Consider the following 57,671-nt stretch of genomic DNA (forward strand, 5'->3'; position numbering starts at 1 on the left):
GGTTTGGACATTAAAAAAACCATTATTGAAATAATAGTATTTTAATCGAAGCAATGATTTTTTAGCCTTAGAAGTGTCAATTATTACTGGAGGTTCACCAGTATTTTTTAGAAACTCATGAATTCCTTTGTAATAAAAAGATTGTCCAAGACGGTCGACTTGTTTTGCAGAGAATATCTTAGACATGCGCTCATACTTTCCAGGATTGTTTTTAAATTTGGCCTGATAAGTAGAATCTGGATTTAAATTTGCTAAATTGTATAAATTTAATCGAAGCTTATAACCTAATAATTTACCATTTGGTTTTTGGTACATCTGATTAGAAGCTGTCTCATCGTTTGTCGATTTTCCGTTAACTATAATATTATTTTTTACAAGAAGATTTTTTCCATCGGGAACTCTTTTTACGGCATTACAAGCGCAAATTAATATTGCAATTAGAAGAAATGCTATTATTTTTGTGGAATTATTTTTCAAGTGTTATTTAATATTTAATTCAAAAGTACATTATTTTATGGTTAGTAAAAACCAAATAAAACTAATATCAGGCTTGCATCAAAAAAAGCAGCGTTTTGCTAATCAATTATTCTTTGCTGAAGGAGTAAAAGTAATTCAAGAATTGCTGCAATCCAATTTTGAATTAGAACATTTATACACCACATTGAATGATTTTCAGGCGGTTCACGCCTCAAAACGCACTCTTATTAATGAACAAGAACTAAAAAAAATAAGTGCTTTGTCGACTCCAAATTCTTGTTTGGCAGTTTTTAAAATTCCAGCCGAAAAAGTAATAATCGATTCGGGCTTAATTTTAGCTTTAGACGACATTAGAGACCCAGGAAATCTAGGCACTATTTTACGTCTGTGCGATTGGTTTGGCATCAAGCAGATTGTCTGTTCTAAAGAAACAGTGGATATTTATAATCCAAAAGTGGTACAAGCTACAATGGGATCTATTACCAGAGTAAATGTAAGCTATGTTGATTTAAAACTTTTTCTTGCTCAAACTAAACTGCCAGTTTTTGGAACCTTTATGGATGGAGAAAATATTTACCAATCAAAACTGCCTCAAGATGGAATCATTATTATGGGTAATGAAGCCAACGGAATTTCAGAAGAGATTGAAAAAATCATAACCAGCCGTCTCACAATTCCTCGATTTGGAGAGCTTCAAAAAACGGAAAGTTTAAATGTAGCTACTGCAACAGCAATTATTCTTAGTGAATTTAAACGAAATAGTTGATACTTTGTTTTAATGAAAAGTGAAATTTATTAAAAGCGCCCTAGATTTCATCGAATCAATGTTTCCTGTCCACGGGCTGTCTGGAGTATTATCCCTAATAAGTTCATCTGTTATACCAAACATTCCTCTAACAGAAGGAGAGAAGATAAAGTATTCGGTAAAAATATCAATTCCTAAACCTAATTCGTAAGCAGCAGTCCATTGTTTTACTCTAAATTTCTGCTCAAAGTTATCGTCTTTTGATTTAGCATTGCTAGATAAATTTAAAGTTGTTGACATACCGCCAACCAAGTATGGGCGTATATTTCCTGTACGCAAGGCAGAAAATTTCAATAACAAAGGAAAGTGAATGTAAGTACTGTTTACTTCTCTCAAATAATCACTTTCTTTGTTGCTTATGCCAGGAAAATAAAGGTCACGTTTAGTATAATACAAGCCAGGTTCAAAACGCAGGTTGATGTATTCTTGAAGTCTTAAATCGGCTACAACACCCACATTAAAGCCAGTTGTTTTTTTAACCTGAATATCTTCCTTTACAGGAGTTTTGTAATCAAATTTAAAGTCAAAACTATTAAAACCTAAATAGTAACCAAAGTAAATACGTTGCTTTTGCCAGTTTTCAAGATTAATAATAGGGTCTTTGCTAAACATGTTTTTAGCAAATTGCGAATGTCCTTTTGTCGTTAAGACCAATAAAAATAAGATTACAACTTTTTTCATACTATTTTTTAGATGCAGAATAAATTGTTGCGACACCAAAAGTTTGAGGCATTGCCACAACATCTATAAACCCAGTTTTTCTTAAAATATTGTTTAAGGCCTCTCCATAAGGAAAAGCAGCAGCTGATTCAGACAGATAGCCATAAGCATCATTATCTTTAGAAAATAATTTTCCAATTAATGGAAGTATATTTTTGCTGTAGAAATTGTAGCCTTGTTTATAAGGGAATTTATCTGGAACAGAAGTTTCTAATATAACAAAAACGCCATTTGGTTTTAAAACTCTTAAGATTTCTGAAAAACCTTTTTCTAGGTTTTCAAAATTTCTTACGCCAAAACCAACTGTGATTGCGTCAAAATAATTGTCCTCAAATGGCATGTTTTCAGAATCTCCCAAAACTAGTTCAATAACATTTGAAAGTTTTTTTTCTTCTACTTTCTTTTTTCCTACTTCTAGCATTCCCGCAGAGATATCTAGGCCAACAATTTTTTCGGCATTAGTTTGTGCAAGTAAAATGGCTAAGTCGCCAGTTCCAGTTGCAATATCAAGAATAACTTTTGGTTTTTTGTCTGATACTATTTTTAATACTTTTTTACGCCATTTAACATCGATTCCAAAAGAAATTACACGATTCAAATTATCGTAATTTCCTGAAATGGTGTCAAACATTTGGGTTACTTGCTCTTTTTTACCTAAAGAAGAGTCTTTATACGGAGTTATTTTTTCAGACATTTTTTTTATTTAGGCAAATATAAACAATCTAGTTTAACTGTAATTGAGTTTTTTAATTTGTAAAATAAATGTTTTGGGAGATTTGTTTTAAAACAGATTTTGCCATCCCTAAATCTAGGTATTTTTCCAAAACCCCTAAATCTTGGTATTGTCTGATGACGCTATTATGAGCAACTTTGTCAAAGTAAAAATGATTAAAGTTTAATGATTGATAATGTCGCTATGACTTAAACAAATGATTACTTTTTTTTGTGCTGGTAATTCATTTGTTCATGAAAGAGTTTTGCAAAGTATTGTTCTTGGGGGGAAATACTAATATTAAGCGCAAAGTACGTTCTTAGGATTAAATTTGTTTTTGGAAATTTTAATTTTCTGCCTTTAATATCTTAGTGGTATTTGTTATTAGAGGCGTTTGAGGCTTAGGTCTCAAATAACATTAAATGTTATTCAGTTTTGCAGATGTTTCTCAACATTTGTGATTTTTTTAAAACAAAATTCTTCTTGAGCAAGTTAAGCTTCAAAAATCAATTATTTAAAAACATCCTCCCTGAAAAGAGGATGTTTTTTATTTATTTTCTAATGTACGTTTCATACGTGTAATCATAAAGGTGTTTTTCATCTTTATAATTTTCTTCAGCTTCTACCAAAGTCCATTCGCTTTTATTGATTTTTGGGAAAAAAGCATCCGCATCAAACGAATGATGAACTTTAGTTAGCTCAATAATATCAGTAAACGGAAGCGCAAGATTGTAAATTTCGCCACCACCAATAACGTAGCTATCATCATTATCAGGACACAGAGCAATTGCTTTTTCAATACTATCTACTACAATGCATCCTTCTGGTTTATAATTTTCTTGACGAGAAATTACAATATGAACGCGGTCTGGTAAAGGTTTTGGGAAACTTTCAAAAGTTTTTCTTCCCATAATGATATGATGACCAGTAGTAAGCGATTTAAATCTTTTAAAATCATTTGGCAAATGCCATACTAATTCGTTGTTTTTTCCAAGCGCATTATTTTCGGCTGCAGCCGCTATCATTATAATCATGGTATGCTTAACTAAATTTTATTTTCATTCTCTTCGTTGATAGAAGATTCAAGCTGACTAATTCTCTTTTGCTGTAAAGCAACTAATCGGTCAATTTGTTCTCTTTCCCATTTTTTATTCATAAAACGGTCGGTTATATACACTTTTATAAAATGCAGAATAAAAAGGAAAAGCCAGATGGTAATACCCCATATGCACCAGTTTTGACTTGTGCCTTCTCCGAAACCAAAAAATCTATTGGCAATAAATAAAAATAAACTTCCAAGTAGGAAAAGAACAAAATGAAAATATAAAACCTTTTTTTGTCTTAATCGGCGTCTAGCGTATTCGTATTGTTCGTGTACTTCTTTTTCCATAAGATAAAAATGAGATCATAAAGTTAAAATTTATTTTCGAAAGACAATATTTTGGGTATAGAATATTTGCTTTTTAATGATCCAAGAATTTGAAAAACAAAATTTTAACCACTTTAAATTACCAATAAAGCGAAAAAAATATATAGTTTTTGGTATTATCATAAATCGGTTCTGGAGGTAGTTAGTGTTTCGTTGAATTTAGTTAATTTTAGATGTATAAATCTAAAAACTAAATAGTTATGTCTTTGAAAAAACAATTTATCAAAACGAAGCCGGTTGTTAAAGTTACATTTTCAATAGATGCCAAAGATGCTGATTCGGCAGCGGTGGTTGGAGATTTTAATAACTGGGATGCCTCGGAAGGAGCCTTAAGCAAGTTGAAAAACGGAACATTTAAAGCAACTTACGATTTGGTGAAAGATGCGATCTATGAATTTAAGTATCTGATTGACGGAAATTATGTTAATGATCCTGAAGCCGATTTTTACAAATGGAATGATTATGCCGGAAGTGAAAATGGGGTTTTAGTTGTATAAAAAAATCCGCTTAAATTTTTAAGCGGATTTTTTTATTTTTATACAGCAACACTTCCTTTTATGGCAGGATGCGGATCGTAATCTACAAGTGTGAAATCATTAAAATCAAAATCAAAAATGTTTTTAATCTCTGGATTTAAAATCATTTTTGGTAATGGTTTTGGCTCACGCGTTAATTGCAGTTCCAATTGTTCAAAATGATTATTATAAATATGTGCGTCACCAAACGTATGAATAAATTCGCCTGGTTCTAAGTCGCATACTTGTGCAATCATCATGGTCAACAGTGCGTAAGAAGCAATGTTAAAAGGTACTCCTAAAAAGATATCGGCACTTCGCTGATATAATTGGCAAGAAAGTTTTCCTTTTGTTTCGCCTTTTTCAGGATCTGGACTTGCTACGTAAAACTGAAAAAAGGCATGGCAAGGAGGTAAAGCCGCTTTGTTATTAGCTACATTTTCCTCAAAAGATTTTTTTGTATCTGGAAGAACTGAAGGATTCCATGCTGAAACCAACATTCTTCTGCTATTTGGGTTTGTTTTTAATTCAGTGATTAATTCCGAAATCTGATCAATTTCTTCGCTGTTCCAATTTCTCCATTGGTGTCCATAAACAGGTCCCAAATCACCGTTAGAATCAGCCCATTCATCCCAGATTTTTACTCCGTTTTCCTGAAGATATTTGATATTCGTGTCTCCTTTTAAAAACCAAAGCAATTCGTAAATAATGGATTTTAAATGAAGCTTTTTAGTGGTAACCATTGGGAAACCTTCACTTAAATCAAAACGCATTTGGTAGCCAAAAACGCTTTTAGTTCCTGTTCCGGTACGGTCTCCTTTTTGATTGCCGTTTTCTAAAACGTGTTTTACTAAATCTAAGTATTGTTTCATTTTTTGTTTATTCGGTTAATTGTTTAGTCGTTTAATCGATTTAACGAATAAACGGTTTAACGATTAAACATATATTTATCTTCTAGAGATTTCGTCTCTAATTTTTGCTGCTTTTTCGTAATCTTCCTGAGAAACGGCTTGGTCTAAAAGCTCGTTTAATTCCTGTAAAGAATGTTTTGCGTAAACGTCTCCAGATTGGTTGCTTTCTTCTTCATGCCCGAAAGTTTCAGGGTTTGAAAGGACATCATCGATTTCCTGAGCTCCAGAATCTGTTTCGGCAGTATTCGATTTTAAATAAATACCAGCTTTATCCAGAATGTTTTTATAAGTAAAAATAGGGGCGTTGAAACGAAGAGCCAGAGCAATAGCGTCAGAAGTTCTTGCATCGATAATTTCTTCGATTTTATCTCTTTCGCAGATTAAGCTTGAATAGAAAACACCGTCAACTAATTTGTGAATGATAACTTGTTTTACCACGATATCAAATCTTTCGGCAAAATTTTTAAATAAATCGTGTGTTAAAGGACGTGGCGGTTTTATTTCTTTCTCTAGAGCAATAGCGATTGACTGGGCTTCAAAAGCGCCAATAACAATAGGTAATTTTCTTTCGCCGTCGACTTCATTCAAAATTAAGGCATAAGCGCCATTTTGAGTTTGACTGTATGAAATTCCTTTTATGGATAATTTTACTAGACTCATATATGTTTGTAAAAAAGGCACTTAGCACCTTATTTTAATACTATTTTGGTTTGGAAAATAAAGCTGCAATTTTAATCAAAAAATATGGAACAAAAAAGCTGCCTATAAACAAAGATACAACATCTTGTTTTTAGGCAGCAATATTTTTAAAGAGAATTCTTTGTATTAAGAATGCTGAGCTTTGAAAGCTTTTAATTTCTCTGTTAATTGTGGCACAATTTCAAAAGCATCTCCAACTACACCATAATCAGCAACTTTGAAGAAAGGAGCTTCTGGATCGTTATTGATAACTACTTTTACTTTAGAAGAGTTAATACCTGCAATGTGCTGAATCGCTCCAGAGATACCAATAGCAATATATAAGTTTGTTGCAACTGGTTTTCCTGTTTGTCCAACGTGCTCGCTATGAGGTCTCCATCCTAAATCTGAAACTGGTTTAGAACAAGCAGTTGCAGCACCAAGAACAGCAGCAAGATCTTCTACTAATCCCCAGTTTTCTGGTCCTTTTAATCCACGTCCGCCAGAAACTACGATATCAGCGTCAGCGATAGAAACTTTTCCAGATACTTTTTCTACAGATTCTACTTTTACGCCAAAGTCATTGTCACCAACAGTTGGGTTGAAATCTTCTGGGGCAGCAGCTCCTTCGCTTTCAAAAAGTCCGTAAGAGTTTTTAGCTAAACCAAGAACTTTTACATCTGTATCGATTTGTGTAATGTTGAAAGCTTTGTTTGAGAAAGCGTTTCTTTTTACTTGAAATGGAGAAGTGCTAACTGGCAACCCAACTACATTTGAAGCAAAACCAGCATTTAAAGCCACTGCTACTAGTGGTGAAAGATAAATGCTATCTGTTGTAGAAGAAAGCAATACTACTTTTGTTCCTTCTTTCTCGGCAGCTTGTTTGATAACATCAGCGTAAGCTTTTGCATTAAAACCAGCTAATTTGTCATTACTTACTTTTAAAACTTTATCAACTCCGTATTTGCCTAACTCGCTTACATCGCTGATGTTTACTGTTAAAGCAGTAACAGTTGTTCCTAATGATTCAGCTACTTTCTTAGCATAAGACGCTAATTCGAAAGCAACTTTTTTAAATTTTCCTTCTGCAGATTCTGCATATATTAATATTGACATGATTTTTTTGTTTAAGGTTTAAAGTTTCAGGTTTCAAGTTTGAAAACTGAACACTAAAAAGACTGATTACTGGATACTAAATTACCTTCGCTTCGTTGTGTAATAAATTGATTAACTCATCTAAATTATCTGCAGAAACTAATTTTACTGCTGATTTTGGAGCTGGTTTTTCAAATTTCACCGCTTTTGTATTTACAGCTGCATCAACTGGCTCAAGAATAGTAAGCGCTTTTGTTCTTGCAGTCATAATTCCTCTCATGTTTGGGATACGCAAATCTTTTTCCTCAACAAGACCTTTTTGACCTCCAATAATTAAAGGAAGAGTAGTGCTTACAGTTTCTTTTCCGCCGTCAATTTCACGAACTGCTTTTACATTGTTTCCGTCAACAGTTAAAGCTGTACAAGAGTTTAAGAAATTATAGCCTAAGATTCCAGCAATCATTCCTGGAACCATTCCTCCGTTATAATCTAAAGATTCTTTACCTGCGATTATTAAATCATAACCGCCGTTTTTAATTACTTCTGCTAATTGTTTTGCAACGAAGAAACCATCTGTAGGATTTGCATTTACACGAATTGCTTCGTTTGCTCCAATTGCTAATGCTTTACGTAAAGTTGGTTCAGTATCAGGACCTCCAACGTTTACAACCGTTACATTTGCACCTTGTTGCTCTTGAAACCAGATAGCGCGGGTAAGACCGAATTCGTCGTTAGGGTTAATTACATATTGTACTCCATTAGTGTCAAATTCTGAGTCACCGTTGGTAAAGTTAATTTTTGAAGTAGTATCAGGCACATGGCTGATGCAAACTAGTATTTTCATAAGTATATATTTTGAATTTATAATATGCTTTTACAAATTTAGAATTTAATTTGGAATAATTATACTATGCGTGCATAATATTTTTTAAAACTATTACGATTTCGCAGATTGTTCAGTTTTGGATGAATTTCATCGGGATCTAAAAATAAAACAATATTCATTTTGTCTGATTGTTAGGAATTTTGTAATAACTGATAGCTGGAAAGTAAATTATTTTTGTCTGAGAAATACTAATTTTTTGTTTTTTTCGTTTAGATGAATGAATTTTGGTGAAACAAGAATTAAACAAATAGATAAAAGTTTGTCTAAAAAATATTTTAAGAGGAATTAAGTGTTGATAATACGTTATTATATCGATTTCGTAATTATCACAATAAAGATTAAAAAGTTAAAACCTGAGAACAGATAGAAGTTCATGCGATTTTAAATTCAATTTTTGCTTTTAAGTTATTTAAAATATTTATTTTTGCTCTTCAGAAAATTCAACATACAATATAAAATATGAGAACAATACAATTTAGAGAGGCCATTTGTGAAGCGATGAGCGAAGAAATGCGTCGCGATGAATCCATATATTTAATGGGAGAAGAGGTTGCAGAATACAATGGAGCTTACAAAGCTTCTAAAGGAATGCTTGCTGAGTTTGGTGAAAAAAGAGTAATTGATACTCCAATTGCTGAGCTTGGTTTTTCAGGAATTGCAGTAGGTTCTGCAATGAACGGAAACCGTCCTATTGTAGAATATATGACATTCAACTTCTGTTTAGTTGGTATTGATCAAATTATTAATAACGCTGCTAAAATGCGTCAAATGACAGGAGGACAGTTTAATGTGCCTATCGTTTTCCGCGGACCAACAGCTTCTGCTGGTCAATTAGGAGCTACTCACTCACAAGCTTTAGAAAACTGGTTTGCTAACACTCCAGGTCTTAAAGTTGTTGTTCCTTCAACTCCTTACGATGCAAAAGGACTTTTAAAATCTGCTATCCGTGATAACGACCCAGTTATTTTCATGGAATCTGAGCAAATGTACGGTGACAAAGGTGAAGTGCCAGACGGAGAATATACAATCCCTCTAGGTGTTGCTGATGTTAAACGTGAAGGAACTGATGTAACTATCGTTTCATTCGGAAAAATCATCAAAGAAGCTTTTATTGCTGCTGATGAATTAGCAAAAGAAGGAATTTCTTGTGAGATTATCGATTTAAGAACTGTTCGTCCAATGGACAAAGATGCTATCTTAAAATCGGTTAAAAAAACAAACCGTTTAGTAATTCTTGAGGAAGCTTGGCCAGTTGCCAGTCTTTCTTCTGAGATTTCTTATATCGTTCAAGAGCAAGCTTTTGACTTCCTTGATGCGCCAATTCAACGTATTACAACTGCAGATACTCCAGCACCGTATTCTCCAGTACTGCTAAAAGACTGGTTGCCAAATGCAGGTGATGTAGTAAAAGCAGTAAAAAAAGTGTTATACAAATAATACAAATATAAAATACTCATAAAACTTCATCAGACAGAATGGATTGGTGAAGTTTTTTTTTACTTTATAATGAACAAATTAACTCTACTTCTCTTATATTTTTTATTTGCTTTTGCGAATGTCGCTACTGCACAAACTAAGGTGAGTGGAGTTGTTTTGGACAAAACCAATCAGCCGATACCTTTTGCAAATGTGGTATTTAAAGGTTCTAATATTGGAATAGTTTCTAATGAAGACGGACGCTTTTATTTAGAGTCGCCAAATACCTATACCGCACTTTTGGTTACTTCGGCAGGATTTTCAGATAAAGAAGTTCCTTTAGAAAAAGCAGTTAATTATAATTTCAAGATTGTTTTGTTTGAAGAACAAGTACTTAATGAAGTAGTAATTTACACAGGAAAAACTTCTAAGAAGAACAATCCAGCATTGGATATTTTGAGAAAAATTTGGGCTAGAAAACGCAAAAACGGATTGTACCAATTCAATCAATATCAAATGCAGAAGTACGAAAAAGTGGAGTTTGACATGAATACTATTGATAGTGCATTCATGAAAAACAAGCTTTTTAAAGGAATGGAGTTTATCTTTAATCACGTTGATACTTCAGATGTTACAGGAAAAACCTATTTGCCGATTTTTATAAACGAATCGGTTTATGATGTTTACGGAGACAATAAATTAAAGAAAGTAAAAGAAAATCTAACAGGAAATAAAATGTCTGGTTTTAACGGAAATCAGCAGATTTTGTCTTTTGTGAAAGATCTTTATTCTGAGTATAATATTTACGACAATCATCTTAAATTTTTTGATAAAAGTTTTACGAGTCCACTTTCGAGAACGGGAATCGATGTTTACAATTATGTTCTAAAAGACAGTGCATTTGTAGATAAAAAATGGTGTTATAATATTGTTTTCTATCCGAGACGTAAAAATGAATTGACTTTTAAAGGTGACTTCTGGGTTAATGATACCACTTTTGCGATCAAGAAGATTAATATGGGTGTTACAAAAAGTGCCAATATTAACTGGGTAAAAGATATTTATATCGAACAGGAATTTGAAGTAGAAAATGATTCTGTTTTCCTTTTGACACGTGATTATATGATGTCTGATTTTGCTTTAAACAAGAAAGAAAAATCAAAAGGAGTTTATGGTAAAAGAACAACTTTATATCGCAATCATAAATTCAATATTCAGAAACCAGAGAAGTTTTATAAAGAAGAAGTCAATTTTATAGACAATGCGGTTTACGATCGTCCGCCCGAATTCTGGGAAGAAAATCGTTTTGAAAAATTAAATAAAGACGAACAAGGAATTTATAAAATGCTTGACACTTTACAGACTGTCAAGCGATTTAAACAATTGTATAATCTCGTCTCGATTTTAGGAAGCGGTTACGTCGAATTTAAAAATTTTGATTACGGACCGATTTTCTCAACTTTTGGATATAATGAAGTTGAAGGTATAAGGTTAAGGGTAGGTGGAAGAACTTATTTCGGGCCAAACGATCCGTGGCGTATTCAGGCTTATACAGCGTATGGATTTGATGATAATAAATTTAAATATGGTGTTTCTGGAAAATGGATGGTTGACAAGAAAAACAGAGTTATTATCTCTGGAGGAAACAGACGTGATATTGAACAAATTGGAGCAAGTTTAACGACTACAAATGATGTTTTAGGGCGAAGTTTTGCATCTTCGGCATTGTTCACGACGGGAAGCAACGGAAAATTGACCAATATCAATTTGAGTAATGTTTCTGTTGAAATGGAGCCTAAAAAGAATTTTATTGTCTCGGCAGGACTTTCGTATAGAACATTAGAATCGGCCTCAAAAACATTCAGTTTAGATTATTATACAACTTTACCAACTGCAGCAAATCCAGCAGGTGTTGTCGAAAGTATGGTAAAACAGTCTGAGGCCAATATTCAGTTTGAGTTTATGCCAAACAGAAAAACGATTGGTTATGGTGTTGAAAGAGATTTGGTTGATAGTCCTTTTAGTCATTTCTTTGTCAATTTCAGTTATGGATTGAAAGGTGTTTTTGACAGTGATTTTGCTTACGAAAAAATTCAGGTTTTTTACAGACAGCCAATTATTATTGGACCTTTAGGAAGAACAAATATTACAGTTGAAACAGGAAAAACATTTGGTACAATTCCGTTAGGTTTGATGAGTGTAATTCCGGGTAACCAGACTTATTTTACGATTGAGAATACATTCAGTAACTTGAATTTCTACGAATTCGTTACGGATCAATACACTACTTTGCAGTGGAATCATGATTTTGGAGGAAGATTATTCGCAAGAATTCCTTTTATGAGAAAACTGAATTGGAGAGAGTTTGTTGGAGTAAGGGCGGTTCACGGAACAATTTCTGACGCCAACCGCGCTATTAATGCTTCTGGATTACCTTATAACGCTCCAGAAAAAGTGTATTATGAATATCATGCAGGAATTGGAAATATATTTAAAGTTTTCCGAATTGATTTTTCTTGGAGAGGAAATTATCTAGATATGCCAGATGCTCATAAATTTGCAGTAAAAGGATCTTTCGGGTTTTATTTTTAATTGTATTTTAGAGGCAAAGGTTCAAAGTTACAGAGTCGCAAAGGTTTTAAATCTTTGCGACTTTTTTTGTTTAAATATTTTATCTCACGCAGATTTTGCAGATAAAGCAGATTTGATATTCTTTAAAATTTTTAATTTATCTGCTAGATCTGAGAGAACTAAAAATTAGTGTATAGTGTTTTTTGTTTAATTTTGATAAAGACTTGAATAACTTATGCAAGAAGCCATCGATTTTTTAACCAATAAAAATCCAATATTTTTAGAAATTATTGAAAAATACGGATTACCACCAATTCCTAGACGCCCGCCTGGATTCGAAACTTTGGTTTTGCTAATATTGGAACAGCAGGTTTCTATTGATTCGGCGAAAGCCACATTCTTAAAAATTAAAGCTTTTACAATTTGTAATCCTGAAAATATGGCTATTCTTTCTGATGAAGAATTTAGAAGCCTTGGAGTAAGTCGTCAAAAAACAAAGTACATTAAGATTTTAGCGGAAGCGATCTTAAATAAAGAATTAGATATTGAAAGTCTAGGTTCAAAATCGGCAAAAGAAGTTCGTGAAGAACTTATTAAATTAAAAGGAATTGGAAACTGGACGATCGATATTTATTTAATGTTCTGTCTCGAAGAACCCGATTTGATTCCGCTTGGGGATATTGCAGTTATTAATACAATTAAAGAATTATTGAATATTCATGATAGACAAGAAATGGAAATTCATGCCGAACAATGGAGTCCATATCGTTCTTATGCAACTTATTTGCTATGGCATTATTACCTAAAGAAAAGAAATCGAACAATTAGCTATTAAATGCTTGTTTTTTAAACCCTAATGAAGATAATTTAACCTTGTTTTTTATTGTAAAACTAGATTCTTTAGTTATTTTTGCAACCGAAATTATAGAAACAATAAAAAACGAAAATGACCGCAGACAAATTAACGACTTTCGATGTATTAATCGAAATACCAAGAGGAAGCAGAAATAAATACGAGTACGATTTTGAAATTAAAAGAATGCGTTTTGACAGAATGTTATTCTCTTCAATGATGTACCCAGCTGATTACGGATTTATTCCAGAAACTTTAGCTTTAGATGGTGACCCTCTTGACGTATTAGTTTTGGTAAACGAACCAACTTTCCCTGGATGTGTTATGGAAGTTAAGCCAATTGGTGTATTCCACATGGCAGATGATAAAGGACCAGATGAGAAAATTATTTGTGTACCAGTTTCAGATCCAATCTGGAATTCATTAAATGATCTTTCTGATATTAACCCACACTTAGTAAAAGAAATCGAGCACTTTTTCCAAGTTTACAAAGATCTTGAAAACAAAAAAGTAGATGTAGAAGGATGGGGAGACGTTAAAGAAGCTTACGATATTATCGCAGAGTGTACAAAGCGTTTTGATGACATTGAAAATAAACCAGCTGGATTATTTAGCATTAAATAATTAAAGCATTCATATTTTATAAAAAAAGCAATACTCCGTCAGGAGTATTGCTTTTTTGTTTAAATTCGTTTTAGTTAGATTGTTGACTATTAACCAAAACCATTAAAATATTATGAATGCATTTATGATTTACCTGCCGATTATTATGGCAGTTTTAGGATTACTTTTCATGGGAATAAAAAGGACTTGGGTTTTAAAACAAGATGCTGGAGACGGTAAGATGAAAGAGATTTCAGATTACATCTACGAAGGAGCCTTAGCCTTTCTAAAAGCCGAATACAAACTATTAACCATCTTTGTAATTATTGCCAGTTTAGCTTTGGCAGGAATTACTTTTATTCCGGGAGTAAAAACACATTTATTAATCGTAATTGCCTTTATTTTTGGTGCATTCTTTTCTGCTTTAGCAGGAAATATGGGAATGAAAATAGCAACAAAAACAAACGTTAGAACTACTCAAGCCGCACGTACTAGTTTGCCGCAGGCTTTAAAAGTTTCTTTTGGCGGTGGAACTGTAATGGGACTTGGCGTTGCTGGTTTAGCCGTTTTAGGCTTAACTTCCTTTTTTATTATTTTCTTTCATTTGTTTTCTGGAGGAGTTTGGAAAGATACTGATACCATGACAGTTGTTCTGGAAACTCTTGCAGGATTTTCACTTGGAGCAGAATCTATCGCTTTATTTGCCAGAGTAGGTGGTGGAATTTATACAAAAGCAGCCGATGTCGGAGCTGATTTAGTAGGTAAAGTTGAAGCAGGAATTCCAGAAGATGATCCTCGTAATCCTGCTACAATTGCAGATAACGTAGGAGATAACGTAGGAGACGTTGCAGGTATGGGAGCTGATTTATTCGGGTCTTATGTAGCAACCGTTTTAGCAGCAATGGTGCTTGGAAACTATGTTATAAAAGATATGGGCGGAAGTATTAATGATGCTTTCGGGGGAATTGGGCCAATTTTGCTTCCAATGGCAATTGCTGGTTTCGGAATTTTATTCTCAATTATTGGAACAACTTTAGTAAAAATATCAGATGATAATGCAAGAGAAGCTCAGGTGCAAAAAGCATTAAATATAGGAAATTGGGTTTCTATTGTTTTAACAGCTGTAGCTTGTTTCTTCTTAGTACAGCACATGCTTCCAGAAACCATGCAAATGACTTTCTTTGGAGAAGGTTCTAAAGCTATTTCGTCAATGCGTGTTTTTTATGCCACTTTAGTCGGATTAGTAGTTGGTGGGGCTATTTCATCAGTAACAGAATATTATACAGGATTAGGAACAAAACCAGTATTGGCAATCGTTCAGAAATCTTCTACTGGAGCAGGAACAAACGTAATTGCAGGTTTGGCAACCGGAATGATTTCTACTTTCCCGACTGTATTATTGTTTGCTGTGGCAATTTGGATTTCGTATGCTTTAGCAGGATTTTATGGAGTAGCTTTGGCAGCATCAGCGATGATGGCTACAACAGCGATGCAGTTAGCAATTGATGCTTTCGGACCAATTTCTGATAATGCTGGAGGAATTGCAGAAATGAGCGAATTACCAAAAGAAGTTCGTACTAGAACCGATATTTTAGATTCAGTGGGAAATACAACCGCAGCAACAGGAAAAGGATTTGCTATTGCTTCTGCAGCCTTAACTTCATTAGCTTTGTTTGCTGCGTATGTAACCTTTACAGGAATTGACGGAATCAATATTTTTAAAGCGCCAGTTTTAGCGATGTTATTTGTCGGTGGAATGATTCCAGTTGTTTTCTCTGCTTTAGCGATGAATTCTGTTGGAAAAGCAGCGATGGATATGGTGTACGAAGTTCGTCGCCAGTTCAAGGAAATTGCTGGTATTATGGAAGGAACAGGAAAACCAGAATACGGAAAATGTGTTGAAATTTCTACAAGAGCCGCATTACGCGAAATGATGCTTCCAGGAGTTTTAACGATTGGTTTTCCAATCTTGATTGTGCTTTTAGGAAAATTAGTTTACTCAGATAATAATCAGTTAATTGCTGAAATGTTAGGAGGATATATGGCTGGAGTTACCGTTTCTGGTGTGCTTTGGGCAGTTTTCCAAAATAATGCGGGAGGCGCTTGGGACAATGCTAAAAAATCTTTTGAAGCAGGAGTAATGATTAATGGAGAAATGACTTATAAAGGTTCTGATGCACATAAAGCAGCAGTGACAGGAGATACAGTCGGAGATCCGTTTAAAGATACTTCTGGGCCTTCAATGAATATCTTAATTAAATTAACTTGTTTAATCGGATTGGTAATCGCGCCAATTTTAGGCGAAGGAAATACACATTCTGATATTGCTGGAAAAGCTTCTTGTTGTGCCAAAACAGAAATGCACGCAGGAATGTCTAAATGCGGTGATATGTCTGGAATGACAAAAGAAGAATGTATTAAGATGTGTAAAGAAAAAGGCTGTTCTGAAGAAGAAACGGCAAAATGTTTAGCACACTTTGACAAAACTGGAAAATATCAAAAAACAGATTGTTTTGATACCAGCAAATATGAGAAACAATCAGTTCGTGTTGAAGTTAAAAATATAAACGGTAAAACTACTGGAACTGTTACTAAAACAGAAAATGGCAAAACAACAACTGAAGTTTTTGAAGGAACTGAAGAAGAAGTTTTAGCAAAAGTTGAAGCTGCAAAATAATAACTTTGACAAAGCTTCTTAAAATTGAAAATGCCTCTAAGATTATTTAGAGGCATTTTTTTATTTAGTGTAAATCTGTGTAATTAGTGTTTTAAAACAATCCGTTCAATTCAGCATCAATTCTATTGATGATATCACCTAAATCTTCAGGATTATCAACAAAATTAATGTTGTCAACATCAATAATTAGTAATTTTCCTTTTGTATAAGTTTGAATCCAAGCTTCGTATCTTTCATTCAAACGGCTTAAATAATCAATAGAAATTGAATTTTCGTATTCGCGTCCACGTTTGTGAATCTGCCCCACTAAATTCGGAATCGAACTTCTTAGATAAATCAGCAAATCTGGAGCTTTTACTAAAGATTCCATTAATTCGAACAAAGACGTGTAATTTTCAAAATCGCGGCTTGTCATCAAACCCATTGCATATAGGTTGGGAGCAAAGATATGAGCATCTTCATAAATAGTTCTGTCCTGAATGATTCTTTTTCCGCTTTCGCGAATTTGCTGCACTTGACGGAAACGGCTGTTAAGGAAATAAATCTGCAGATTAAATGACCAACGCTCCATCTGATGATAGAAATCATCTAAGTACGGATTATCAACTACATCTTCATAATGAGGTTCCCATTTGAAATGTTTCGCCAATAATTTGGTCAGAGTAGTTTTTCCTGCGCCTATGTTTCCTGCTATTGCTATGTGCATTACGGTGTTACGATTTTATAATTTGATATATCTGTAGCTGTAAAAATAGATAAAATTTGGTCTTTGTAATAAAAATTGTCAAAGGTTTTTTCTAAAACTTTAATCTCAGAAATTGCTTCAGGGCTTAATTTATTCATTCCTTTAAAATACAATAAATTATCCTTACTGAAAAGATATTGAGAAGAATTAACTATCGTGATTCTATCAAAATCAACAATCCTTCCCAACGAAGTTATTTTTCCGAAAATGTCGCAAGAGTACCAATTGTTTTTCTTGTCAATCCAATAGAAAGTATTAAAGTCGGTCTGATAATATTGAATTGGTTCAGTCAGCGGAATTGAAACCGTTTTGTATTCATTTTTTAAATAATCAAAAAGACCAATCTGCTGGTTTAGAGTGTTGTAAATCCACAACTGATTTTGCGTCGACATTCCGATGGCACTTACTACAATTGGAGTGGCGTTTTGAGAAAAATTAATTTCGGTCATTTTATTTAATTGATTGTCCAATAAAACGACACTATTGAAATCTTCATAAAACAAAACAATTTTTAACGGGTTTTGAAGGTCAACTTTTGTGATTTTTCCCAAAGAAACATTCTTGTATTCGAAGATTTCTTTGCCTTTAATTTTACTGAAAACATTATTGGTTATCTGATACGAATATCCAAACGCATCGTATCCTAAAAAAGTATCAGAAGTATTTTTATACTGAGAAATTAAAGTTGGATCTATACTCAAATCCTGAGCTGAAAGCGCATGAAAGGTGCAGAAAAGAAATAAGGAAAATACAATTTTTTGCACCGTTTTACGCATTAGAAATTATTTTACAAGAGTACCAAATTACAAAAAACTCTCCTTAAAATTTCAATTTTGATTCTTAAACCTTTTTTTAATCTAATAGTCTAAAAAATAAGCGGTTCTATCTATGTCTTAATGCCGTTTATATATTTAGTTTTTTGAATTTTAAAATAAATAATACATTTGAATGTAAGCTTTATTGAATTTACTCACTTAAAGAAAATGAAATGAAAAAGATATTTTTTTATATGACTTTACTGCTTGTTTCTATGCAAATTCAAGCGCAAAAAGATTTTCAGGGAATGGCTGTTTACGAGTCAAAAACACAGGCTCCAAAATTTGAAGGCATGCGTGGGAATAGAGATATTACGCCAGAAATGCAGAAAAACATGGAAGAGCGAATGAAAAAAATGCTCGAAAAAACATTCATTTTAAATTTCGATAAAGCAGCATCAATTTATAAAGAAGAAGAAAAACTAGAAGCACCTGGTCAGCAGGGAGGTTTTCGTATGATGTTTGGTTCTTTAACAGGAGGTGGAGGCACTTTTTACAAAGATGTAAAAGCAAAAACGTATACCGTAGATAAAGAATTTATGGGAAAAGAATTTCTTGTTGTTGATTCTCTGCCAAAATTAAACTGGAAATTGGAACAAGAAACCAAACAAATTGGTGGTTACAATTGTTTTAAAGCGACAGCAGTAAAACAGGCTAGCAAAACCGATTTTAGAAACTTCAGACCTAAAAACAATGACAACAAAAAAGACGAAGTGAAAAAGACTTCGGGCGAGACAAAGACCAATTTTGCCGATAACTTTGAAATTCCAAAAGAAATTGTCGTAACGGCTTGGTATACACCGGAAATTCCTATCAATCAAGGGCCAGAAAATTATTGGGGACTTCCGGGATTAATCTTAGAAATCAATGATGGAACAACTACAATTTTGTGCTCAAAAATTGTCTTAAATGCCAAAGATAAAGTAGAAATTAAACCTTCTAAAAAAGGAAAAGTAATTTCTCAGAAAGAATATGACGAAACGGTAATTAAAAAAATGGAAGAATTCAGGGAGATGAACCGTGGCAGAGCAGGCGGCCCACCACCTCCGATGGGAAGATAAAATTCTAAATTCCAGATCTTAAATTCCAAATTCCAAACTTTCAATATTCTTATAATGAATAAGATACTTTTTGTATTTGCTTTACTTTTTACTTCGATATGCTTTTCTCAAAGTATCCGTTTTGACGGTTTGATTCAGGACGAGCAGAAAAATCCGCTAGAAATGGCCAATATTATGGCTATTAATAATGGCACAAAAGCAATGGATTCATACGGAATTACCAACGACAAAGGAAAGTTTCAGCTGACTTTGAAACCAAATACGGCTTATACTATAAAAGTGAGTTATTTAGGAATGAAATCTAAAGAAATTGCAGTATCAACAAAGTCTGAAAACATGACTCAAAATATTGTTATGGACGACGCAGGAATAGAATTGGAAGGTGTAGAAATTGTTCGCGAAATGCCCGTTTCTATAAAAGGAGATACAATTGTTTACAATGCTGATTCTTTTAAATCAGGAACAGAAAAAAAGCTTGAAGATGTTTTAAAGAAACTTCCAGGAGTTGAGGTAAATGCTGATGGAGAGATCGAAGTTGAAGGAAAAAAAGTCAGTAAATTGATGGTGGAAGGAAAAGACTTTTTTGACGGAGATACCAAATTAGGCGTTAAAAATATTCCAGCCGACGCTATTGATAAAGTTCAGGTTCTAAGAAATTATAACGAAATAAGCCAATTAAAAGGCTTAGAAAACGATCAAGAAAATGTGGCGATGAATATTAAACTGAAAGAAGGTAAAAAGAACTTTTGGTTTGGAGATGTTACTGCAGGAATTGGTGTTGCTGAATTAGATAGCCGTTATATCATTAATCCAAAACTATTTTATTACAGTCCAAAATACAGCATTAATTTAATTACCAATTTTAATAATATTGGAGAATTGCCTCTTACGGCACAGGATTACTTTAAGTTTACAGGAGGTTTTAAAAATGTAATGAAAAAAGGAGGCAGCAATTTTAATGTTTCTTCTAATGACTTAGGAATTTCATTATTACGAAACAATCGAGCAAAAGAAATCGAAACAAAATTTGGAGCAACAAATTTTGCGTATTCAGTTAATAAAGCTTGGAATTTAAGCGGTTTCGGGATTCTTTCGACTTCAAAAACTCAATTAGAAACCAAATCACAAACTACAATTTTAGAGTCTGGAGATCAGCAGAGACGTGACGAAAATACAAGTCAAAAGAATAATTTGGGTCTTTTTAAATTAAGTTCAACATATAAACCAAGCGACAAATTTCAGTTTGATTATGACATCTTAACAAAGCTGACAAAACAAGAAGAATATTCAGATCTGTTTAGAGAGCAGATTGTTCAGAATGTTGCAACTTCAGAAGATATTTTTACAACCAAAAAGCAAGATCCAACTTCTGTTAACCAAAATTTGAGTTTGTATTATACGCAAAGTGCTAAAAATATCTTTGCTTTTGAAATGCAGCATTTATATCAAGATGAAAACCCTTTTTATAATGCCAATCTGCAAACTCTTCCTTTTGCTTTGTCAGGATACGATACTACACAATCTAGAAATGATTACAATCAGAATCGTTTTGTGAAAACCAATAAAATTGATGCAAAGCTGGATTACTATTATATGGTAACACCAAAAAGCAATTTCAATATTACTTTAGGAAATACTTATTCTTACCAGAATTTCAATTCTCATATTTTTCAGATGTTAGATAATGGCGAAAGAAATGATTTAAATAATTCAGAGAACAATAATGATGTTGATTACAGATTTAATGATGCTTTTGTAGGCTTTCATTATAAAATATTGACTGGAAAATTTACTTTGACACCAGGTGTAAGTTTGCATACTTATCAAATGACAAACGGACAATTAGGAACCGATTATTCTCAGAATTTCACGAAAGTGCTTCCAGATTTCTTTGCTTTATATCAAATTAAAAAATCTGAAACTTTGACTTATAATTTCTCATTGACAAACGATTTTACTGATATTAATCAATTGGCAGCTGGTTACGTTTTATCTGATTACAGCAGTTTGTTTCGTGGAAATCGTTTCTTAGAAAATGCGACTTCACAAGTTCATTCGCTTCGTTATTTTAAATATAATATGTTCAATTTTGAGAATATTTTTGCCAACGCAACCTATACAAGAAAAGTTGACGCCATTAAGACAAAAGCCAATTTTGACGGAATTAACCAATCTTCTGTTCCGTACAATTCCAATTTAGCCGATGAGACTTTTAGTGGAATGGGAAATTACGGACGTTCGTTTTTAAAGAATTATAAAGCTTCTGCAAATGCAAGTTTTAATTGGTCGAAATTTAATAACATTCAAAACAATAAATTGTCGACAACAGAAAGTTTTGTTCAGAGTTATACAGTTAGAGCTTCAACAAATTATAAAAATCTTCCTAATATAGAATTTGGCTATAATCTTTTGGTCAATAAATACAGTGGATCAACTTTTTACACTGATAAACCATTCGCTAGATTAGATTATTATTTCTTGGATAGTTTCTCATTTGTTTCGGAATATGAGTTTTACCATTATTATAATGGAGATAAAACGGTTGATAATGAATATGATTTTTTAAGCGCTAGTTTAATCTATCAAAAAAAGAACAGTAAATGGGAGTATAAAGTCTCGGCAACCAATCTGCTGAATACAAGATATCTTAACGATGACAGCTTCTCACAATTCTCTACAAGGGTTTCTCAATATACTGTACAGCCACGTTATATCATATTTTCAATGAAATATAATTTGTAGTATTTTAATTGCAAGATTATCATCTTTTGTGATTTGTTTAAAGAAGAATCAAATATCTTTGCGCTATATTATTAACAACAAAAATGTAGTTATGCGCAATTTTATTTGGAGTGTATCGCTCCTGTTTGCTGGAATTTCTATCTCTTTCGCTCAAACAAACGGAATAGAAAAAGGCACCTATTTATCTACTAATAAAGGAGGGAAAATCAAATTGAATTTATTGGATGATAATAAGTATGAATTGGTTTTTTATTCAGGAGGATATGAGATTAAAGGTGATTCTTTGGTTTTCTTAAAAAGTAAAAATACCGTAAATAATAGATTTGATCTTTCTTTTGCTAAAGATAAAAATGCTAAAAAAGTTAAGATTAAGTTTTTGAATCCGTCATACTACTCTTTTTATATAGGAACTCAAAAAGGGACAGAAACAGTACAATACCAGAGAGTTTCTGATATTAAAACGAAAGAAGATCCTGAATGGACTAAAGACGATTTAGAGTTCGAAATAGATAAGACTGATTTTCTTTATTTGGTTTATGAAGACTATAATGGAAAAAGCGATATTAATAAATTTGCCTTGCCAAAAGATGTTTCAGAAGTAACAATTAACTATGATCTTGCAATTCTGAATGATTTAAATCTTGTAGGATCTTTTGATAAGAATACAAAAGAATTGAAAATTTCTGAGCAATCAGGAAAAGATCCTTTGGTATTTGTAAACGAAAAAGATCAGAAGCCTTCTAAGACTTCAACAGTGGTTCCTATAGAAATTCAAAGTATTGCAAACTGGACTTATCCAGGGAAAGATTCAGATTCTTATGGAGGCTTTGCAGTAGATAGTGTTGGAAGTAATTTAATTGACACTGCTGCAGTAGCTGGATCGGCGTATCCTGTTGATGCTACTGTTTCTTATACCAAATATGATTTCAAGTTAAAAATTGAAGACAATCTAAAAAAGGCAATAGAATCTACCAAAACAGCTAGCAATAAATTTTTGGTTGTTGTGGTGGACAGCAAGAATAAAACTGCAAAAGAAGGTTTTGACGCTTTTATAAAAGAACAGGAAACACAGACTGGATATAATATGTATGATTCGTATAATGCACTATATGATACTTACAATTATTATTTGGCTGGAGCCGATGATAAAAAATGGCTGAAAAACAATAAAATAACCAATGATCCGTGCGTATTGGTTTTAAATGGAAACGGTGATCTGCTTGCTATTGCAAAATCAGATTTGACAGCGCAACAATATCAATTTGGTTATTATAATGATTTATATAAAAAACTTCAAAAAGCAAATGCTTTCCTTTCTATAGATAAAGTTTTAAAGAACAAAAAAACTTCAGATGCAGATTTAATTGCCGCTTTTAATAAAGCCGCTTTATTAGAAGCATCATATGATTCAGATTATTGGGTAAGCGACTCTAATTCGACTGAATTTGTAATTGAAAAAACAGTTTTAGATCAAAAATTAGTGGCTCAAAATTGGAAAAAATTGATTGAAGCACATCAAAAAGATAAAAATGTCAATATGTTTTTGGCAGAAACAATTGTAAAAGAGATCAAAAATCAAGGTTTTACAAAACAGCTTTTTAATCAAGATAGAATCCTTAATGATACCGATTTTCTGGCAATAGATTATTTGCTAAAACATTCTGATGATATTGAGAATAATAAAGTAGCATTCAACAATAGTGCACCGGAAATTCATAACATAGGAAGCGCTGTTTCTGAAGTTTCTAATGCATTGCAGCAAAATATATATGCTTCTCAGGACGGACTTACTGGTGAAATGAATAAAGAGAAAATTAATTCTGTTTATAAAAAGATCATCGAATCTGGAAAAGGAAATTTTGATGCCTACAGAAATTATTTTTATTACTTAAGTCAGCTTGAAGATCAAGACGGTTCAAACACAACGTATTTAAAAGAGTTTAATACTTATTTTGATAATACTTTGGCAGGATCAAGTCCGATAGAAAAACTAGACGCTATTTTTGGAGGTTTAGATTCTAGCTCAAGTTATTCTTATGATGGATGGAATTCATTTAAACTTTACCATTCAGACATTTGTAACAATGCGGCATGGACAGTTGTGTTAAAGCCGCAGAACTCAAATTTCTTGAAAGATGCTATTAAATGGTCTGAATATAGTTTAGTGATATCTAAAAACAATCCGTACTATTTAGACACTTTAGCACAATTGTATTATAAAGATGGACAGACACAAAAAGCTATCGAAACACAGGTTTTAGCAGTAAAATATATTACTAGTGATGTTGATGAAGAAACTGTAAATCAAATGAAGGAAGTTTTAACTAAAATGAGTAACGGAACATATTAACCGTATTAGGAATCCGACAGGTTTCAAAAACCTGTCGGGTTTGATTATAGTCGAAAACAAAAACGGCTGTCTAAATTTTAGACAGCCGTTTTTTATATTTAAGATTTAGATTGAATTACAATCCAAATGCAGCTTTTACTTGGTCAACAAAATCAAGTTTTTCCCATGTAAACAACTCAACAGTAACTGTTTTTTCGTTTCCGCCTGGAGCAGAGAAAGTTTTAGTTACAGTTTCTGGTTTACGTCCCATGTGTCCGTAAGCAGCAGTTTCGCTATAGATTGGATTTCTTAATTTCAAACGTTGTTCAATAAAGTAAGGACGCATATCAAAGATAGCTTCTACTTTTTTAGCGATTTCACCGTTAGTTAAATTTACTTTAGAAGTTCCGTAAGTTTCAATGAAAATTCCCATTGGCTCGGCAACTCCAATTGCGTAAGAAACCTGAACTAAGATTTCGTCAGCAACACCAGCAGCAACTAAGTTTTTAGCGATATGACGAGTTGCATAAGCAGCACTTCTATCTACTTTACTTGGATCTTTTCCAGAGAATGCACCACCACCGTGAGCACCTTTTCCACCGTAAGTATCAACGATAATTTTTCTTCCTGTTAAACCAGTATCTCCGTGAGGTCCTCCAATAACGAATTTTCCCGTTGGGTTAATATGGTAGTTGATTTTATCGTTGAATAAATGAGCGTGCTCTGGGTTTTTAGCGATAATTCTTGGAATCAAGATTTCGATAATGTCTTTTTTGATTTTAGCCAACATTGCAGCTTCTTCATCAAAATCATCATGCTGAGTTGAGATAACAATCGCATCAATACGAGTTGGTTTGTTATCATCGCTGTATTCTAATGTAACTTGAGATTTAGCATCTGGACGTAAATAAGTGATTTCTTTATTCTCACGTCTTAAAATAGCTAATTCTTGCAATAATTTATGAGATAAATCTAATGCCAATGGCATATAGTTTTCAGTTTCGTTTGTAGCGTAACCAAACATCATTCCTTGGTCACCTGCACCTTGCTCTTCTGGCTTAGCTCTGTCAACACCTTGGTTAATATCAGCAGATTGCTCATGAATAGCTGAAAGAATTCCACAAGAATTCGCTTCAAACATATATTCACTTTTAGTATATCCAATTTTACGGATTACCTCACGTGCAATTTGCTGTACATCTAGATAAGTATTCGATTTTACTTCACCTGCCAAAATAACCTGACCAGTTGTAACTAATGTTTCACAAGCAACTTTTGAGTCAGCATCAAATGCCAAAAAGTTGTCAATTAAAGCGTCCGAAATTTGATCTGCAACTTTGTCTGGATGCCCTTCACTAACAGATTCTGACGTAAATAAATAAGCCATAATAATGTAATAAAAATGTATTAATTTTAAATTTAAGCGAGGAAATGATTGCTAAAAAGGGCTAAAGGAGAGTATCTGCTTTAGCATTTTTTACTGCTGAAATTAATTTCTCAGCATTCATAACGAAACCATTTCATTATGAAGAGGTTGCAATCAGTTCAAATTTTTCCTCTATTTCGGGTGCAAAGGTATGAAACCATTTTGATTTGCAAATTAAAGTTCAACTTTTTTTATTTTTTATAGCAGAAATTTAACAGTAGCATACTATTTTGATAGGGTAATAGAAAATATTTTGATTTTTGTTTGGTCGATTAAAAAATACTTCGCAACTTTGCGCCGTTAAAACAAAAGAAACAAATGAAATTTATAGTTTGCAATATGATGTCTTGTAAGATGCCGGAGTTATCCGCAGAGACACTATTGTAATTATTTTTCAATAAAAATATAAATAGAACCTCTGCCGAAACGCAGAGGTTTTTTTTATGCCAAAATGAAACCTGTAAGATTTTTTTTAAGCCAAAAACAATAATTAATCAGTAAAAAAAGAAATGAAGAAAAATGTACTAATCGTTTTAGGTCTTGTGACATTTTCAGGACTTTATGCTCAAGACAATAAAAAAGAGCAAGATAGTTTAAAAAACAACGAACTGTCTGAAGTTACTATTATTGGATCAAGAAGTAAAAACAGAGTAAAAACAGACGTGCCAGTTCCGGTCGATGTTTTTAACGTATCAGAAATAACAAAAGGAGCACCGCAAACGAGCGTAACTCAAATTTTAAATTATGTTGCTCCCTCATTTACGAGTAATCCAACATCTACGGCAGATGCAACAGACCACGTTGATCCAGCACAATTAAGAGGATTAGGGCCAGATCAGGTTTTAATTTTAGTAAACGGAAAAAGAAGACACACAAGTGCTTTAGTAAATATAAATGGATCGCCAGGTAGAGGATCTGTCGGGACAGACTTAAATGCAATTCCGTCTTTTGCTATCGAAAGAATTGAAGTTTTAAGAGACGGAGCTGCCGCACAATATGGTTCTGATGCAATTGCAGGAGTTATCAATATTGTTCTAAAAAAGAATGCTAATTATCTAACAGGAGGAATTCAATATGGAGCTAATTTATCTTCTGGATCAAATAATTTTGAAGGAGGAGCAGATGGACAAACAGCCCAAATCGATTTAAACTACGGAACTTCATTAGGTAAGCCTGGAAGTTTCTTAAATATCACAGGAACAGCCGTAACAAGACAAGCAACAAGCAGAGCAGGAATTAGAAGCAATGCTATTTTTAATGCTTACAATGCCGTTGAAAATAGAGCAGCGCAAGATGGAGTAGAGATTAACTCTTTGTTTAGCAACATTAATACGACTACAAATTCAGCTCAGATTTTGTCATCATTAAAACAATATGCGCCGCAAGTAAGTTATTTTACACCAGCTCAGCAAAACGCTATTGCATCAGCTTCAACAATTACGCAGATGCAGACGGCTTTAAATTTTGATGTAACAAATAATGAACTAGCTTACAGAGGCCAGCAGAGAAGTGATTATAATATGAGTGTTGGACAGTCAGAATTGGCAGCAGGACAAGTGTATTTTAATGCTAAATATCCTTTGAGCGAAATCACTTCTTTATATTCTTTTGGAGGAGTTTCTTATAGAAGCGGTAAATCGTATGCGTTCAATAGATTGCCAAATGGTTCTGGAACTTTCACGCAAGTGTACCAAAACGGATTCTTGCCAGAAATTGAATCAAAAATTTTAGATGCTTCTGCGGCTGTTGGCGTAAACACACAATTATTTGGGTTTGATACCGATTTAAGTACCAATTTAGGAACGAACTCTTTTAACTATGATGTAAATAATTCCATTAATGCAACTTTAGGAACCAATTCTCCTTTTAGTTTTGATGCAGGAAAAGTTTCGTTTTTACAAAGCACAACCAATTTGGATTTTAGTAAAAAACTAGATGTTCTTTCTGGACTGAACGTTGCTTTCGGTGGTGAATTCAGATATGAAAACTACCAAATTAAAGCAGGAGAAGAAGCTTCTTACGGATTATATGATGTAAACGGAAATTTAGTTTCAGGAATTTTGCCAAGCAATTCGCCATTAATTGTGACTGACTTCTTTGGAAACAAACGTGGAGCAGGAGCACAAGGATTTTCAGGATTTCAGCCTTCGGATGCTAAAGAAAAACACAGACAAAGTGGTGCAGCTTATGTTGATTTAGAATTGAATGCCACTGAAAAATGGCTTATAAATGGAGCTGCACGTTATGAAAACTATTCAGATTTTGGAAATACGGTTACGTTTAAACTGGCTTCTCTTTTAAAATTAAATGATAATATCAATTGGAGAATTTCTGGACAGACAGGTTTTAGAGCGCCTTCTTTGCAGCAAAGATATTTTGAGTCAAGTTCAACACAGTTTATAAACGGTGCTCCATATCAAGTTGGCTATTTTACAAACGATTCGCAAGCGGCAAAAAGTATTGGAATTGAAAGTTTAAAACCAGAAAAATCAAAAAGCATCAGTACAGGATTTACATTCAAAATTCCTGAAGCTAACATAACCATTGCTACTGATGCTTATTTTACAAGAATCAACGACAGAATTGTACTGTCTGGACAATATTCAAGACCAACAGATGCACAGATTGCAGCGGCAACTTCACCAGAACAGGCAGAGGCGTTGACTTTATTTCAACAGGCATTTGATTTGAAAGGTGTAGAAAGAGCTTCGTTCTGGACAAACGGAATAGATTCTGAAACAAAAGGAATTGATTTGGTAATTTCTCAGAAATACGATGTAATTCAGGATTTCACAATTAGAAATGATTTTGCATTAAGTTTTAATGAAACCAAAAGAGTAGGAGATCTGCATATTCCGCAGTCTATCGTTAATGCAGGAGGAGAACCTTATATTTATTCTTTCTTTCCAGAATCGAGCCGAGTATATTTAGAAGAAGCGATTCCGAAATTGAAAGCCAATTTGATGACTACTTTCAACATTAAAAAACTAGATATTTATTTAAGAAACAGCTATTTCGGAAAAGTTACAGATCCAGGAGCAACAGATGTAAATCTGGACGGATTTTCTTCTGTGTACGAACATCCAGAATACAGCGCAAAATTGGTTACCGATTTATCTCTAGGATATCAGATCAACGAGCATTTGAGAGCTACAATTGGAGTGAATAATATAGGAGATGTTTATCCGGACAGAAATAATCCTGCAACTCCAGCCTTTACAAACACAACACCAACTTTGTCGCCAGCGCCAAGTACAGATTTGACAAATGCGAATCAGTTTGCCTATTCAAGAGCAGTTTCTCAATTCGGATTAAACGGAAGATTTGGTTTTGCCCGTCTGAGCTTTAAATTTTAATTAAATAAATTTCTTTCAAGTCTTTATTTGAAAGGCTTGAAAGAAATTTCAAAAAAAATAGTACAAAATTTCAATTTTAATTTGGTCGTTCAAAAAATACTTATTACATTTACTCTATCGAATTAGTAGAATTTAAAAAATAGTCGAATTCAAATTTTAAATCAAAATGAAAACAATAGCAAAAGGAAATATAATGTGTTGTAAGATGATGCAAATGTGCATCCCAATTTGCTGTTGCCAAAAGTGAAAGAGACAATCTTTGTTATAGTTAAACTATAAGCCCTTTTGGTCGCCATCCGAAAGGGCTTTTTTATTTCCAACATTTTAAATTTAAAATCATGAATACACTAGATATAAATACAATCGCATTTCAATACTTATTAAGAAATAACAATTCGGAAGAATCATCAACTGAAACTCTAAAGTATGATCCCGCACAGCAGATAAAAACGCAGAAATCATTACTGTTTCATTTATATGATCTTGAAGAAGAAGCTGAAGATATTTTAGCTTAAATCAATTTCAAAAATTAAAATCAATTACAATATATAAACGTATTAAAAATACCTAAAAAACTAAGAAATCATGAGTACACAAAAATTTGCAACAAACGCATTGCACGCAGGACACGACGTAACAAAAAACGCAGGAACTAGAGCAGTACCAATTTATCAGACATCATCATACGTATTTAATAACGCCGATCACGCAGCCAATTTATTTGGTCTTGCCGAAGCCGGATTTATTTACACTAGATTAAATAATCCGACAAATGATATTTTAGAACAGCGACTGGCGGCGCTCGAAGGCGGAATTGGAGCTGTAGTAACCGCTTCTGGAGCATCTGCAATTTCTACAACTTTATTGACTTTGCTAAAAGCAGGAGATCATATCGTAGCTTCAAATAGTTTATACGGAGGAACTTATAATCTTTTAAAAGTTACCTTGCCAAGATTAGGAATTACTACCACATTTGTAGATCCTTCAAAACCAGAAAATTTCACCAAAGCAGCAAAAGAAAACACAAGAGCTTTCTTTGTTGAGTCTCTTGGAAATCCAAAATTAGACGTACTAGACTTAAAAGCAATTTCGGCAGAAGCCAAAGCATTCAAAGTACCATTTATAGTAGACAATACAGTTGCGACACCTTATTTATTAAACCCAATTAAATATGGTGCCGATATTGTAATTCACTCCTTAACAAAATATATCGCAGGAAACGGAACTTCATTAGGAGGCGTTATCATTGATGCTGGAAACTTTGATTGGGCAAACGGAAAATTTCCTGAATTTACCGAACCATCTGCAGGATACCACGGATTAGTATATCATGAAGCCTTAGGAAATGCAGCTTTTATAGCAAAAGCTCGAATTGAAGGTTTACGTGATTTTGGTGCCGCTTTGAGTCCATTTAATGCTTTTCAGATTATTCAGGGACTAGAAACACTTCCAATCCGAATCAAGAAACATAGTGAAAATGCTTTGGCTCTAGCTGAATGGTTAGAAAAACAAGATGAGGTGGTTTGGGTAAATTATCCAGGTCTAAAATCGAATAAATATAATGCTTTGGCTAAAGAATATCTTCCAGAAGGACAAAGCGGTATTATCACTTTCGGATTAAAAGGAGGTTTTGATGCGGCCAAAAAAGTAGTAGATGATACAAAATTGTTCTCTTTGCTGGCCAATATTGGTGACACAAAATCACTAATTATTCACCCTGCAAGTACGACACATCAGCAATTGACAGAAGCAGAACAAATAGAAACTGGAGTTTCTAAAGATTTGATCCGTCTGTCTGTTGGAATTGAAGATATTGAAGATTTAATTGCAGATCTGCAAACTGTTTTTGAGAGCGTTTCGCTTTCTCAATTCAGCATCAATAAAAATTAGGTTTTTTTGTTTTTTGTTTGAAAAATTGCCTTTAGCGAGTGGCTTTGCTAAAGGTAATTTTTTATGAAAAGCATCTTTATAAATTTAAACCATATGTAGAGACGCACTACAGTGCGTCTTAAATTATGGTTGAAAACTAAAATGTTAGAAATTATGTCAAAGCTTAAAATAAACATTATCCTTTTCGGAATTGGTAATATCGGAAGCACTTTGATTAATCAGATTATTGAAAGTCAGGACTTTTTTCTCGAAAGTAAAAATGTCGATTTTCATTTTCCTATTATAACCAATTCGACGGTTGCTTTTTTTGAGAAAGAAGGCGTAGGCTATTCTTGGGAAACCAATTTTAGACAATTGGCAGTTCCTTTTAAAGTAGAAGATATTGTCGAATTTGCACAAGAAAACGAATTTGAAAATTTGATTGCCGTAGACGCAACAGCCAGCGATGAATTGGTGAAACACTATAATACGCTAATCAAAAACGGATTTAATATTGTAGCAGTAAACAAAAAAGCCAATACGCTTCCGATAGACTTGTATAAAGAACTGCGAGCAGATCTTAAAAAGTATGATAAAGAGTTTTTATATGAAACCTCGGTCGAAACTGGAATTCCTGTTCTACAGACCTTAAGAGATTTGTATTATTCGGGCGAAAAAATCACCAAGATTCGAGGCGTTTTCTCTGATAATCTGAGTTATGTCTTTAATCGATTTTCATCAGAAGAAGTTTCTTTTTCATCTGTTCTAAAAGACGCAAGCCTTTTGGGATTAATGAAATCAAATTTTAAAGAAGATCTTTCTGGAAATGATACAGCAAGAAAGCTTTTGATATTGGCCAGAGAAATAGGAAAAGATTTTGAGCTTTCAGATATTGAAATAAAACCTTTTATAACTGAAGAACATTTGGAAAAGAATGGTGTGCTAAATAAGGAGGCTGTTGATAAATCTTTTAAGATTGCCAAAATTACTCAGGCAGAAAATCATGTGCTTCGATATGTAGGAGAATTTGATTTAGAAAAAGGCACTTTAGAAACCAAATTAATTTCGGAACCAGCAGCTTCTCCAATCGGACAATTGAAAGGTTCCGACACTATTTTTGAAATTTATACTAAATCTTATGCTGATATTCCGATTGTAATTCAGAGCGCTCCGCCATGTAAACAGGCAATTTCGAGAGGAATTATAACCGATATTCTGAAAATTGTGGAGCGAATTAGGACAAAAGAAGCTGTTTGGCTGTAATTTTTTAGAGAAAAAAGAAAAAGGTTCTTTGATAAACTGATTTATCAAATGGAATTATTAAGAAAAACAAGCTTGTTTTGTAAGTTTTTTACCTTTATTATTTCGTTTTCGTTTTTGTAGGATGTTTTTTGACGCTAAAAAACTGATTTTTAACGATTTTTGTAATTAAATTCTTGAATTTAATTTGTGTAATAAAAAAAATATTTGCATATTTGTTATACCCAAAAACTACTAGAAATCAAATGAACTTAAAAGTCAACAAAATGTTTTGTGCCATTTCGGTTAAGACCGAGACGGGGGTCTCTATTGCTTAAAAAAATTGTAAGAATACAATAATAATATAGTAAGAGCCTCTCAAGAAATTTTGGGAGGCTTTTTAATTTACAACAAATGCAGAATTTAAATAAAATACAATATAAATCACAGATGAATAAATCCTTACAGATGAACAAGATGTTTACTGTCGCGCTTATTTGCGCATACGTCTGTTGATACTAAAAGTATATATGAGTGTAAAAACTTAAACCCTTTTGGTATCTTAAAATCCAAAAGGGTTTTTTTATTCCAGGAAACGATTTAACAAAAAGATAAACGAGAAATAAAGATTATAAAACACAACTTAACTAAAACTTAATATCATGAGCACATTGAACTACTTAGCAGAAAAAATTTCAAATTTGAAAAACAGAAGGACTAGAAAAAATAATCCGCCACCAACAAACGAATTAGCTCACCCAAGATTCGGAATAACTGAGGCTGGAATCACAGAGGAAGGTAAAGCTGGTGAAAAAAAAGCACCAAACTCATTATTGTTTTTGATGTATTCAAAAGAAAATGAAACGCTTTTTATCTAAACGGAAAAAGTATCATAAACTAGGGTAAAACCTGCTTAATTTTACTGGGCATTTTTGTTCGGTAAATTTTTGCGTATAATAGTTTTTGCTAAAGTAAGTCTCAGAAATTTAACAAACACTTTTAGATAAAATTTGTTTGTTAGAGAAATTAGTAGTTAATTTGCACTCGTTAAGTTCAAACAAATATTGAAATGTTATAAAGAAAGGACGAGGGATTAGACCCGATGAAGCCTTAGCAACCCTTCGGTAAAACGAAGAAGGTGCTACATTCTACCACGCCAAACGTGGAAAGATAACAACAAGATTTTTTCTAGTTAAACCTAGTTTTTCTTTCTAATATTTCCATATACAAGTCAATAATACAATAGATTTGAAATTGGAAAATATACCAAATCCCATTATAATTCAAGATTTCATCACAGAAAGTGGTGCAACTTATCATTCTATACCATTAAGTTTTACGCTTGCTGGGCAGCCTTTGCATAGCGCGCCTATTGTTTTGGTTAATCATGCTTTAACTGGAAACTCGCAGGTGACTGGCGAAAATGGCTGGTGGAATGATTTAATTGGTGAAGGTAAAACCATCGATACTGCTGTTTATACCATTTTGTCTTTTGATGTTCCAGGAAACGGAAGCGATTCTTTCTTAATCGATAACTATTTAGATTTTACAGCGAGAGACATTGCAAGAATCTTTATTGAAGGAATTAAAGCTTTACAAATTGAAAAGCTTTTTGCTGTTATTGGAGGTTCTGTTGGAGGTGGAATTGCATGGGAAATTTTAGCTTTAGCGCCAAACATCACAGAAAACCTTATTCCGATTGCGAGCGACTGGAAATCGACAGACTGGCTTATCGCAAATTGCTTTTTGCAAGAGCAAATTCTAAATAATTCTTCAAGACCAATTGAAGATGCAAGAATTCATGCCATGCTTTGCTACCGTTCGCCAGAATCATTCAAAGAGAAATTTCAAAGAACAATTCATCAAGATCTTTTGATTTTTAATATCGAAAGCTGGCTGGCGCATCATGGAAAAAAATTGCAGAAGAGATTCCAATTGTCTTCTTATAAATTAATGAATCAATTGCTTAAAACAATTGATATTACTAGAAATAGTGAAAGTTTTGAAAACTTAATGTCTAAAACAAAAGCTTCAATTCATATTGTCGGAATCAATTCGGATTTGTTTTTTACAGCAAAAGAAAACGTAGAAACCTATGAAGAATTGAAGAAGTTTAAAGACAATGTTTTCTACAGCGAAATTGATTCGGTTCACGGACATGACGCTTTTTTAATCGAGTACAAACAATTAGATCATTTACTTGCCGACATTTTTAAGGCAGAAACAATAAAGAAATAAAATGAAAGTATTAAAATTTGGAGGTAAATCATTAGCAAACGGAGAAGGACTTAACAAAGTTGTTTCAATCATTTCTGATAAAGTAAGTCAAGGCGAAAAAATTGCCGTTGTAGTATCTGCACGCGGAAATGCGACAGACGAGCTTGAATTTATCTTAAGCATTGCTGCTAAAAATGGCAGTTATAAAGAATTATTAGAAAATTTCAAAAAATATCAAATATCAGATTACCCGCAAGTTGATTTGTCTGAAGAGTTTAATGTCTTAGACAAACTTTTTGAAGGCGTAAGCTTAATTGGCGATTATAGCAAAAAAATCAAAGATCAGATTTTGTCAAAAGGAGAATTGCTTTCGGCTAAATTATTGACGGCTATTTTGTTGGAAAAGGGAATTCCTGCCAATTTTGTAGATACAAGAGATTTATTGAAAACCGATTCTAAATTTGGCGATGCACAGCCATTAGAACAGCTTTCAAAGAAAAACGTAGTTAATTATTTTAAAGAACATAACGGAGAAACGGTTAATATAGTTACAGGTTTCATTGGATCTAATAACAACAACGACACAACTACTTTAGGTAGAAATGGCAGTAACTATACCGCTTCGTTAATCGCAAATTATTTAAATGCTGAAGAATTACAAAACTTCACGCACGTAGACGGAATCTATACGGCAAACCCAGATTTGGTGGCCGATGCTAAGAAAATTGAATATTTATCGTTTAATGAAGCGAATGAGCTGGCAAATTTTGGAGCAACAATTTTGCATGCAAAAACGATTATTCCGTTATTAGAAAAAAACATTCCGTTACGTATTTTAAATACTTTTAACCACGAAAATCGCGGAACTTTAATTACTTCAGATTCTTCTAAAGAAGGAATTAAAACACTTTCTGTTTTAGAAAATGTTTCTCTTGTAAATCTTGAAGGACGCGGATTGCTTGGAAAAGCAGGAGTCGATGCCCGAATTTTCAAAGTAATGGGCGATCACAACATCAGCGTGAGTATCATTTCTCAAGGTTCTTCAGAAAGAGGAATCGGATTGGTTGTGGCAACAGAAAAAGCCACTCTTGCGATGGTTGAATTAGAGAAAGAATTTGAAAATGACTTTTATTCAAAAGACGTAAATCAGATTACGGTGACAGACAATGTATCTGTAATTTCGATTATCGGGCAAGATTTGAGTACTTTCCACAAACCATACACCGCTTTAATCAAAAACAAAATTGTTCCGATTTTGTTTAACAACACTGTAACTGGTAAAAACGTGAGTTTGGTTGTTAAAAAAGAGGAATTAAATAAAGCGCTTAACGTAATTCACGGAGAGATTTTTGGAGTTTCGAAGAAAATCAATATTGCGATTTTTGGTCACGGATTAGTTGGTGGAACTTTAATCAATCAGATTTTAGAATCGGCTGCAGCAATCGAAAAACGTAAGGACATTAAGCTAAATGTTTTCGCTATAGCGAATTCTAAAAAATTGCTTTTAAACAAATACGGTGTTAACAGCAATTGGAAAAACGATATTGCAACTAAAGGCGAAGCTTACACGATCAAAGACATTATTGCTTACGCAAATGAACATCATTTAGAAAACTTAATTGCGATTGATAACACCGCAAGTGCAACTTTTGTTGAGAATTACATTCCGCTTGTAGAAAGCAGTTTTGATTTGATTTCTTCTAATAAAGTAGCTAATACATTAAGTTATGGTTTCTACAAGGAATTGAGAAAAGCTTTGGCAGAAAACCAAAAGAATTATTTGTATGAAACGAATGTTGGTGCAGGTTTGCCATTAATTGACACCATTAAATTATTGCACCTTTCAGGAGAAAACATCACGAAAATTAAAGGGGTTTTCTCTGGAACATTAAGTTATTTGTTTAATAATTTCTCTGCAAAAGATGCGCCTTTTAGCGAAATCTTGCAGGAAGCAATTGATAACGGATATACAGAACCAGATCCGCGTGAAGATTTATGCGGAAATGATGTTGGTAGAAAATTATTAATTTTAGCTAGAGAATTAGATTTGCAAAATGAATTTGAAGAAATCTCAATTCAGAATTTAATTCCAGAACACTTACGTGAAGGAAGCGCTGCCGATTTCTTGACGAAATTAAAAGAATTCGACCCAATTTATGCTAAAATAAAAGCAGAGCAACAGCCAAATCATGTATTGAGATATATTGGTGAATTGTCTGGAGATTTGCAGAATGACAAAGGAAATCTAGAAGTTAAATTAGTTTCAGTGCCAAAAGATACTGCATTAGGCGGATTAAAAGGTTCTGATTCTTTCTTCGAAATTTATACAGAATCTTACGGAGATCGTCCAATCGTTATTCAGGGAGCTGGTGCAGGTTCTGCGGTAACGGCAAGAGGAGTTTTCGGAGATATTTTGAGATTATCTGATAAAGGATAATCGATTTTTAGATTTATATAGAAATTGAAATTTAAGACTTTTTTGCAAGGTTGGGGCTGTGGAATATTATTTCTCGGTCCTTTTGTAATAGTTGGGCTGGGAACTTTGTTTTTTAGTTTGTATGCCATAACTAAGGGAGTGCAGGCTGAAAATTGGATTCAAGTTCCAGCGAATATCGAAAAAGTTGATATGAATTCATATTCTAGAAAAGGAAGTACTTCGTATGAAGTTGCGATTAAATATTCTTATGTAATAGGAGTGCAAAAATATTGGGGAAATAGAATCGGGTTTGGCTACGGCGTGAGTAATATAGAAGATCATGATACTTTGTTTCTTGTTTTAAAAGAAAGCAAAAGAATTATGGTTTATGTTGATCCCGATGACAACAAAGAATCAATAGTAATTCCTGGTGTGAATGATAGCATTATTTTTACGCTGATTTTTTCAATATTGTGGAATTCATTGCTTCTCTTTTTGATTTTTTTGCCTTTAATTGCGAAAAGTAGAAATAGAAATATTGAGAATAGTTTTATACTGAAATATCGTATTCATGCATTAATAATTATATGGGCAATAGGGCTATTTATTTTATTAAATGGCTATTTTCATCTTAATATAGAAAACAAAATCAATGTTATTGAAAGAACAAAAAACATTGATTCAAATACAGAATAAAAAAACAAAAAAATAACAACACAATGAAAGTAACTTTAAACAGAGTAAATGACGCATTTCATTTTAAAGTAAAAAATGAACGCGGACACGTAGTTGACGTTGATAGCAGAGCCGAATTTGGCGGAAGCGATTTAGGTGCAAGTCCAATGGAATTAGTATTAATGGGAGTTGCGGGATGCAGCGCTATTGATATGATTTCGATCTTAAAAAAACAGCGTCAGGAAATCACTTCTTTTAACGCTGAGGTTGAAGGAACGCGAGTTCAAATTGAAGAGGCAAAACCTTTTAAAGAAATCGATGTGGTTTTTTATTTGGAAGGAGAAATCAATCCAGAAAAAGCAAAAAAAGCAGCGCAACTTTCTTTTGAGAAATATTGTTCAGTTGCCAAAACGGTTGAGCCGACAGCAACCATTAACTACAAAGTTGTCTTGAATAACGAAGCTTTATAAATTAGATAATTTGTCAATTTGAGAATTTGAAAATATTCAGATTGCGCATAAATAATTGACTTGTTTTAGTTTAGATTTCAGTTTTAAAACTTGAAACCTGAAACTTGAAACAAAAAAACAAAAAACAACACACAATGAATACAGAAGAATTTGGTTTTGAAACACAAGCCATTAGAACACAATTAGAAAGATCTCAATATTTAGAACACTCGGTGCCTTTGTACCTTTCATCAAGCTTCGTTTTTGAAGATGCTGAAGATATGAGAGCTTCTTTTACAGAAGAAAAAGAAAGAAATATTTACAGCCGTTTTAGTAACCCGAACACTACAGAATTTGTAGAAAAGATCTGCAAAATGGAAGGAGCCGATTCTGGTTATGCTTTCGCAACAGGAATGGCAGCGGTATATTCTACTTTTGTAGCATTATTAAATTCTGGAGATCATATTGTTTCTGCAAGCAGTGTTTTCGGTTCTACTCATGCTTTGTTTATGACTTATTTCCCAAAATGGAATATCGAAACTTCGTATTTCGAAATCAATAAGCCGGAAACAATTGAAAGCTTCATTAAACCAAACACAAAAATTTTATACGCCGAATCTCCAACAAACCCTGGAGTTGATGTAATTGACTTAGAATTGTTAGGAAATATTGCTAAAAAACACAACTTGATTTTAATTATTGACAACTGTTTTGCGACGCCATATTTACAGCAACCAATTAAATTTGGAGCCCATTTGGTAATTCATTCAGCAACAAAATTAATCGATGGACAAGGACGTGTTTTAGGAGGAGTTACAGTTGGAGATGCAGAATTAATCAGACAGATTTATTTGTTTTCAAGAAATACAGGGCCAGCTTTATCACCGTTTAATGCTTGGGTTCTGTCAAAAAGTTTAGAGACTTTAGCTATTCGTGTAGATAGACATTGCGAAAATGCATTAAAAGTTGCGGAGTTTTTAGAAAGCCATCCAAATGTAAACAGCGTAAAATATCCGTTCTTGAAATCGCATCCACAGTACGAAATTGCTAAAAAACAGATGAAAGCAGGTGGAAACATTATTGCGTTTGAAATTAAAGGCGGTATCGAAGCAGGAAGAAAATTCTTGAATTCAATTCAACTTTGTTCATTATCTGCAAATATTGGAGATACAAGAACTATCGTAACACATCCAGCTTCTACAACACATAGCAAATTATCTGAAGAAGATCAATTAGCAGTTGGAATCACACAAGGTCTTGTTCGTGTTTCTGTTGGTTTAGAAACGGTTGAAGATGTAATTGAAGATTTAAAACAAGCGTTGGCTTAAACATAAAATATAATACTTTTGAAGGGCTATTTTTTTTTGAAATAGCCCTTTCTTTGTTATTGAAAGAACCACTTTTCTTAATTTAGTTTTGCAACATATGAAAAAAACAAGATTGCTTTTGCTGTCAGATTTGTTTGGAGGCAATCCTGAATGGATTCAGAATTATATCGAAATTTTAGAAATTAAATTTGATGTTCAATATTATGATATTTTAAAATTAGCTCAGATTGATTCTTCACGTGATGAAAAGGAAATCCATAATCAATTTTTGAATGGCGGAATTGAAAAAGCAGTAAATAACTTATTGAATTTTGAAAAAGAAAAAGTGGCCATTTTAGGTTTTAGCATTGGCGGAACTATTGCGTGGAAAGCATCTCTAAGAGGCTTACAGATTACACAATTAGTGGCTGTTTCTTCAATAAGATTGCGTTTCGAAACTGAAATTCCTAGTTGTAAAGTGAAACTTTATTATGGTGAAAAAGATTTGAATAAGCCTAATATGCAGTGGTTTTTGGACTTAAAAATTTCAAATGAGATTATTGAAAATCAAGATCATATTTTGTATCAGGAAAAAGATTATGCTTTTCTTATTTGTAGTAATTTTTTGTAATTAATACTTTAAAAGGTATATTTTTGTGGATCTAGAATATTTAATAATCAAAGTGAAAAAATGGATAATTCTACATATGTGGTGGAAAAGAAATTGTTGACATCTGATCGTGATCGTTTCTTTAATGGTATTATTGATTTTGTTTTTATTTCAGTAAGCATATTTGTTTTTACGCTTGTGATTGTAATTATGGGTAATGTTTTTCAATGGGATATTTATAGTGTTTGGGTAGAAATTATGATAAGCCTAGGGCTAGTAGGGACATATCTTTCTTTTGCAATGCTTTATTATTTGTTTTTAGAAGGTCTTTTTGGAAGAACAATTGGGAAAATTGTCACTGGAAGTGTTGTAGTAGATGAAAATGGTTTAAAACCAAGTTTCAGAATTATTTTCGTTAGAACTTTATGTCGTTTAATTCCTTTTGAAGCATTATCGTTTTTAAGTAAATCAGCAAGATTTTGGCATGATTCCTTTTCTAAAACTTATGTTGTGGAGAAAAAAGATTTAGAACAAGATATGGAAAATTTTTATTCTTTAGATTTAATTGGACAAAAGGAAGTAATCTGATAGATTTAGTAGAATTTAACTTTATTCTTTGTGATAGTTCAAACAAAAAGCATACTTTTGTTATTCAATAATTTGCAAGAGTTTGATTTGAAATTAAATTCGGCAATCTAAATTTTACATTAGTGCTTTCAAAGAAAACAAAATACGGAATTAAAGCTTTAACTTATTTAGCAAGACGTGAAAACAATGAACCGGTACAAATAGCTGAAATTGCGAAAAGCGAACATATTTCAATTAAATTTTTAGAAAGTATTTTATTGTTGTTAAGAAACTCGGGTTTTCTTGGTGCTAAAAAAGGAAAAGGTGGAGGTTATTATCTGATAAAAGATCCAAAAGATATCAGCATGGCTAAAGTATATCGAATTCTTGAAGGACCAATTGCCTTATTGCCTTGTGCGAGTCATAATTTTTACGAAAGATGCGATGACTGTGACGACGAATCAACTTGCGCTGCGCGACGATTAATGACAGAAGTTCGTGATAATACACTTAAAATATTAGAAAGTAATTCTTTAGCAGATATTGCATTTTAGAAACTACTACTAATTATAAAACAAAAGACCATTTCTGAATTTGAAATGGTCTTTTTTTATTTATGATGTATTAGAAAATCAATTTGTAACCTGCTAAGAAAAGCATTACAGCAATCGCATTTCTAAGAAACTGATCGGGAACTTTTCCGCTTAACATACTTCCACAATATATTCCAGGAAGTGATCCCATTAATAATTGTCCTAGCAAACCTAAATCTAAATTTCCCATTGATGCATGTCCAATTCCAGCAACTAAAGTTAAAGGAACAGCATGTGCGATTTCAGTTCCAACTAAACGGGGTGTTGGTAAAAGTGGATAAAGGAAAAATAAAGTCACAGTTCCTAAAGCTCCTGCTCCAATAGAAGTTAATGTTACAGTTGCTCCTAATAGTATTCCTATCCCTATTGTCAGCATATTTTGTGTAGTGCTTTCGCTATGGAATTTATCTCCAGCATGTTTTTGAGAGAACTTTAAAAGCCTTTTTTTGAAAATAATTGCAACAGAGGTAAATAGTAAAGCCCAACCTAAACTATATTTAATAACGCCATTAATAGTTTCAATATCAGTTTTAATGCTGTTTAAAATCCATAATGTTATTAAAGAAGCGGGTACACTGCCAAGAGTGAGCCAACCTGTAATTTTCCAGTTGATATTGCCTTTTTTATTGTGAACAAAAACACCACCTGCTTTAGTAAATGCGGCGTATAATAAATCGGTTCCTACTGCGGTTGTTGGCGGAATATTAAAATATAATAAAATAGGAGTCATTAATGAGCCTCCTCCAACACCAGTTAATCCGACAATAAAACCAACTACTAAACCTGCAATTACAAGACCGATCTGAAAATCCATGAAAAAATATTTGCCGCTAAAATACAACAATTTTATAATAATCCTATCGATTTTATAGAGATTAGAAAAAGGTATTTAATAAACAAATGTTTTTGATGTATATATTGTTTAAATATCTTGTTGTGCAGTGTTATTTGTGAAATTATTGGGCAAAAATGCTAAATCTCTCTTTTAGAATGCTATAAAAGGTTAATTGATGGTTTAAAAAAATAATAATATTGCTTTGTAATTTAGAAATAAGTAGTATTTTTGCAAAGTAATCTACTAACCCGATAGGGTAATGGTTTTTCGAAACAAATTCAATCATTTTTAATATGGAAAAAGAACTGAAAATAAATACGGCTGATTCTTTTAAAGAAAAGCTTTGGATTGGAATTCCTGTTGTTTTATTAGTAGGTTTATTATCTGTTTTAATATACAATCATCACGCAGAATTTACTTGGGATGGATTTGTGAATGGTTTCAATGAAGAGTTTTTAGTGTTTTTTGCCATTGGAGTTTTTGCTCAATTGGTTGATGGAACTTTAGGAATGGGTTATGGAGCGACTTCAACGTCATTTTTATTGGCTTACGGAGTTCCGCCAGTGGTAAGCAGTACAGCTGTTCACGTTTCAGAAATGTTTACAACGGGAGCATCGGCACTTTCGCACCATCGTTTTGGGAACATCAATAAAAAACTGGTTAAACATCTATTGATTCCTGGTGTATTAGGTTCGATTACAGGAGCTTATTTGTTATCTGATGTGATTGATGGAGATGTGATCAAGCCATTTATTGCGGTTTATATGATCGTTTTAGCGATTATCATTATTAGAAAAGCTCTTAAAAAAAGCATTGTAAAAAAGAAAACTAAGAAATTGGGCGCTTTAGCTGTTTTTGGAGGTTTTATGGATTCTGTTGGAGGAGGAGGCTGGGGCCCGATTGTGACTTCAACATTATTAGGAAGAGGAAGAAATCCGAGATATACTATTGGTTCGGTAAACGCAGCTGAGTTTGCGATTTCATTTGCAAGTGGAATCACTTTTATGCTTTTTGGAGGAATCCACGGTTGGCAGGTAATCATGGGGTTGATTTTAGGAGGAGTTATTTCAGCGCCATTAGCAGCTTATTTGGTAAATAAAATCAAGAGAAAACCAATGATGGTTGCTGTTGGGATTCTAATTATATTATTGAGTTTAAAAACATTATCTAAATTATTGTAAAAGATAATTTTAGAAAGGAGAGATTTATGAGTGCGATTATTGTACAAGAATTATTAGAGAAAACTAAAGGCCTTTCGCTTGACGAAACCTTAGTTTTTTTAGCAAAAGAATTTCCAGGAAAAGTAATTTTCTCAACTTCTTTTGGCCAAGAAGATCAGGTAATTACTGATTTTATTGCAAAAAGTAACACGGATATTAAGGTGTTTACTTTGGATACAGGAAGATTATTTCAGGAAACGTATGATGTTTTTCATAAAACATTAAAAAAATACAAAAGACCAATCGAGGTTTATTTTCCAGAAGCAGCATCAGTAGAAAAACTATTGCAAGAAAAAGGGCCAAACAGTTTTTACGATTCAGTTGAAAACAGAAAAGAATGCTGTTTTATTCGAAAAGTGGTTCCGTTGAGAAAAGCTTTAGCAGGAAATTCAGTTTGGATTACGGGTTTAAGAGCAGAACAATCAGAAAACAGACAAGATTTAAGTTTGTTTGAATACGACGGAGGTTTCGAAATCATCAAATTTAATCCATTGCTAAAATGGACTTTAGAAGAAGTTGAAACGTATTTATCAGAAAACAATGTCCCTCAAAATGCTTTACACAAACAAGGTTTCGTAAGTATTGGTTGTGCACCTTGTACGAGAGCAATTTTCCCAGGAGAAGATATCAGAGCCGGAAGATGGTGGTGGGAATCAAGCCATAAAGAGTGTGGGCTTCATAGTGCTAAAAAAGAGTAGACTTTTTAGAAGAAAGAAGCAAGAGGCAAGACTTTTTTAGAGAATAGAAAATAGATTATAGAATAAAGAGTGGAGATTTTTAGATCAGGGAACTTGAAACTTTAAACCTGAAACAAAATTTTCACAACAAAATATCAAACAAAAAAACAATGAGTTCAGTATTAAAAACAAACGCTTTAGAGAGTGAAGCGATATACATTTTCAGAGAAGTAATTTCACAGTTTGACAAACCGGTTTTACTTTTCTCAGGAGGAAAAGATTCTATTACATTGGTGCGTTTAGCGCAAAAAGCATTTTTCCCTGCTAAGATTCCGTTTCCTCTTTTGCACGTTGATACGGGACACAATTTTCCTGAAACAATTGCTTTCAGAGATAAATTGGTAGAAGAATTAGGTTTAGAGTTGATCGTTCGTAATGTTCAGGACGCTATTGATGAAGGAAAAGTGGTTGAAGAAACTGGAAAATATTCAAGTCGTAACAGCTTACAGACAACAACACTTTTGGATGCAATTGAAGAATTTAAGTTTGATGCTTGTATTGGTGGTGCGCGTCGTGATGAAGAAAAAGCAAGAGCTAAAGAACGTATTTTCTCTGTTCGTGATGATTTCGGACAATGGGACGAAAAAAATCAAAGACCTGAGTTGTTTGATATCTTGAATGGTAAAATTGAAAACGGACAAAACGTTCGTGTTTTCCCAATTTCAAACTGGACAGAATTAGATGTTTGGAGCTATATCGAAAAAGAAAAAATCGAGATTCCATCAATCTATTTTTCACATAAAAGAAAAGTTTTTTTGAGAGACGGTTTAATCTGGTCGCATTCTCCTTTTGTGTACCAAGAAGAAGACGAACAAATCGAAGAAAGAATTGTTCGCTTCAGAACCGTTGGAGATATGAGCTGTACAGCAGCTGTTGAATCTTATGCAGCAACAATCGAAGAAGTAGTTGGAGAAATCAGATCATCAACAATTTCTGAAAGAGGAGCCAGAATTGATGATAAACGTTCTGAAGCTGCAATGGAAAAAAGAAAGCAACAAGGATACTTTTAATAATTATGAGTTATGAGTTTTGAATTATGAATATAATTCAGAACTAGGAATTTTAAAAGTAAAAATCAAGAAAACAAAAACATACGGATTATAAGTTTCAACAGAAAACTTGAAACTTTAAACCTGAAACAAAATATTACAGAATGGACGTTTTAAAAATAGCAACAGCAGGAAGTGTAGATGACGGGAAAAGTACTTTGATCGGAAGATTATTGTACGATACAAAATCATTGACGACTGATAAAATAGAAGCAATCGAAAAAAGCAGTAAACAAAAAGGATACGATTATCTTGATTTTTCTTTGGCAACTGACGGATTAGTTGCAGAAAGAGAGCAAGGAATCACGATTGATGTTGCGCACATTTATTTTTCGACTGCAAAGAAAAGTTACATTATTGCCGATACTCCAGGGCACGTAGAATATACAAGAAACATGGTTACAGGAGCTTCGACTTCTCAGGTTTCTATTATTTTGATTGACGCCAGAAAAGGAGTAATCGAGCAAACTTACCGCCACTTTTTTATCAATAATTTATTGAGAGTAAAAGAAGTAATCGTTGCCATCAACAAAATGGACTTAGTAGATTATTCTGAAGAAGTTTTCAATAAAATCAAAGCTGATTTTGAGGCTTTAAACGCAAAAAGCACTTTCAAAGAGCAAAACGTAAGTTACATTCCGTTAAGTGCAATCAACGGCGGAAACGTTGTGGACAAATCGGAAAATATGCCTTGGTACGAAGGTCAAACTGTTTTAGAGCATTTAGAAGGATTGCATTCTCATGATGTTTACGAAGCAGGAAAAGCACGTTTCCCTGTTCAGACGGTTATTCGTCCAAAAACAGACGAATACCACGATTTCAGAGGTTACGCTGGGAAATTATACGGAAACTCAATTAAAGTTGGAGATGCTGTAACGGTTCTTCCATCTTTAACAGAATCAACAGTTACTAAAATTCACTTTTTCGATAAAACATTTGATGAAGCTACAGCAGGTTCTTCAATTACAATCGAATTAGAAAATGATATCAATGTAACAAGAGGCGATATGATTGTAAAATCAAGCGAGCTTCCAAAAATTGAAAAAGATATTACCACAACAGTTTGCTGGATGGACAGTAAAAAACTGGTTCCGGGAACTAAATATTTGGTACAACACAATACCAACAGAGTTTTAGCAAAAGTAGAAAGCATTAAAAATACAATTGCAACAGATTACTCTGGAACGACAGAAGCTTCACAATTAGCAATCAACGAAATTGGAGAAGTAACGATCAAATTAAGCAAACCGTTATATTTTGATTCATACAACGAAAACAAATCAAACGGAGCTTTCATCTTAATTGATACAGCAACTAACACAACAGCAGGAGTAGGATTCATTCGCTAGTTGATAGTTGATGGTTTTTGGTTGATAGTTATCTGCCAGCAAACCAACAACCAACAACTGACAACCAACAACTAAAGAGAAATGGAAAGTTTTAGAACAGAAATAGAAAATCCGGTAGTTCAGAAGGAGATTATCGAATTAGAAAAAAAGATTCACTTATTCCGTGGAGGAAAAATTGATGATGAGCGTTTTCGTAGTCTTCGTTTAGCGCGAGGAATCTACGGGCAACGTCAGGAAGGTGTTCAGATGATTCGTATCAAATTGCCTTATGGAAAAGTAACCAGCGAGCAATTAGTGCGTATTACTCAGGTTTCTGATGAATATTCTACAGGACGTTTGCACATTACAACACGTCAGGATATCCAGATTCACTACGTGAGTTTAGACAGAACACCAGAACTTTGGGCAGATTTAGCTAAAGACGATATCACGCTTCGTGAAGCTTGTGGAAACACAGTTAGAAATATTACAGGAAGCGAATTAGCGGGTGTTGACGTAAACGAACCATTTGATGTTTCGCCTTATGCACACGGACTTTTTCAATATTTGTTAAGAAACCCAATTTGTCAGGAAATGGGACGTAAATTCAAAATTTCGTTCTCTTCTTCAGACGAAGATACCGCTTTGAGTTATTTACACGATTTAGGATTTATTCCGAAAATTAAAGACGGGCAAAAAGGTTTCAAAATCATGTTTGGAGGAGGTTTAGGATCACAGCCAGCGCATGCTGAATTGCTTTCAGAGTTTGTTCCTGTAAACGAAATCATCCCAACAGCAGAAGGAATCATTCGTATTTTCGACAGATACGGAGAACGTGCAAAAAGAATGAAAGCGCGTATGAAATTCTTAATCAAAGAAATGGGGAAAGACGCTTTCCTTGATTTGGTTGAAAAAGAGAAAAAAGCAATCGCTTTTGAAACCTACGAAATTGATACAACCGCTTTTGATGGTCCAATTCCAGAACCAGTATTAGACGTTCCGCAAGTTATAATCGAAGATACAGAAGCGTATGAAGCTTGGAAAAAATCGAATGTAATCAAACAGAAACAAGACGGTTATTATGCAATTGGAATCAAAGTTTTATTAGGAGATTTTTACACTGATAAAGCACGATTATTAGCCGCTTTAATTAAAAATTACGCAGCAAACGAACTACGTTTTTCATTGCGTCAAAATATTGTAATACGTCACGTAAAAGAAGAGAATCTTCCTTTCTTTTATCAAGAATTAGCCAAACTTGACTTTGTTCAATTAGGATATAATTCAGTTGGAGATATTACGGCATGTCCGGGTACTGATACTTGCAACTTGGGGATTGCAAGTAGTACCGGTATTGCAGAAGAATTAGAAAGGGTTTTAACGGCAGAATACCCTCAGTATTTAAACAATCGTGAAATCGAAATTAAAATTTCAGGTTGTATGAATGCGTGCGGACAACATAATATGTCAGCAATTGGATTCCAAGGAATGTCTATCAACTCAGGAAAACTAGTAGCTCCGGCTTTACAGGTTTTATTGGGTGGAGGAAGATTAGGAAACGGAGCAGGACGTTTTGCTGATAAAGTAATTAAAATTCCAAGCCGTAGAGGACCAGATGCATTGCGTACTATCTTAAATGATTATGATACGAATGCAAACGGAGAAAAATTCCTAAATTATTACGACTTAAAAGGTGAAAAATATTTCTACGAAATCTTAAAACCTTTCGCAGATGTAACCAATTTAACAGAAGCTGATTTTGTGGATTGGGGTAACGCAGACAATTACGTAAAAGCAGTTGGAGTTGGAGAATGTGCCGGAGTGGTGATCGATTTAGTAGCAACATTGTTGTTTGAAGCTAAAGAGAAATTGATCTTGGCTCAGGAATCTTTCGACGAGAAAAAATGGTCAGATGCAATTTACCATGCTTATGCAGGATTTGTAAACGGTGCAAAAGCATTGTTATTGGCAGAAAACCAAAAAACAAACCACCACGCAGGAATTGTAGATTTGTTTGATACAGTTTTCATCGACACTAATAAAATAGAATTAAACTCAACTTTTAAAGACTTGGTTTACCAAATCAATAAAAATGAACCATCTGAAGCTTTCGCTAAAGATTACATTGCACAAGCAACAGTTTTCTTTGATAAAATCGAAACTTTCAGAGCACAGGAATTAGCAAATGCATAATATAAAACCCAAAATAACTTTAGTCGGTGCAGGTCCGGGCGATCCCGATTTACTTACGCTGAAAGCTGTAAAAGCATTGGCTGAAGCTAATGTGGTTTTGTATGATGCCTTGGCCAACGAAGAAATTCTGGATTATGCACCTAAAAATGCGATTAGAATTTTTGTTGGAAAAAGAATCGGAAATCATGCTTACACGCAGGATCAAATCAATCAGCTGATTGTAGATAATGCACTGACATACGGAAACGTTGTGAGATTAAAAGGTGGAGATCCATTTATTTTTGGAAGAGGCGGAGAAGAAATTGATTTTGTTGAAAGTTTTGGAATTGAAACAATTGTAGTTCCCGGAATTTCGTCGGTAGTTGCCGTTCCTGCAAGTCAGGGAATTTCGATTACAAAAAGAGGCGTTTCAGAAAGTTTTTGGGCTATTACCGGAACAACTTCTGATAGAAAATTATCATCAGATGTAGCTTTGGCAGCACAATCATCAGCAACAGTTGTAATCTTGATGGGAATGCACAAATTGCCTCAAATAATCGATTTGTTTCAAAAAGAAGATAAAGGCAATTTACCCGTTGCAATCATTCAAAACGGAACAACAGCAGAAGAGAAAGTAGGAGTTGGAACAGTAGATTCGATTTTAGAAGTTGTAAAACAAAAAGAATTAGGTTCACCAGCTATTATTGTTCTTGGAGAAGTCGTAAGAGAAAGCAATAAGCTAAAAGGATTTTACGAAGAATTTCTATCAAAAGAAGAAGTTAGGTAGAATTATGTTCCGTTAGGAACATTTCATCGGTAGAAAATAAATGGGGTTTTAATGATAATGTTCCGTTAGGAACATCTGATCGGTAGAAAAAATAAATGTTTCCAATTAATATTAATGTTCCGTTAGGAACATCTCATTGGTTATTCTAATTTTGATTAGAAGAAAAAAGATTAACATGGAACAAAACGAATTATATCCAATATTTCTAAAGCTTCACAATTTAAATGTATTGATTGTAGGCGGAGGAAATGTAGGTCTGGAAAAGCTTTCTTTCTTGCTCAAGTCAAGTCCGAATGCAAATGTTGAGATAGTGGCAAAAGAATTTCATTTAGAAATAAAAGTTTTGGCCGAAAAACATCCTTCGATTACATTAACAAAATCGAAGTTTAAAAAGAAAATGCTCAAAAAACGTCACATGGTAATTGCCTGTACAGACGATTTGAAAGTAAATAAAAAGGTTTACGATTTAGCAAGAAAACGCTATTTGATTTGCAATATAGCCGACACACCAGATTTATGTGATTATTATCTGGGCGGAATCGTAACAAAAGGAAATGTCAAAATTGCCATTTCAACAAATGGAAAATCACCGACAACAGCTAAAAGGCTTAGGGAGTTTTTTGAAGAAGTAATTCCAGAAGACATCAACCAAATGGTTGAGAATCTGAATGAATACCGAAAAACCTTAAAAGGTAATTTTGAGGATAAAGTAAAGAAGATGAATGAAATAACTGCTTCTTTGAAAAGTAAAGAATAACAGAAAGTTCCAGAGGAACGATAATATTTGGTAGCGTCGGGTTTTAACCCGATGTAAAAGAATGAATGAGATTACCTCTTCATTAAAAAATAGAGAGTAAAAAATTTTCGGAAAGAAATTAATGATAAAAATCATTGAAAGTACAAGGATTTATTCGTTTCTTTGCGTTATTAAGAATGATTATAAACAACAACATAATGATTAAAACAGATATACTTATAATTGGAGCGGGCCCAACAGGTTTATTTGCCGTTTTTGAGGCAGGATTGCTAAAATTAAAATGCCACATTTTAGATGCGCTTCCACAACCAGGAGGACAACTATCAGAGTTATATCCAAAAAAGCCAATTTATGATATTCCTGGATTCCCAGAAGTATTAGCTGGAGATTTAGTTGACGGATTAATGGAGCAAATTAAACAATTTGAGCCAGGTTTTACTTTAGGAGAACGTGCTGAAACAGTTGAAAAGCAAGAAGACGGAACTTTCATTGTAACATCAAACAAAGGAACTAAATTTCACGCGCCAGTTATCGCAATCGCTGGAGGTTTAGGAAGTTTTGAGCCTCGTAAGCCACTCATCGAAGATATCGAGTTTTATGAAGACAAAGGAGTAAAATACTTCATCAAAAACCCTGAGAAATTCAGAGATAAAAGAGTTGTAATTGCAGGAGGAGGAGATTCAGCATTAGACTGGAGTATCTTCTTAGCAAACGTAGCTTCGGAAGTAACTTTAATTCACAGAAGAAATGAATTTAGAGGAGCTTTAGATTCTGTAGAAAAAGTGCAGGAATTAAAATCAGCTGGAAAAATCAAATTAATCACTCCGGCAGAAGTTATCGGAATCAACGGTGCTGAGCATGTAGAATCATTAGATATCGAAGAAAACGGAGCACACCGTAAAATTGAATGCGATTATTTCATTCCACTTTTCGGATTAACGCCAAAATTAGGTCCAATCGGAGACTGGGGATTAGAAATCGAGAAAAATGCCATTAAAGTAAACAACGCATTAGATTACCAAACTAACATTCCTGGAATCTTTGCTATTGGAGACGTAAATACATACCCAGGAAAATTAAAGTTAATCCTTTGCGGATTCCACGAAGCAACTTTAATGTGCCAGGCAGCTTACTCAATCATCAATCCAGGTAAAAAATACGTATTGAAATATACAACAGTTTCAGGTGTAGATGGTTTCGATGGAACTCGTAAAGAAGCGCCGAAAGCGGTTGTGAAAGCGATTGTTTAATCTGAGGTGCTGAGGTTCTAAGGGACTAAGGCGCTAAGGTTTTTTATATAGAAAGCTCAAACTTTTAGTTTGGGCTTTTTTTATTAATCCCAGAGGTATGACATATTTATAGAAAAAAAATTGATGTCATTTTATAAAAGTTCCAGCGGAGCGATATATTAGAGATATGTCGCTCCGCTGGAGCTTTTGCGTTGTGCTGATTGTTTTTCTATAAATATTATGCTCCTCCGGAGCTAAATTACATGTAAGCTGAAAACCTTAGAACCTCAGTACCTAAGTCCCTCAGAACCTTCAAAAAAAACATTTGCAAATCGAAACCCTATTTCATACCTTTGCACTGTTCTTAAAATTATTGTCAGTTATCACGAAAGGCGGAGGGATAGACCCGATGAAACCTTAGCAACCCTTTATCATAAAGAAGGTGCTAAATTCTACTTTATACGACATTTTCCAGTATTAAAGATAGATAACACAAATACATACAGTATTTCTCAAAACTTTTCCAGACAACATACAATATTTACCGAAGCAATTCAGTAGAAGGAGCGAATCATTGGCGCATTTTTGCAGTCAGTAGTTCCCGCTTTTCGTTGCAATCATTTTGTCCGCCGCGGCGGACAAAATAATTTCCACTTCAATCGGGGCTAATGAGCCAGCAATAGTGCACTTTTGGAATTAATGTGAAAAAATATCCGAAGTAAACCGATAGGTTTAAACTTCACAATCATAATAAAAAAACTTAGCATCTTAGAACCTTAGCGTCTTAGAAGCTAAAGAAAAAAAGACATGGCAATAACAATTCAAGAAGCAATAAAAAAAAATATCCTAATCCTCGATGGAGCAATGGGAACAATGTTGCAACGCTATAATTTCTCAGAAGAAGATTTTAGAGGAGAGCGTTTCAAAGATTTCCCGCATCCATTGAAAGGAAACAACGATTTACTATCCCTAACACAACCACAAGCAATCCGCGATGTACATGCCGCTTATTATGAAGCAGGTGCTGACATCGTAGAAACCAATACCTTCTCGGGAACAACAATCGGTATGGCCGATTATCACATGGAAGATTTGGTTTACGAGTTAAACTATGAATCGGCAAAACTCGCACGCGAGGTTGCCGATGAGTTTACCGCAAAAAATCCAGAGAAACCTCGTTTCGTAGCCGGTTCAATCGGACCAACAAACCGTACAGCGAGTATGTCACCAGACGTAAACGATCCGGGTTATAGAGCTGTAACATTTGATGATTTGCGAATTGCTTACAAACAACAAGCAGAAGCTTTAATGGATGGTGGGTGTGATTTGCTTTTAGTAGAAACAATTTTCGATACTTTAAATGCAAAAGCAGCACTTTTTGCGATTGAAGAAGTAAAAGAAGAACGCAATCTTGATATTCCAATCATGGTTTCGGGAACGATTACAGATGCTTCAGGAAGAACACTTTCTGGACAGACTGTTGAAGCGTTTTTGATTTCGGTTTCACATATTCCGTTATTAAGCGTAGGATTCAATTGTGCTCTAGGGGCCGATTTGCTGAAACCGTATTTAAAAACATTAGCGCATAATACAAGCTTTAATGTTTCGGCACATCCAAACGCAGGATTGCCAAACGCATTCGGACAATACGATGAGACACCAGAACAAACTCAGGCTTTCATTAAAGAATATTTAGAGGATAATTTAATTAATATCATTGGAGGTTGTTGCGGAACAACGCCAGATCATATTCGATTAATGGCTGAGGTTGCAAAGGATTATAAGCCTAGAGTAGCGCCTGTTTTTGAATAATTTATAAAATTTGTACAGATAAAAATTATGCTAAAAACAAGTAAAATTCTTTTGATTTTTATTTTACTTAATTTTTGTTCTTGTGATAAATTAGACACAAGAGAACTGATTGTTAAAAATAGTTCTGATAAAATAATATATAGTATTCTATCCGAAAATGATAGTATGAATGATTCAGGCTTTTATTATGAATATCAAGATGATTTTGATGAAAGTAAAAGAGGAGATTATGATGCTCCATTTGTTTTCGAGAAAATCATGAGCGGAAGAATGATTGCTAATAGCGATAGACCGAGATATTGGAATAATTATTTTCAAAGATTAGAAGATAAAAAAGCAAGGCTATTTATAGTAGAAAAGGATAGTGTAGATAAATATGGTTGGAAAACAATATTTGCTAAAAATATTTACAGTAAAAAATATTTTATCACCCTTGAGAAGTTGGATAGCCTTAACTGGCAAATTGAATATAAAAGGAATAATTGAGAGAATCATACGGAATGTATTTCTTATGAAACCGAGTCTGCGTGAGGGATAGAAGTGGAAAGCCCACAGCCTGACGAAGGAAGAGCGAGGACTTGCAACGGATAGCCCGACCCGGAGGGGCACGCCCAAATTAAAATATTGAAAACGAATATACCGACAAGGTTTTAAAAAACCTCGCAGGAAAGAAAATAGAATAAAAAAACTTAGAACCTTAGAATCTCAGGATCTTAGTAACTTAAAAAGAAATGACAGAAAAAAGAAGAGACCTTGTATTATCAGGATTAGAACCGTTAATTATTACGCCGGAAAGTGTTTTCGTGAATGTTGGTGAGCGTACGAATGTAACAGGTTCAAGAAAATTCTTGAGATTAATCAAGGAAGAGAAATATGACGAGGCGCTTGATATTGCAAGACAGCAAGTAGAAGGTGGAGCACAGATCATCGATATTAATATGGATGAAGGAATGCTTGACGGAGTTACTGCAATGACTAAATTTTTGAATTTAATTGCTGCAGAACCAGACATTTCGAGAGTGCCAATTATGATCGACAGTTCGAAATGGGAAATCATTGAAGCAGGTCTAAAAGTAGTACAAGGAAAAAGCGTTGTAAACTCGATTTCGTTAAAAGAAGGAGAAGAAGCCTTTATTCACCACGCTAAACTAATCAAACGTTACGGAGCAGCTGCTATTGTAATGGCTTTTGATGAAGTTGGTCAGGCGGATAATTACGATCGTAGGGTAGAAATCTGCCAGCGTTCGTATGATATTTTGGTGAACAAAGTAAATTTCCCTCCACAAGATATTATTTTCGATTTAAATATTTTCCCAGTTGCAACGGGAATGGAAGAGCATAGATTGAACGCTTTAGATTTCTTTAGAGGAACAAAATGGGTTCGCGAGAATCTTCCGCACGCACATATTAGTGGTGGAGTGAGTAACGTTTCGTTCTCTTTTAGAGGAAATGATACGGTTCGTGAAGCCATGCACTCGGTATTTTTATATCACGCAATTAAAAACGGAATGACGATGGGAATCGTTAATCCGGAGATGTTGACGATTTACGATGATATTCCGAAAGACTTGTTAGAATACGTTGAAGATGTAATTCTGGATAGACGCGACGACGCAACCGAAAGATTGTTAGATTTTGCTGAAAGTGTAAAAGGTGAAGCAAAAAGCGATGAAAAAACGGTTCAGGAATGGCGTTTTGGAACGGTTCAAGAGCGTATTACACATTCATTGGTAAAAGGAATTGATGCTTTTATTGAAGAAGATGTTGAAGAAGCACGTTTGGCGGCAACAAAACCAATCGAAGTTATCGAAATCAATTTGATGGCCGGAATGAATGTCGTTGGAGATTTATTCGGAAGCGGAAAAATGTTCTTGCCACAGGTTGTAAAATCGGCTCGTGTAATGAAAAAAGCCGTGGCTTATTTATTGCCATTTATTGAAGCGAGCAAACAAGCCGGAGATAAGCAAGGAAACGGAAAAATCTTGATGGCGACTGTAAAAGGTGACGTTCACGATATTGGTAAAAACATCGTTTCGGTAGTTTTGGCTTGTAACAATTATGAGATTGTAGATCTTGGTGTTATGGTGCCTCCGGAAAAAATCATTGCAGCAGCGATCGAACATGAAGTAGATATCATTGGATTAAGCGGACTGATCACACCTTCGCTTGACGAAATGGTGTATTTGGCAAAAGAACTAGACAAACAAGATATTAAAATTCCAATTATGATTGGAGGGGCAACTACTTCGCGCGCGCATACAGCTGTGAAAATTGCACCTCAATACAGAGAAACTGTAATTCACGTAAACGATGCTTCGAGAGCTGTTACCGTTGCAGGAAATCTGTTAGATCATAATAGAAAAATATACGCTGCAGATATTCGCGCAGAATACGATTCTTTTAGAGAAACATTTTTAAATCGTTCAAGAGATAAAAACTTCCTGACGATTGAAGATGCCCGAAAAAACAAATTGCCATTGGATTGGTCTGAATATACGCCGACTAAACCAAAAGTAATTGGTGCGCAAACCATTGAAATAGAATTAGATGTTTTGGTTCCTTATATCGACTGGACGCCATTTTTTCAGACTTGGGAATTGTACGGAAAATATCCTGCAATTTTAACGGATGAGGTTGTAGGTAAAGAAGCAACTTCTGTTTTTAATGATGCTCAGGCAATGCTGAAAGTAATTTTGGAAGAGAAGAAATTAAAAGCAAAAGGTATTTACGGAATTTTCCCAGCAAATCAGGTGAATGATGACGATATCGAATTGCGTGATGAAAACGGAAAAGTTTTGGAGAAATTCTTAACGCTTCGTCAGCAATCGCAAAAAACAAAAGGTGCTCCAAACATTGCTTTAGCCGATTTTATTCTGCCGAAAGAAAGCGGAATAGAAGATTATATGGGAGCTTTCTGCGTAACCACAGGTTTTGGTGTCGATGAATGGGCGGCTGAATATGAAAAGAATTTAGACGATTATAATTCGATTATGGTAAAAGCACTTGCCGATCGATTTGCTGAGGCTTTTGCAGAATATCTTCACGAGAGAGTACGTAAAGATTTCTGGGGTTATGATGCCGATGAATCTTTAACCAACGAAGAATTGATTAAAGAAAGTTATAAAGGAATTCGTCCTGCTCCAGGTTATCCGGCTTGTCCAGATCACTTGGAGAAACCAACAATTTGGAAACTTTTAGATGTTGAAAAACAAATTGGAGTGAAACTTACAGAAAGTATGGCAATGTGGCCGGCTTCATCGGTGTCAGGATATTATTTCGGAAATCCAAAGAGCCGCTATTTCGGACTCGGAAAAATAAAAGAAGATCAGGTTACAGATTACGCCAAACGCCGAAATGTACCGCTTGATTACGCAATGAAATGGTTAAACCCTAATATAGCAGATTAAAGTTTTTGTTTCAAGTTTCAGGTTTCAAGTTCTCTACAGTAACTTGAAACTTTGAACCTGAAACTTGAAACAAATAAAAATATTGATTTACGTTTTTTGATTCAGATTTTTTACACAATTCAAACTCAAAATTCATAACTCATAACTCATAATTCAAATAATGAAAGTAACAGAACATATAGAAAACGCCAAAGGAAAAACATTATTCTCGTTTGAAATTATTCCGCCACAAAAGGGGAAAAGCATTCAGGAATTATACGATAATATTGATCCGTTGATGGAGTTTAATCCGCCTTTTATTGATGTGACAACTTCTCGCGAGGAGTACATTTACATTGATCGTGGTAACGGACTTTTGGATAAAAAACTGACTCGTATGCGTCCGGGAACGCTTGGAATCTGCGCTTCTATAAAACACAAATACAATGTAGATACGGTTCCGCATTTGCTTTGCGGTGGTTTCACCAAAGAAGAAACCGAGTATATGTTGGTTGATTGTCATTATTTAGGAATTAACAATGTAATGGCACTTCGTGGAGATGCAATGAAAGATGAACAGTCTTTTACGCCAAAAGCCGGAGGAAATCATTATGCAATTGATTTGGTAAAACAAATAAACGATTTGAATTGCGGAAAATATCTTCATGAAGTAATGGATGCTGATAACAAAGCTGATTTCTGTATTGGAGTTGCAGGTTATCCAGAAAAACATTTAGAATCACCATCTTTACAATCAGATTTAAAAAGATTAAAAGAAAAGGTTGACGCAGGAGCTGATTATGTAGTAACACAAATGTTTTTTGACAATGTAAAATATTTTGCTTTTGTAGAAAAAGCAAGAGAAATGGGAATCACAATTCCGATTATTCCTGGAATTAAACCAATTGCTGTTCAAAGACATTTACAGGTTCTGCCTCAGATTTTCAGAATCGATTTGCCAGAAGATTTAATCGATGCTGTAGATAAGTGCAAAAACAATGCTGAGATCAAACAAGTCGGAATCGAATGGGCGATTCAGCAATCATTAGAATTAAAAGCCGCTGGAGTTCCTTTTTTACACTATTATTCAATGGGTAAATCTGAGAACATCCGCCAGATTGCAAGTCAGGTTTTTTAATAGTTGACTACATGAACTTTGTCAAAGTTTTAAACTTTGACAAAGTTGATTGAGTACAGTTTGTCATTCCGAGGAACGAGGAATCTCACTCGGGGGTCGACAAAGATTGGCGATTTACTTTGCGGAGTTTCTAATGTGATTCCTCGTTCCTCGGAATGACAAAAAAGTTGGAATTTGGTATTTTTTTAATTGGAATTTAAAAAATTATGAAACAAGAAGAACTACAAGCCATAGCCTCTCAATTAAAACATCCATCGGGAGAAAAAGGAATTGAAATGGCCAATATGATGAACGAAACGAACATCAATATGACCAAACATTCGATTCAGAATCTAAATATTTCAAGCGAAAATAGAATTTTGGAACTCGGACATGGAAATGCGGGACATGTAGAATTTCTTTTTGAACAAGCCAAAAATCTAAAATACTACGGACTGGAAATGTCGGAACTGATGTT

The 57,671-nt window shown here is 33.8% G+C and carries 49 protein-coding genes and 2 riboswitches (2 of these 51 running past the window's edge); of the genes, 36 read left to right on the forward strand and 13 right to left on the reverse strand.

The genetic code is table 11. The features are described from left to right. Nucleotides 1-477: the beginning of a translocation and assembly module lipoprotein TamL gene (gene tamL / locus DMA14_RS18775; protein WP_111426082.1), read on the reverse strand. It extends 2,097 nt beyond the left edge of the window; the window shows 477 of its 2,574 coding nt (coding positions 1-477); the start codon lies at nt 475-477; its stop codon lies beyond the left edge, outside the window. A 37-nt stretch (nt 478-514) separates the two neighbouring features. Between tamL and DMA14_RS18780 the strand changes: the two genes are divergently transcribed. Continuing rightward, complete coding sequence (locus tag DMA14_RS18780; protein WP_111426083.1) at nt 515-1,243, forward strand: RNA methyltransferase; 729 nt, start codon at nt 515-517, stop codon at nt 1,241-1,243. Between the two features lie 9 nt (nt 1,244-1,252). Here the strand turns inward: DMA14_RS18780 and porT are convergent, their stop codons facing one another. The 4 genes from porT to DMA14_RS18800 form a co-directional block, all read right to left on the reverse strand. Next, nucleotides 1,253-1,963 carry a type IX secretion/gliding motility protein PorT/SprT gene (gene porT, locus DMA14_RS18785; protein WP_111426084.1) on the reverse strand — a complete coding sequence of 237 codons (711 nt, stop codon included), beginning with the start codon at nt 1,961-1,963 and terminating at the stop codon, nt 1,253-1,255. Nucleotide 1,964: 1 nt separating this feature from the next. Continuing rightward, complete coding sequence (gene ubiE, locus DMA14_RS18790) at nt 1,965-2,696, reverse strand: bifunctional demethylmenaquinone methyltransferase/2-methoxy-6-polyprenyl-1,4-benzoquinol methylase UbiE (protein ID WP_111426085.1); 732 nt, start codon at nt 2,694-2,696, stop codon at nt 1,965-1,967. Between the two features lie 569 nt (nt 2,697-3,265). Then, the gene (locus DMA14_RS18795; protein ID WP_111426086.1) at nt 3,266-3,748 is read right to left on the reverse strand and encodes a dihydrofolate reductase; all 483 of its coding nucleotides are present in this window, start codon (nt 3,746-3,748) and stop codon (nt 3,266-3,268) included. A gap of 11 nt (nt 3,749-3,759) precedes the next feature. Continuing rightward, nucleotides 3,760-4,104, reverse strand: a complete 345-nt coding sequence (locus tag DMA14_RS18800; protein WP_111426087.1) for a 2TM domain-containing protein — start codon at nt 4,102-4,104, stop codon at nt 3,760-3,762. Between the two features lie 239 nt (nt 4,105-4,343). Here DMA14_RS18800 and DMA14_RS18805 point away from each other — a divergent pair, with 239 nt between their 5' ends. After that, nucleotides 4,344-4,640 (forward strand): isoamylase early set domain-containing protein, encoded by a 297-nt coding sequence (locus tag DMA14_RS18805; protein ID WP_111426088.1) that lies wholly within the window; start codon nt 4,344-4,346, stop codon nt 4,638-4,640. Nucleotides 4,641-4,678: 38 nt separating this feature from the next. Here DMA14_RS18805 and DMA14_RS18810 read toward each other — a convergent pair whose 3' ends face one another. From DMA14_RS18810 to DMA14_RS18825, 4 genes are all read right to left on the reverse strand, one after another. Next, nucleotides 4,679-5,530 carry a thymidylate synthase gene (locus DMA14_RS18810; RefSeq protein WP_111379457.1) on the reverse strand — a complete coding sequence of 284 codons (852 nt, stop codon included), beginning with the start codon at nt 5,528-5,530 and terminating at the stop codon, nt 4,679-4,681. Between the two features lie 75 nt (nt 5,531-5,605). Continuing rightward, nucleotides 5,606-6,229, reverse strand: coding sequence for a bifunctional nuclease family protein (locus DMA14_RS18815; protein ID WP_008466556.1), 624 nt, complete (start codon nt 6,227-6,229; stop codon nt 5,606-5,608). 165 nt (nt 6,230-6,394) lie between these two features. Beyond that, entirely contained in the window at nt 6,395-7,363 is a 969-nt protein-coding gene (locus DMA14_RS18820; RefSeq protein WP_111426089.1) for an electron transfer flavoprotein subunit alpha/FixB family protein, read from the reverse strand. Between the two features lie 76 nt (nt 7,364-7,439). Further along, nucleotides 7,440-8,186 carry an electron transfer flavoprotein subunit beta/FixA family protein gene (locus DMA14_RS18825; RefSeq protein WP_111426090.1) on the reverse strand — a complete coding sequence of 249 codons (747 nt, stop codon included), beginning with the start codon at nt 8,184-8,186 and terminating at the stop codon, nt 7,440-7,442. Between the two features lie 501 nt (nt 8,187-8,687). Between DMA14_RS18825 and DMA14_RS18830 the strand changes: the two genes are divergently transcribed. The 5 genes from DMA14_RS18830 to DMA14_RS18850 all read left to right on the forward strand — a co-directional run bounded on the left by DMA14_RS18830 (nt 8,688) and on the right by DMA14_RS18850 (nt 16,348). After that, a complete protein-coding gene (locus DMA14_RS18830) occupies nt 8,688-9,665 on the forward strand; it encodes a pyruvate dehydrogenase complex E1 component subunit beta (RefSeq protein WP_008466560.1) in 978 nt (325 codons plus the stop codon). A 69-nt stretch (nt 9,666-9,734) separates the two neighbouring features. After that, the gene (locus DMA14_RS18835; protein WP_111426091.1) at nt 9,735-12,236 is read left to right on the forward strand and encodes a DUF5686 and carboxypeptidase-like regulatory domain-containing protein; all 2,502 of its coding nucleotides are present in this window, start codon (nt 9,735-9,737) and stop codon (nt 12,234-12,236) included. 214 nt (nt 12,237-12,450) lie between these two features. Next, on the forward strand, nt 12,451-13,050 hold the full coding sequence (locus tag DMA14_RS18840) for a DNA-3-methyladenine glycosylase family protein (RefSeq protein WP_111426092.1): 600 nt from the start codon (nt 12,451-12,453) through the stop codon (nt 13,048-13,050). A gap of 111 nt (nt 13,051-13,161) precedes the next feature. Then, complete coding sequence (locus DMA14_RS18845; RefSeq protein ID WP_111288276.1) at nt 13,162-13,692, forward strand: inorganic diphosphatase; 531 nt, start codon at nt 13,162-13,164, stop codon at nt 13,690-13,692. Nucleotides 13,693-13,804: 112 nt separating this feature from the next. Continuing rightward, the gene (locus DMA14_RS18850) at nt 13,805-16,348 is read left to right on the forward strand and encodes a sodium-translocating pyrophosphatase (RefSeq protein WP_111426093.1); all 2,544 of its coding nucleotides are present in this window, start codon (nt 13,805-13,807) and stop codon (nt 16,346-16,348) included. Nucleotides 16,349-16,439: 91 nt separating this feature from the next. On the opposite strand, the gene DMA14_RS18855 is transcribed toward DMA14_RS18850, so the two are convergent. Continuing rightward, nucleotides 16,440-17,054, reverse strand: a complete 615-nt coding sequence (locus DMA14_RS18855; protein WP_095928085.1) for a deoxynucleoside kinase — start codon at nt 17,052-17,054, stop codon at nt 16,440-16,442. Further along, nucleotides 17,054-17,869, reverse strand: a complete 816-nt coding sequence (locus tag DMA14_RS18860) for a hypothetical protein (protein WP_111426094.1) — start codon at nt 17,867-17,869, stop codon at nt 17,054-17,056. The genes DMA14_RS18855 and DMA14_RS18860 overlap by 1 nt, the downstream gene beginning before the upstream one ends. 212 nt (nt 17,870-18,081) lie before the next feature. Between DMA14_RS18860 and DMA14_RS18865 the strand changes: the two genes are divergently transcribed. The 3 genes from DMA14_RS18865 (at nt 18,082) to DMA14_RS23175 (ending at nt 24,061) form a co-directional block, all read left to right on the forward strand. Beyond that, a complete protein-coding gene (locus DMA14_RS18865; RefSeq protein WP_111426095.1) occupies nt 18,082-18,969 on the forward strand; it encodes a GLPGLI family protein in 888 nt (295 codons plus the stop codon). A 54-nt stretch (nt 18,970-19,023) separates the two neighbouring features. Beyond that, the gene (locus tag DMA14_RS18870; RefSeq protein WP_111426096.1) at nt 19,024-21,711 is read left to right on the forward strand and encodes a carboxypeptidase-like regulatory domain-containing protein; all 2,688 of its coding nucleotides are present in this window, start codon (nt 19,024-19,026) and stop codon (nt 21,709-21,711) included. 91 nt (nt 21,712-21,802) lie between these two features. Next, entirely contained in the window at nt 21,803-24,061 is a 2,259-nt protein-coding gene (locus DMA14_RS23175; RefSeq protein WP_111426097.1) for a hypothetical protein, read from the forward strand. A gap of 115 nt (nt 24,062-24,176) precedes the next feature. Here the strand turns inward: DMA14_RS23175 and metK are convergent, their stop codons facing one another. After that, nucleotides 24,177-25,427, reverse strand: a complete 1,251-nt coding sequence (gene metK, locus DMA14_RS18880; protein ID WP_111367782.1) for a methionine adenosyltransferase — start codon at nt 25,425-25,427, stop codon at nt 24,177-24,179. Nucleotides 25,428-25,975: 548 nt separating this feature from the next. Between metK and DMA14_RS18885 the strand changes: the two genes are divergently transcribed. From DMA14_RS18885 to DMA14_RS18940, 13 genes are all read left to right on the forward strand, one after another. After that, complete coding sequence (locus DMA14_RS18885; RefSeq protein ID WP_111426098.1) at nt 25,976-28,822, forward strand: TonB-dependent receptor plug domain-containing protein; 2,847 nt, start codon at nt 25,976-25,978, stop codon at nt 28,820-28,822. Between the two features lie 338 nt (nt 28,823-29,160). After that, nucleotides 29,161-29,337: a hypothetical protein gene (locus DMA14_RS22795; protein WP_157957739.1), complete on the forward strand. Its 177-nt coding sequence runs from the start codon at nt 29,161-29,163 to the stop codon at nt 29,335-29,337. A 70-nt stretch (nt 29,338-29,407) separates the two neighbouring features. Next, the gene (locus DMA14_RS18890) at nt 29,408-30,712 is read left to right on the forward strand and encodes an O-acetylhomoserine aminocarboxypropyltransferase/cysteine synthase family protein (RefSeq protein WP_111379433.1); all 1,305 of its coding nucleotides are present in this window, start codon (nt 29,408-29,410) and stop codon (nt 30,710-30,712) included. Nucleotides 30,713-30,865: 153 nt separating this feature from the next. Beyond that, nucleotides 30,866-31,954, forward strand: coding sequence for a homoserine dehydrogenase family protein (locus DMA14_RS18895; RefSeq protein ID WP_111426246.1), 1,089 nt, complete (start codon nt 30,866-30,868; stop codon nt 31,952-31,954). Nucleotides 31,955-32,592: 638 nt separating this feature from the next. Then, entirely contained in the window at nt 32,593-32,808 is a 216-nt protein-coding gene (locus tag DMA14_RS18900) for a hypothetical protein (protein ID WP_111426099.1), read from the forward strand. Nucleotides 32,809-32,999: 191 nt separating this feature from the next. Further along, a riboswitch (SAM riboswitch) is annotated at nt 33,000-33,107 on the forward strand. Between the two features lie 77 nt (nt 33,108-33,184). Further along, complete coding sequence (locus tag DMA14_RS18905) at nt 33,185-34,168, forward strand: alpha/beta fold hydrolase (protein WP_238990004.1); 984 nt, start codon at nt 33,185-33,187, stop codon at nt 34,166-34,168. A gap of 1 nt (nt 34,169) precedes the next feature. After that, nucleotides 34,170-36,584: a bifunctional aspartate kinase/homoserine dehydrogenase I gene (thrA, locus tag DMA14_RS18910; RefSeq protein ID WP_111426101.1), complete on the forward strand. Its 2,415-nt coding sequence runs from the start codon at nt 34,170-34,172 to the stop codon at nt 36,582-36,584. A gap of 24 nt (nt 36,585-36,608) precedes the next feature. Beyond that, nucleotides 36,609-37,259, forward strand: a complete 651-nt coding sequence (locus DMA14_RS18915; protein ID WP_111426102.1) for a DUF3592 domain-containing protein — start codon at nt 36,609-36,611, stop codon at nt 37,257-37,259. A 23-nt stretch (nt 37,260-37,282) separates the two neighbouring features. Next, nucleotides 37,283-37,708: an OsmC family protein gene (locus DMA14_RS18920; protein ID WP_111426103.1), complete on the forward strand. Its 426-nt coding sequence runs from the start codon at nt 37,283-37,285 to the stop codon at nt 37,706-37,708. A 134-nt stretch (nt 37,709-37,842) separates the two neighbouring features. Further along, nucleotides 37,843-39,015: a trans-sulfuration enzyme family protein gene (locus DMA14_RS18925; protein WP_111426247.1), complete on the forward strand. Its 1,173-nt coding sequence runs from the start codon at nt 37,843-37,845 to the stop codon at nt 39,013-39,015. A gap of 97 nt (nt 39,016-39,112) precedes the next feature. Continuing rightward, complete coding sequence (locus DMA14_RS18930) at nt 39,113-39,625, forward strand: dienelactone hydrolase family protein (RefSeq protein WP_111426104.1); 513 nt, start codon at nt 39,113-39,115, stop codon at nt 39,623-39,625. 60 nt (nt 39,626-39,685) lie between these two features. After that, nucleotides 39,686-40,192 carry an RDD family protein gene (locus tag DMA14_RS18935; protein WP_111379422.1) on the forward strand — a complete coding sequence of 169 codons (507 nt, stop codon included), beginning with the start codon at nt 39,686-39,688 and terminating at the stop codon, nt 40,190-40,192. Nucleotides 40,193-40,314: 122 nt separating this feature from the next. Then, nucleotides 40,315-40,725: an RrF2 family transcriptional regulator gene (locus DMA14_RS18940; RefSeq protein ID WP_008466594.1), complete on the forward strand. Its 411-nt coding sequence runs from the start codon at nt 40,315-40,317 to the stop codon at nt 40,723-40,725. Nucleotides 40,726-40,795: 70 nt separating this feature from the next. Here the strand turns inward: DMA14_RS18940 and DMA14_RS18945 are convergent, their stop codons facing one another. Continuing rightward, nucleotides 40,796-41,578 carry a sulfite exporter TauE/SafE family protein gene (locus DMA14_RS18945; RefSeq protein ID WP_111426105.1) on the reverse strand — a complete coding sequence of 261 codons (783 nt, stop codon included), beginning with the start codon at nt 41,576-41,578 and terminating at the stop codon, nt 40,796-40,798. Between the two features lie 314 nt (nt 41,579-41,892). On the opposite strand from DMA14_RS18945, the gene DMA14_RS18950 reads away from it, so the two are divergent. From DMA14_RS18950 to DMA14_RS19010, 13 genes are all read left to right on the forward strand, one after another. Continuing rightward, complete coding sequence (locus tag DMA14_RS18950; protein ID WP_111426106.1) at nt 41,893-42,780, forward strand: sulfite exporter TauE/SafE family protein; 888 nt, start codon at nt 41,893-41,895, stop codon at nt 42,778-42,780. 26 nt (nt 42,781-42,806) lie between these two features. Further along, nucleotides 42,807-43,517 (forward strand): phosphoadenylyl-sulfate reductase, encoded by a 711-nt coding sequence (locus DMA14_RS18955; RefSeq protein ID WP_111426107.1) that lies wholly within the window; start codon nt 42,807-42,809, stop codon nt 43,515-43,517. A gap of 149 nt (nt 43,518-43,666) precedes the next feature. Further along, entirely contained in the window at nt 43,667-44,566 is a 900-nt protein-coding gene (gene cysD, locus DMA14_RS18960) for a sulfate adenylyltransferase subunit CysD (protein ID WP_008466601.1), read from the forward strand. Nucleotides 44,567-44,709: 143 nt separating this feature from the next. Then, nucleotides 44,710-45,954: a sulfate adenylyltransferase subunit 1 gene (locus tag DMA14_RS18965; protein ID WP_111426108.1), complete on the forward strand. Its 1,245-nt coding sequence runs from the start codon at nt 44,710-44,712 to the stop codon at nt 45,952-45,954. An 81-nt stretch (nt 45,955-46,035) separates the two neighbouring features. Then, nucleotides 46,036-48,126 carry a HEPN domain-containing protein gene (locus tag DMA14_RS18970; RefSeq protein ID WP_111426109.1) on the forward strand — a complete coding sequence of 697 codons (2,091 nt, stop codon included), beginning with the start codon at nt 46,036-46,038 and terminating at the stop codon, nt 48,124-48,126. After that, nucleotides 48,119-48,892: a uroporphyrinogen-III C-methyltransferase gene (gene cobA, locus DMA14_RS18975; RefSeq protein WP_111426110.1), complete on the forward strand. Its 774-nt coding sequence runs from the start codon at nt 48,119-48,121 to the stop codon at nt 48,890-48,892. Before DMA14_RS18970 ends, cobA begins: the two co-directional genes overlap by 8 nt. 175 nt (nt 48,893-49,067) lie before the next feature. Further along, nucleotides 49,068-49,649 carry a precorrin-2 dehydrogenase/sirohydrochlorin ferrochelatase family protein gene (locus DMA14_RS18980; protein ID WP_111426111.1) on the forward strand — a complete coding sequence of 194 codons (582 nt, stop codon included), beginning with the start codon at nt 49,068-49,070 and terminating at the stop codon, nt 49,647-49,649. A gap of 197 nt (nt 49,650-49,846) precedes the next feature. Further along, on the forward strand, nt 49,847-50,899 hold the full coding sequence (locus DMA14_RS18985) for an NAD(P)/FAD-dependent oxidoreductase (protein WP_073412897.1): 1,053 nt from the start codon (nt 49,847-49,849) through the stop codon (nt 50,897-50,899). A 356-nt stretch (nt 50,900-51,255) separates the two neighbouring features. Further along, nucleotides 51,256-51,372: riboswitch (SAM riboswitch) on the forward strand. Between the two features lie 313 nt (nt 51,373-51,685). After that, nucleotides 51,686-52,690 (forward strand): homocysteine S-methyltransferase family protein, encoded by a 1,005-nt coding sequence (locus DMA14_RS18990; protein ID WP_111426112.1) that lies wholly within the window; start codon nt 51,686-51,688, stop codon nt 52,688-52,690. A 27-nt stretch (nt 52,691-52,717) separates the two neighbouring features. After that, nucleotides 52,718-53,176, forward strand: a complete 459-nt coding sequence (locus tag DMA14_RS18995; protein WP_111426113.1) for a hypothetical protein — start codon at nt 52,718-52,720, stop codon at nt 53,174-53,176. A gap of 245 nt (nt 53,177-53,421) precedes the next feature. After that, complete coding sequence (metH, locus tag DMA14_RS19000; RefSeq protein WP_111426114.1) at nt 53,422-56,097, forward strand: methionine synthase; 2,676 nt, start codon at nt 53,422-53,424, stop codon at nt 56,095-56,097. 160 nt (nt 56,098-56,257) lie between these two features. Continuing rightward, complete coding sequence (metF, locus tag DMA14_RS19005; RefSeq protein ID WP_111426115.1) at nt 56,258-57,214, forward strand: methylenetetrahydrofolate reductase [NAD(P)H]; 957 nt, start codon at nt 56,258-56,260, stop codon at nt 57,212-57,214. 206 nt (nt 57,215-57,420) lie between these two features. After that, nucleotides 57,421-57,671, forward strand: the start of a protein-coding gene (locus DMA14_RS19010; protein WP_111426116.1) for a class I SAM-dependent methyltransferase. The gene runs 403 nt beyond the window's last position; only the first 251 of its 654 coding nucleotides appear in the window; it begins with the start codon at nt 57,421-57,423; the stop codon falls past the right edge of the window.

Origin of the sequence: Flavobacterium sharifuzzamanii, assembly GCF_003254585.1 — a bacterium.
Taxonomy (GTDB): Bacteria; Bacteroidota; Bacteroidia; order Flavobacteriales; family Flavobacteriaceae; genus Flavobacterium; species Flavobacterium sharifuzzamanii.

Bases quoted from the DNA above. Each gene is read 5' to 3' on its own strand.
- ubiE (WP_111426085.1), bottom strand. From the start codon at position 2,696: ATGTCTGAAAAAATAACTCCGTATAAAGACTCTTCTTTAGGTAAAAAA.
- cobA (WP_111426110.1), top strand. From the start codon at position 48,119: ATGCATAATATAAAACCCAAAATAACTTTAGTCGGTGCAGGTCCGGGC.
- metK (WP_111367782.1), bottom strand. From the start codon at position 25,427: ATGGCTTATTTATTTACGTCAGAATCTGTTAGTGAAGGGCATCCAGAC.
- DMA14_RS18870 (WP_111426096.1), top strand. From the start codon at position 19,024: ATGAATAAGATACTTTTTGTATTTGCTTTACTTTTTACTTCGATATGC.
- DMA14_RS18930 (WP_111426104.1), top strand. From the start codon at position 39,113: ATGAAAAAAACAAGATTGCTTTTGCTGTCAGATTTGTTTGGAGGCAAT.
- DMA14_RS18800 (WP_111426087.1), bottom strand. From the start codon at position 4,104: ATGGAAAAAGAAGTACACGAACAATACGAATACGCTAGACGCCGATTA.
- cysD (WP_008466601.1), top strand. From the start codon at position 43,667: ATGAGTTCAGTATTAAAAACAAACGCTTTAGAGAGTGAAGCGATATAC.
- DMA14_RS18955 (WP_111426107.1), top strand. From the start codon at position 42,807: ATGAGTGCGATTATTGTACAAGAATTATTAGAGAAAACTAAAGGCCTT.
- DMA14_RS18825 (WP_111426090.1), bottom strand. From the start codon at position 8,186: ATGAAAATACTAGTTTGCATCAGCCATGTGCCTGATACTACTTCAAAA.
- DMA14_RS18970 (WP_111426109.1), top strand. From the start codon at position 46,036: ATGGAAAGTTTTAGAACAGAAATAGAAAATCCGGTAGTTCAGAAGGAG.
- DMA14_RS18805 (WP_111426088.1), top strand. From the start codon at position 4,344: ATGTCTTTGAAAAAACAATTTATCAAAACGAAGCCGGTTGTTAAAGTT.
- DMA14_RS18890 (WP_111379433.1), top strand. From the start codon at position 29,408: ATGAGTACACAAAAATTTGCAACAAACGCATTGCACGCAGGACACGAC.
- DMA14_RS18795 (WP_111426086.1), bottom strand. From the start codon at position 3,748: ATGATTATAATGATAGCGGCTGCAGCCGAAAATAATGCGCTTGGAAAA.
- DMA14_RS18980 (WP_111426111.1), top strand. From the start codon at position 49,068: ATGGAACAAAACGAATTATATCCAATATTTCTAAAGCTTCACAATTTA.
- DMA14_RS18845 (WP_111288276.1), top strand. From the start codon at position 13,162: ATGACCGCAGACAAATTAACGACTTTCGATGTATTAATCGAAATACCA.
- DMA14_RS23175 (WP_111426097.1), top strand. From the start codon at position 21,803: ATGCGCAATTTTATTTGGAGTGTATCGCTCCTGTTTGCTGGAATTTCT.
- DMA14_RS18990 (WP_111426112.1), top strand. From the start codon at position 51,686: ATGGCAATAACAATTCAAGAAGCAATAAAAAAAAATATCCTAATCCTC.
- DMA14_RS18945 (WP_111426105.1), bottom strand. From the start codon at position 41,578: ATGGATTTTCAGATCGGTCTTGTAATTGCAGGTTTAGTAGTTGGTTTT.
- DMA14_RS18935 (WP_111379422.1), top strand. From the start codon at position 39,686: ATGGATAATTCTACATATGTGGTGGAAAAGAAATTGTTGACATCTGAT.
- DMA14_RS18985 (WP_073412897.1), top strand. From the start codon at position 49,847: ATGATTAAAACAGATATACTTATAATTGGAGCGGGCCCAACAGGTTTA.
- DMA14_RS18780 (WP_111426083.1), top strand. From the start codon at position 515: ATGGTTAGTAAAAACCAAATAAAACTAATATCAGGCTTGCATCAAAAA.
- DMA14_RS18900 (WP_111426099.1), top strand. From the start codon at position 32,593: ATGAGCACATTGAACTACTTAGCAGAAAAAATTTCAAATTTGAAAAAC.
- DMA14_RS18860 (WP_111426094.1), bottom strand. From the start codon at position 17,869: ATGCGTAAAACGGTGCAAAAAATTGTATTTTCCTTATTTCTTTTCTGC.
- DMA14_RS18865 (WP_111426095.1), top strand. From the start codon at position 18,082: ATGAAAAAGATATTTTTTTATATGACTTTACTGCTTGTTTCTATGCAA.
- DMA14_RS18920 (WP_111426103.1), top strand. From the start codon at position 37,283: ATGAAAGTAACTTTAAACAGAGTAAATGACGCATTTCATTTTAAAGTA.
- DMA14_RS18820 (WP_111426089.1), bottom strand. From the start codon at position 7,363: ATGTCAATATTAATATATGCAGAATCTGCAGAAGGAAAATTTAAAAAA.
- DMA14_RS18995 (WP_111426113.1), top strand. From the start codon at position 52,718: ATGCTAAAAACAAGTAAAATTCTTTTGATTTTTATTTTACTTAATTTT.
- thrA (WP_111426101.1), top strand. From the start codon at position 34,170: ATGAAAGTATTAAAATTTGGAGGTAAATCATTAGCAAACGGAGAAGGA.
- DMA14_RS22795 (WP_157957739.1), top strand. From the start codon at position 29,161: ATGAATACACTAGATATAAATACAATCGCATTTCAATACTTATTAAGA.
- porT (WP_111426084.1), bottom strand. From the start codon at position 1,963: ATGAAAAAAGTTGTAATCTTATTTTTATTGGTCTTAACGACAAAAGGA.
- DMA14_RS18850 (WP_111426093.1), top strand. From the start codon at position 13,805: ATGAATGCATTTATGATTTACCTGCCGATTATTATGGCAGTTTTAGGA.
- metF (WP_111426115.1), top strand. From the start codon at position 56,258: ATGAAAGTAACAGAACATATAGAAAACGCCAAAGGAAAAACATTATTC.
- DMA14_RS18965 (WP_111426108.1), top strand. From the start codon at position 44,710: ATGGACGTTTTAAAAATAGCAACAGCAGGAAGTGTAGATGACGGGAAA.
- DMA14_RS18855 (WP_095928085.1), bottom strand. From the start codon at position 17,054: ATGCACATAGCAATAGCAGGAAACATAGGCGCAGGAAAAACTACTCTG.
- DMA14_RS18815 (WP_008466556.1), bottom strand. From the start codon at position 6,229: ATGAGTCTAGTAAAATTATCCATAAAAGGAATTTCATACAGTCAAACT.
- DMA14_RS18835 (WP_111426091.1), top strand. From the start codon at position 9,735: ATGAACAAATTAACTCTACTTCTCTTATATTTTTTATTTGCTTTTGCG.
- DMA14_RS18950 (WP_111426106.1), top strand. From the start codon at position 41,893: ATGGAAAAAGAACTGAAAATAAATACGGCTGATTCTTTTAAAGAAAAG.
- DMA14_RS18830 (WP_008466560.1), top strand. From the start codon at position 8,688: ATGAGAACAATACAATTTAGAGAGGCCATTTGTGAAGCGATGAGCGAA.
- DMA14_RS18895 (WP_111426246.1), top strand. From the start codon at position 30,866: ATGTCAAAGCTTAAAATAAACATTATCCTTTTCGGAATTGGTAATATC.
- DMA14_RS18840 (WP_111426092.1), top strand. From the start codon at position 12,451: ATGCAAGAAGCCATCGATTTTTTAACCAATAAAAATCCAATATTTTTA.
- DMA14_RS18925 (WP_111426247.1), top strand. From the start codon at position 37,843: ATGAATACAGAAGAATTTGGTTTTGAAACACAAGCCATTAGAACACAA.
- DMA14_RS18885 (WP_111426098.1), top strand. From the start codon at position 25,976: ATGAAGAAAAATGTACTAATCGTTTTAGGTCTTGTGACATTTTCAGGA.
- DMA14_RS18810 (WP_111379457.1), bottom strand. From the start codon at position 5,530: ATGAAACAATACTTAGATTTAGTAAAACACGTTTTAGAAAACGGCAAT.
- metH (WP_111426114.1), top strand. From the start codon at position 53,422: ATGACAGAAAAAAGAAGAGACCTTGTATTATCAGGATTAGAACCGTTA.